59 protein-coding genes (1 of these 59 running past the window's edge) are annotated in these 57,671 nt (G+C 43.4%); 13 read left to right on the top strand and 46 right to left on the bottom strand.

What is annotated here, in order from left to right; genetic code table 11:
- The 4 genes from RIE73_RS14965 to RIE73_RS14950 all read right to left on the bottom strand — a co-directional run.
- On the bottom strand, positions 1–879 hold the 5' portion of the coding sequence (locus RIE73_RS14965; RefSeq protein ID WP_446401929.1) for a TRC40/GET3/ArsA family transport-energizing ATPase. The gene continues 309 nt to the left of window position 1, outside the view; only the first 879 of its 1,188 coding nucleotides appear in the window; the start codon lies at positions 877–879; its stop codon lies beyond the left edge, outside the window.
- A gap of 53 nt (positions 880–932) precedes the next feature.
- Positions 933–1,316, bottom strand: coding sequence for a DUF2358 domain-containing protein (locus RIE73_RS14960; protein WP_446401928.1), 384 nt, complete (start codon positions 1,314–1,316; stop codon positions 933–935).
- 217 nt (positions 1,317–1,533) lie between these two features.
- Complete coding sequence (locus tag RIE73_RS14955; protein WP_446401927.1) at positions 1,534–1,941, bottom strand: CAAD domain-containing protein; 408 nt, start codon at positions 1,939–1,941, stop codon at positions 1,534–1,536.
- 403 nt (positions 1,942–2,344) lie between these two features.
- On the bottom strand, positions 2,345–3,511 hold the full coding sequence (locus RIE73_RS14950) for a hypothetical protein (protein WP_446401926.1): 1,167 nt from the start codon (positions 3,509–3,511) through the stop codon (positions 2,345–2,347).
- Positions 3,512–3,859: 348 nt separating this feature from the next.
- Here RIE73_RS14950 and RIE73_RS14945 point away from each other — a divergent pair, with 348 nt between their 5' ends.
- From RIE73_RS14945 to RIE73_RS14935, 3 genes are read left to right on the top strand one after another with little or no spacing between them, the layout of a single operon-like run.
- Positions 3,860–4,741: a LysM peptidoglycan-binding domain-containing M23 family metallopeptidase gene (locus RIE73_RS14945; RefSeq protein WP_446401925.1), complete on the top strand. Its 882-nt coding sequence runs from the start codon at positions 3,860–3,862 to the stop codon at positions 4,739–4,741.
- Between the two features lie 6 nt (positions 4,742–4,747).
- Complete coding sequence (locus RIE73_RS14940; protein ID WP_446401924.1) at positions 4,748–5,878, top strand: CapA family protein; 1,131 nt, start codon at positions 4,748–4,750, stop codon at positions 5,876–5,878.
- 20 nt (positions 5,879–5,898) lie between these two features.
- Positions 5,899–6,120, top strand: coding sequence for a hypothetical protein (locus tag RIE73_RS14935; protein ID WP_446401923.1), 222 nt, complete (start codon positions 5,899–5,901; stop codon positions 6,118–6,120).
- A 129-nt stretch (positions 6,121–6,249) separates the two neighbouring features.
- Here RIE73_RS14935 and RIE73_RS14930 read toward each other — a convergent pair whose 3' ends face one another.
- Positions 6,250–6,954 (bottom strand): PRC-barrel domain-containing protein, encoded by a 705-nt coding sequence (locus tag RIE73_RS14930; protein WP_446401922.1) that lies wholly within the window; start codon positions 6,952–6,954, stop codon positions 6,250–6,252.
- Positions 6,955–7,046: 92 nt separating this feature from the next.
- On the opposite strand from RIE73_RS14930, the gene RIE73_RS14925 reads away from it, so the two are divergent.
- The gene (locus RIE73_RS14925) at positions 7,047–7,409 is read left to right on the top strand and encodes a lipopolysaccharide assembly protein LapA domain-containing protein (protein ID WP_446401921.1); all 363 of its coding nucleotides are present in this window, start codon (positions 7,047–7,049) and stop codon (positions 7,407–7,409) included.
- Here the strand turns inward: RIE73_RS14925 and RIE73_RS14920 are convergent.
- From RIE73_RS14920 to RIE73_RS14875, 10 genes are all read right to left on the bottom strand, one after another.
- Positions 7,383–8,036 (bottom strand): YdcF family protein, encoded by a 654-nt coding sequence (locus tag RIE73_RS14920; protein WP_446401964.1) that lies wholly within the window; start codon positions 8,034–8,036, stop codon positions 7,383–7,385. The genes RIE73_RS14925 and RIE73_RS14920 overlap by 27 nt on opposite strands.
- 53 nt (positions 8,037–8,089) lie before the next feature.
- Positions 8,090–9,289 carry a glycosyltransferase gene (locus RIE73_RS14915; RefSeq protein WP_446401920.1) on the bottom strand — a complete coding sequence of 400 codons (1,200 nt, stop codon included), beginning with the start codon at positions 9,287–9,289 and terminating at the stop codon, positions 8,090–8,092.
- On the bottom strand, positions 9,290–10,444 hold the full coding sequence (locus RIE73_RS14910; protein WP_446401919.1) for a glycosyltransferase: 1,155 nt from the start codon (positions 10,442–10,444) through the stop codon (positions 9,290–9,292). It abuts the gene before it with no gap.
- A 123-nt stretch (positions 10,445–10,567) separates the two neighbouring features.
- Positions 10,568–11,845 (bottom strand): glycosyltransferase family 4 protein, encoded by a 1,278-nt coding sequence (locus tag RIE73_RS14905; RefSeq protein WP_446401918.1) that lies wholly within the window; start codon positions 11,843–11,845, stop codon positions 10,568–10,570.
- Positions 11,805–13,205 (bottom strand): O-antigen ligase family protein, encoded by a 1,401-nt coding sequence (locus tag RIE73_RS14900; RefSeq protein WP_446401917.1) that lies wholly within the window; start codon positions 13,203–13,205, stop codon positions 11,805–11,807. The genes RIE73_RS14905 and RIE73_RS14900 overlap by 41 nt, the downstream gene beginning before the upstream one ends.
- On the bottom strand, positions 13,202–14,239 hold the full coding sequence (locus RIE73_RS14895) for a glycosyltransferase family 4 protein (protein ID WP_446401916.1): 1,038 nt from the start codon (positions 14,237–14,239) through the stop codon (positions 13,202–13,204). Before RIE73_RS14895 ends, RIE73_RS14900 begins: the two co-directional genes overlap by 4 nt.
- Positions 14,240–14,262: 23 nt before the next feature.
- The gene (locus RIE73_RS14890; protein ID WP_446401915.1) at positions 14,263–14,955 is read right to left on the bottom strand and encodes a class I SAM-dependent methyltransferase; all 693 of its coding nucleotides are present in this window, start codon (positions 14,953–14,955) and stop codon (positions 14,263–14,265) included.
- Between the two features lie 117 nt (positions 14,956–15,072).
- Complete coding sequence (locus RIE73_RS14885; RefSeq protein ID WP_446401914.1) at positions 15,073–16,155, bottom strand: glycosyltransferase family 1 protein; 1,083 nt, start codon at positions 16,153–16,155, stop codon at positions 15,073–15,075.
- 198 nt (positions 16,156–16,353) lie between these two features.
- Entirely contained in the window at positions 16,354–17,232 is an 879-nt protein-coding gene (locus RIE73_RS14880) for a sulfotransferase (RefSeq protein ID WP_446401913.1), read from the bottom strand.
- 94 nt (positions 17,233–17,326) lie between these two features.
- A complete protein-coding gene (locus tag RIE73_RS14875) occupies positions 17,327–18,187 on the bottom strand; it encodes a glycosyltransferase family 2 protein (protein ID WP_446401912.1) in 861 nt (286 codons plus the stop codon).
- Between the two features lie 205 nt (positions 18,188–18,392).
- Here RIE73_RS14875 and RIE73_RS14870 point away from each other — a divergent pair, with 205 nt between their 5' ends.
- On the top strand, positions 18,393–20,609 hold the full coding sequence (locus RIE73_RS14870; protein WP_446401911.1) for a calcium-binding protein: 2,217 nt from the start codon (positions 18,393–18,395) through the stop codon (positions 20,607–20,609).
- Positions 20,610–20,712: 103 nt separating this feature from the next.
- On the opposite strand, the gene RIE73_RS14865 is transcribed toward RIE73_RS14870, so the two are convergent.
- The 18 genes from RIE73_RS14865 to RIE73_RS14780 all read right to left on the bottom strand — a co-directional run bounded on the left by RIE73_RS14865 (position 20,713) and on the right by RIE73_RS14780 (position 37,709).
- Positions 20,713–21,606 (bottom strand): hypothetical protein, encoded by an 894-nt coding sequence (locus tag RIE73_RS14865; RefSeq protein WP_446401910.1) that lies wholly within the window; start codon positions 21,604–21,606, stop codon positions 20,713–20,715.
- Positions 21,594–22,499 (bottom strand): hypothetical protein, encoded by a 906-nt coding sequence (locus RIE73_RS14860; protein WP_446401909.1) that lies wholly within the window; start codon positions 22,497–22,499, stop codon positions 21,594–21,596. Before RIE73_RS14860 ends, RIE73_RS14865 begins: the two co-directional genes overlap by 13 nt.
- Positions 22,500–22,542: 43 nt before the next feature.
- Positions 22,543–23,799: a hypothetical protein gene (locus tag RIE73_RS14855; RefSeq protein ID WP_446401908.1), complete on the bottom strand. Its 1,257-nt coding sequence runs from the start codon at positions 23,797–23,799 to the stop codon at positions 22,543–22,545.
- A 9-nt stretch (positions 23,800–23,808) separates the two neighbouring features.
- A complete protein-coding gene (locus tag RIE73_RS14850; RefSeq protein WP_446401907.1) occupies positions 23,809–24,942 on the bottom strand; it encodes a glycosyltransferase family 4 protein in 1,134 nt (377 codons plus the stop codon).
- 41 nt (positions 24,943–24,983) lie between these two features.
- A complete protein-coding gene (locus RIE73_RS14845; RefSeq protein WP_446401906.1) occupies positions 24,984–25,607 on the bottom strand; it encodes a class I SAM-dependent methyltransferase in 624 nt (207 codons plus the stop codon).
- A 9-nt stretch (positions 25,608–25,616) separates the two neighbouring features.
- Entirely contained in the window at positions 25,617–26,396 is a 780-nt protein-coding gene (locus tag RIE73_RS14840) for an FkbM family methyltransferase (RefSeq protein ID WP_446401905.1), read from the bottom strand.
- Positions 26,397–26,444: 48 nt separating this feature from the next.
- A complete protein-coding gene (locus RIE73_RS14835; RefSeq protein ID WP_446401904.1) occupies positions 26,445–27,323 on the bottom strand; it encodes a calcium-binding protein in 879 nt (292 codons plus the stop codon).
- A gap of 3 nt (positions 27,324–27,326) precedes the next feature.
- Positions 27,327–28,379, bottom strand: coding sequence for an NAD-dependent epimerase/dehydratase family protein (locus tag RIE73_RS14830; RefSeq protein WP_446401903.1), 1,053 nt, complete (start codon positions 28,377–28,379; stop codon positions 27,327–27,329).
- Positions 28,379–29,248, bottom strand: coding sequence for a sulfotransferase domain-containing protein (locus RIE73_RS14825; protein ID WP_446401902.1), 870 nt, complete (start codon positions 29,246–29,248; stop codon positions 28,379–28,381). Before RIE73_RS14825 ends, RIE73_RS14830 begins: the two co-directional genes overlap by 1 nt.
- 35 nt (positions 29,249–29,283) lie before the next feature.
- Entirely contained in the window at positions 29,284–30,255 is a 972-nt protein-coding gene (locus tag RIE73_RS14820; protein WP_446401901.1) for a glycosyltransferase, read from the bottom strand.
- 79 nt (positions 30,256–30,334) lie between these two features.
- A complete protein-coding gene (locus tag RIE73_RS14815) occupies positions 30,335–31,207 on the bottom strand; it encodes a hypothetical protein (RefSeq protein WP_446401900.1) in 873 nt (290 codons plus the stop codon).
- Positions 31,208–31,288: 81 nt separating this feature from the next.
- Positions 31,289–32,245, bottom strand: a complete 957-nt coding sequence (locus RIE73_RS14810) for an FkbM family methyltransferase (protein ID WP_446401899.1) — start codon at positions 32,243–32,245, stop codon at positions 31,289–31,291.
- 142 nt (positions 32,246–32,387) lie between these two features.
- Positions 32,388–33,167, bottom strand: coding sequence for a sulfotransferase domain-containing protein (locus RIE73_RS14805; RefSeq protein WP_446401898.1), 780 nt, complete (start codon positions 33,165–33,167; stop codon positions 32,388–32,390).
- A complete protein-coding gene (locus RIE73_RS14800; RefSeq protein ID WP_446401897.1) occupies positions 33,168–34,469 on the bottom strand; it encodes an ABC transporter ATP-binding protein in 1,302 nt (433 codons plus the stop codon).
- Positions 34,470–34,505: 36 nt separating this feature from the next.
- Positions 34,506–35,327, bottom strand: coding sequence for an ABC transporter permease (locus RIE73_RS14795; RefSeq protein WP_446401896.1), 822 nt, complete (start codon positions 35,325–35,327; stop codon positions 34,506–34,508).
- A gap of 350 nt (positions 35,328–35,677) precedes the next feature.
- A complete protein-coding gene (locus RIE73_RS14790; protein WP_446386311.1) occupies positions 35,678–35,884 on the bottom strand; it encodes a glycogen debranching protein in 207 nt (68 codons plus the stop codon).
- Positions 35,885–36,027: 143 nt separating this feature from the next.
- Positions 36,028–36,525 carry an N-acetyltransferase family protein gene (locus tag RIE73_RS14785; RefSeq protein ID WP_446401895.1) on the bottom strand — a complete coding sequence of 166 codons (498 nt, stop codon included), beginning with the start codon at positions 36,523–36,525 and terminating at the stop codon, positions 36,028–36,030.
- 59 nt (positions 36,526–36,584) lie between these two features.
- Positions 36,585–37,709 carry an RNA polymerase sigma factor, RpoD/SigA family gene (locus tag RIE73_RS14780; protein WP_446401894.1) on the bottom strand — a complete coding sequence of 375 codons (1,125 nt, stop codon included), beginning with the start codon at positions 37,707–37,709 and terminating at the stop codon, positions 36,585–36,587.
- Between the two features lie 569 nt (positions 37,710–38,278).
- On the opposite strand from RIE73_RS14780, the gene RIE73_RS14775 reads away from it, so the two are divergent.
- A complete protein-coding gene (locus RIE73_RS14775; RefSeq protein ID WP_446401893.1) occupies positions 38,279–38,455 on the top strand; it encodes a hypothetical protein in 177 nt (58 codons plus the stop codon).
- 19 nt (positions 38,456–38,474) lie between these two features.
- Positions 38,475–39,776: an acetylornithine/succinylornithine family transaminase gene (locus RIE73_RS14770; RefSeq protein ID WP_446401892.1), complete on the top strand. Its 1,302-nt coding sequence runs from the start codon at positions 38,475–38,477 to the stop codon at positions 39,774–39,776.
- Positions 39,777–39,792: 16 nt separating this feature from the next.
- Here RIE73_RS14770 and RIE73_RS14765 read toward each other — a convergent pair whose 3' ends face one another.
- Positions 39,793–39,936 (bottom strand): hypothetical protein, encoded by a 144-nt coding sequence (locus RIE73_RS14765; protein ID WP_446401891.1) that lies wholly within the window; start codon positions 39,934–39,936, stop codon positions 39,793–39,795.
- Between RIE73_RS14765 and RIE73_RS14760 the strand changes: the two genes are divergently transcribed.
- Complete coding sequence (locus RIE73_RS14760) at positions 39,918–40,853, top strand: lysylphosphatidylglycerol synthase transmembrane domain-containing protein (RefSeq protein WP_446401890.1); 936 nt, start codon at positions 39,918–39,920, stop codon at positions 40,851–40,853. The two genes, RIE73_RS14765 and RIE73_RS14760, sit on opposite strands and share 19 nt — an antisense overlap.
- Here the strand turns inward: RIE73_RS14760 and RIE73_RS14755 are convergent.
- The 11 genes from RIE73_RS14755 to RIE73_RS14705 form a co-directional block, all read right to left on the bottom strand.
- Complete coding sequence (locus RIE73_RS14755; RefSeq protein ID WP_446401889.1) at positions 40,843–40,977, bottom strand: hypothetical protein; 135 nt, start codon at positions 40,975–40,977, stop codon at positions 40,843–40,845. The genes RIE73_RS14760 and RIE73_RS14755 overlap by 11 nt on opposite strands.
- Positions 40,970–41,980 (bottom strand): glycosyltransferase family 2 protein, encoded by a 1,011-nt coding sequence (locus RIE73_RS14750; protein ID WP_446401888.1) that lies wholly within the window; start codon positions 41,978–41,980, stop codon positions 40,970–40,972. The genes RIE73_RS14755 and RIE73_RS14750 overlap by 8 nt, the downstream gene beginning before the upstream one ends.
- A gap of 245 nt (positions 41,981–42,225) precedes the next feature.
- The gene (locus RIE73_RS14745; protein WP_446401887.1) at positions 42,226–42,564 is read right to left on the bottom strand and encodes a DMT family transporter; all 339 of its coding nucleotides are present in this window, start codon (positions 42,562–42,564) and stop codon (positions 42,226–42,228) included.
- Positions 42,565–42,781: 217 nt separating this feature from the next.
- Positions 42,782–44,341, bottom strand: coding sequence for a hypothetical protein (locus RIE73_RS14740; protein WP_446401886.1), 1,560 nt, complete (start codon positions 44,339–44,341; stop codon positions 42,782–42,784).
- A 117-nt stretch (positions 44,342–44,458) separates the two neighbouring features.
- Positions 44,459–45,430 (bottom strand): glycosyltransferase family 2 protein, encoded by a 972-nt coding sequence (locus RIE73_RS14735; protein ID WP_446401885.1) that lies wholly within the window; start codon positions 45,428–45,430, stop codon positions 44,459–44,461.
- 211 nt (positions 45,431–45,641) lie between these two features.
- Positions 45,642–46,910 carry an NAD(P)/FAD-dependent oxidoreductase gene (locus RIE73_RS14730; RefSeq protein WP_446401884.1) on the bottom strand — a complete coding sequence of 423 codons (1,269 nt, stop codon included), beginning with the start codon at positions 46,908–46,910 and terminating at the stop codon, positions 45,642–45,644.
- Positions 46,911–46,966: 56 nt separating this feature from the next.
- On the bottom strand, positions 46,967–48,436 hold the full coding sequence (locus tag RIE73_RS14725) for an MBOAT family O-acyltransferase (RefSeq protein WP_446401883.1): 1,470 nt from the start codon (positions 48,434–48,436) through the stop codon (positions 46,967–46,969).
- A gap of 36 nt (positions 48,437–48,472) precedes the next feature.
- Positions 48,473–48,655 (bottom strand): hypothetical protein, encoded by a 183-nt coding sequence (locus RIE73_RS14720; protein WP_446401882.1) that lies wholly within the window; start codon positions 48,653–48,655, stop codon positions 48,473–48,475.
- A 9-nt stretch (positions 48,656–48,664) separates the two neighbouring features.
- The gene (locus RIE73_RS14715; protein WP_446401881.1) at positions 48,665–49,063 is read right to left on the bottom strand and encodes an acyl carrier protein; all 399 of its coding nucleotides are present in this window, start codon (positions 49,061–49,063) and stop codon (positions 48,665–48,667) included.
- Between the two features lie 7 nt (positions 49,064–49,070).
- Positions 49,071–50,879, bottom strand: a complete 1,809-nt coding sequence (locus RIE73_RS14710; RefSeq protein WP_446401880.1) for an acyl-CoA dehydrogenase — start codon at positions 50,877–50,879, stop codon at positions 49,071–49,073.
- 120 nt (positions 50,880–50,999) lie between these two features.
- Positions 51,000–52,841, bottom strand: coding sequence for a fatty acyl-AMP ligase (locus RIE73_RS14705; protein ID WP_446401879.1), 1,842 nt, complete (start codon positions 52,839–52,841; stop codon positions 51,000–51,002).
- Between the two features lie 373 nt (positions 52,842–53,214).
- On the opposite strand from RIE73_RS14705, the gene RIE73_RS14700 reads away from it, so the two are divergent.
- The 5 genes from RIE73_RS14700 (at position 53,215) to RIE73_RS14680 (ending at position 57,409) form a co-directional block, all read left to right on the top strand.
- Positions 53,215–54,315: a tocopherol cyclase family protein gene (locus RIE73_RS14700; protein ID WP_446401878.1), complete on the top strand. Its 1,101-nt coding sequence runs from the start codon at positions 53,215–53,217 to the stop codon at positions 54,313–54,315.
- A gap of 29 nt (positions 54,316–54,344) precedes the next feature.
- Positions 54,345–54,596 (top strand): hypothetical protein, encoded by a 252-nt coding sequence (locus tag RIE73_RS14695; RefSeq protein WP_446401877.1) that lies wholly within the window; start codon positions 54,345–54,347, stop codon positions 54,594–54,596.
- Positions 54,597–54,754: 158 nt separating this feature from the next.
- Positions 54,755–55,375, top strand: coding sequence for an LAGLIDADG endonuclease (locus tag RIE73_RS14690; RefSeq protein ID WP_446401876.1), 621 nt, complete (start codon positions 54,755–54,757; stop codon positions 55,373–55,375).
- A gap of 180 nt (positions 55,376–55,555) precedes the next feature.
- Entirely contained in the window at positions 55,556–56,536 is a 981-nt protein-coding gene (locus RIE73_RS14685) for an aldo/keto reductase (protein WP_446401963.1), read from the top strand.
- Positions 56,537–56,794: 258 nt separating this feature from the next.
- Complete coding sequence (locus RIE73_RS14680) at positions 56,795–57,409, top strand: YdcF family protein (protein WP_446401875.1); 615 nt, start codon at positions 56,795–56,797, stop codon at positions 57,407–57,409.
- A gap of 13 nt (positions 57,410–57,422) precedes the next feature.
- Here the strand turns inward: RIE73_RS14680 and RIE73_RS14675 are convergent.
- Positions 57,423–57,671: hypothetical protein (locus RIE73_RS14675; protein WP_446401874.1), on the bottom strand; the 249-nt coding region annotated here is incomplete at its 5' end.

The raw sequence follows: 57,671 nt of genomic DNA, 5'->3' as shown, positions 1-57,671 counted from the left end.
GCACATCTCTTCCGCAAACAGAGGAACTTCTTTAACCGGAAGCGGACGGAAGTTTTGGTGGATTTCCTGGCGATACTCGTGTTGATGGTCTTTCCAATGTTGGAAGAAGGGGTCGCTCACTTGGTCGGGGATAATCCGATTGGCGACGACTAAATCGGTGGAAACATTGTATAAACTTAAGTAGGCGTGGGCGCGGAGGGATTCCTTAATCACCATTCGTTCTGGATTGGTGATTAAGCGGACTGAGGTTTTGGTGTTATCGGTAAGAACTTTTTCGAGCTGTTCAATTTGCTCGTAGAATTCATAAGGAGCGTCCATGACCTCATTATCAGGTAACGAAAATCCCGCGATCGGTTTGAACAGGGGTTCAACCAGGGGTCTCAACGCCACGGACATTTTTTGCAGGGGTTTATAAAAGCGACGCATATACCACCCCCCAACTTCCGGTAAGCTGAGAAGCCGCAGTGCGGTTCCTGTAGGTGCTGAATCGATAATTAGCACCTCGTACTCCCCTTCGTCATAGTGACGCTTCATCCGCACCAGACCGAAAATTTCATCCATTCCCGGAAGAATCGCTAACTCTTCCGCCTGCACCCCTTCGAGTCCCCGTGCTTGCAGTACCTGGGTAATATAGCGCTTCACCGCACCCCAGTTTCCTTCCAATTCCATCAGCGCATCCAGTTCCGCACCCCAAAGATTAGGACGGACGAGTCGGGGTTCGTGACTGAGTTCCAGGTCGAAACTATCGGCGAGGGAATGAGCGGGATCTGTACTCAGCACTAAGGTTTTATAACCCAATTCGGCACAACGCAGACCTGTGGCTGCGGCGACGGAGGTTTTACCGACTCCGCCTTTGCCTGTCATCAAAATTACTCGCATAGATAATTTCGCTCACCTGAGAAACCTTTACATTTATTTACTGTATCGGGTTTTCACCGAAACAGTTGCTTGAGAACATCCAAGCGGGGGATATCCCAATAATCGATATGGGAAGAAATTAGTCCATCTGCATTTAGACGTAATTCGCTCCAACCGGGGATAGAAATTCGCGGTTTCCAGGGGAGGGGTGTGGTCCAGCTTAAAGTCCAGCGCGTTTTGATGGTATCGCCGGATTGAGAAATGTCGTGCAGGTCGAGTTGGGGATTGATGAACCAGGTGTGGATGAATCCAATCATTTGTTTGTAGCGATTAAGTCCCCGGAACTCGTTGAGGGGGTCTTTGAAAAAGACGTCGTTGGCATAGAGGCTGTAGGTTTGGTCAACGGGGAAGCGTTGATAATCCTGTTTGAGGATTTCAATAATGTCTCTATTTGTCATTTATTATCGCTGATATGTTATTTTTTTTAACGATATCATACGTAGTCGGACACAATTCAACTTAAGCGTGAGGACAAGGGAATAGGGAACAGGGAACAGGTAGGATTTGATCTTAGTCCAGCGCACCGAATGTATATCCAGGTAATTCCGATAATAGTAAACTCATCCCACTGAGTCTTTGATGTGGAATGAGTTTAAAAGTTGACTGAAGGTTTATTTAGGGACTCGTGCCAAAAATTTTTTCCTTGAAAGACTTAACTTGTAAAGCTAAGTCTTGACGGTTGGCAGCACTGAGCAAATAGCGGCAAATAAACCAACTTACATAAGCAATGCCAATTATCTCTAGGAATAAGCCTATGAAGGGAATCGTATTAATCGCATTCAGGACAGCCAGACTTAGTTTGAGACTGGTTAGGGCAGCTATAATCCAAGCCGCCGTGATAAAAATTTGCTTGGTGTTCGTAACTCGGTTGTTTAGGTGAGCAGAGAGAGTCTCTATCGTCTCGATCAAGGTGGAAATGAGTTGAACCCAAGGCTGTTTTTTTTCTTCTGTGAGAACTTCGCTGGTGATTTCCGGATGGCAGGTTTCCGAGTTGGAGTTAACTGGCTGTTCAGGGATTGCCATTTTAGCAGTCATTGTTTTTATTTGGAGAACGACAATGCGCGAATGATGGGAGTAAGGGAATGTCGAGAACAAGGAGAGCGTCTTAAAATTAAGTATTAAACTCTGATGTTAGCTCAATCTATTACTTTACTCCCTAGCTTTTTTTAGTGTATTTAGGAGGAGCGATGCGGGTCAATAGGATTGCTAAATCAACATAAAATTTTAGTCATTTATTTATGATTGCTTCAGACTATTCTACGGCAACTTAATCTCTCTGGAAGGGTTATCAGTAGTCGGACAAAAGTTTTGGGTGCTGTGCAAAGTTTTGTAAATATTGCTCAAATTCCCTTGGCGACTGCTATAAGTTGTTGGGTTTCGTCCCTCAACCCAACCTACAACGTTGACATGTACCCTGTAGAAAGGCTTAGTCTTCTACAATGTCTAAGTATTGAATGAGCGCACTCAAAGCATGTTGTACATAATCAATGCGTACTTCAGTCACACGACGATTAAACTTTTTGGCATCAGGAGTATCTGCAGCGATTTGGTCTACAGCTCTGGGAAAGGCTCCAAGGAAGTTTCCCTCTTTAACCTGAGCGCGGAGTAAAAAGTTGATACCGGGCGGTACAGCAGACTGAATACGCTGACGTATTTCCTGATTAGCCGGGAGGAACATCAGAGCCGCTTGCAATCCTTCTAAACGGGTTGCGGTGGGAGTGACTTTACCCTGTTTGGAAAAGCCACCATTATAGTTAGGCTGCTGAGGATTTCTAATTTGCTCGGTTAGTATTGTTTCGCAAATCTGAATGGCATGGTTGATTAACAATTCTTTCGATACAGGTAATTCTTTCTCATTGGTTAGTGAGAGTAGTTGAGCCGTCGCCAGTAACGCCCAATGGTCAGCCGGGATGTTGGTTTGCGCTTCACGAGTTTGAGCAAGATAGGCTAAGGCTTTAGCCGCCGCATTGAGCCAAATCTGAGACTGCTCCTGTTCATAAAGCATCGCGAGTCCTAAAGCAGCCTCACCCGGATAATAAAGGGATTGCCACTGATCCCAACGTCCTCCCTGAGAGGGGATGTATTTTGAGTAAAAACTGCCATCTTCTTTTTGCATATAAACCAGGAATTGCCCTAACTTTTGCAAATCTGAGCGGGCGGTAAATCCGGGCTGAATTTTCTCCATACTTAATAAAGCGACTAAACCCAGACCTGTACCTCCTAGCTTGACTTGGAGAGGATTTCCGCTGTGATTTACCTCGGGTTCTGACCAGACGGCTAGCAGATTATTCTGATCCGGTAGAGGATAAATGGGTTGATCTCGCAGATATTGACTGGCTTTGGCTAAGACAGAACGTACCTGGGGATCAGGGTGTCGCTGATAATAAAGGGTTAGGGCGTAGATTGTGCCAGCATGACGGAGAATATTATATTTTTCCTTAACCTTCACAGCAGGATTCATGTTCAGGCGATACTCAAACCTGCCATCGTCTTTTATCTGCTGAACGAGATAGTGGGCGGCTTGGTTGGTCGCGATTTGAATACGATTAATGTCTAGAATGGTGTTTCCTTTAATGGTGAATACAAGGATCAATAAACAACTTAAGAGGGTAACGAGAGTGAAATTGACTTGCTTTCTCAAGAGAAAAACGAAACGTTGCCAATACTACATGGTTAGACCTATTTTAGGGTCTGCTGATCAGTCTTGTGGGGGGGTAAGGAGCAGGGGAAGCAGGGGGAGCTGGGGGAGCTTCGTCCCTTCACTAGGATTAACCCTACGTCTGGTGTCAAGTTACTTACACAAATCTTAATGGAAAAACCTAGCTGTCAATCATTGCGATCGCGAATCGCTATCATCGATTAGTTCTGCTACTGCAAGTGATCATAGCCATAATAATCAAAAACGCAATAACATACCATTAGTCATTCCCACTTCTCAACTATGACGTTCTATCGCTGGCTTCCTATCTTTTCCACCCTGATTTGCCTGGTTGCCCCAATCTCCAATCCAGCAACAGCGCAATCCTCCTCACCGTCTGAAAGTAGCTGTCCAGCACCTGCCCTTTCGCGCTTGCAGCAACACAAAGTCGCGCCAGGTGAAACATTAGATAGTATTGCTCAACGATACAGCCTGATTCCAGAAACCTTAGCAGAACTCAATCCTAGCGTGTCAGGAAAATCCATGCCCGTAGGTCGAGAGATTCTGATTCCTCCCTTTAATGGGATTCGGGTACAAGTTCCGACGGGGGCGAGTTGGCAAGACTTAGCCGAGGCGTATGGTATCCGGGCTGATATTTTATTTGAGGTCAATGGCTGTACGCTACAACCACCAAGCGTTATTTTTGTCTCAGGGGTGAATTGGGTACTGGCAAATCGCAAACCTGTGGAAAACTATACTGGATTTGCTGGTTATCCCTTGCCCGCGTTAGCGCCCATGGGGTTTAATTACGGTTGGCATCAAAATAGTGATGGACAAACGCAGTTTCACAGTGGTATTGATCTCCTGGCAGACCCAGGAACCTCTGTGTTAGCCGTAGATTCCGGTACAGTTGCCTTTGCAGGTCAACAGGGAACCTATGGCAATTTAGTCGTGATTAATCACCAAGGTGGACGCCAAAGCCGTTATGCTCATTTAAGTCGCCTTTCGGTGAGAACGGGTCAACGAGTTAAACCGGGAACACCCCTAGGGACGGTAGGTACTACAGGACGCCCAGACATTGACCAACCTCATCTGCATTTTGAAGTTCGCTTCAATGCGCCTGCGGGTTGGGTAGCGCAAGACCCAGAGTTACATTTGACAGCAAGACCGATAAATGACGAATGACAACAAATGACGAATTTCATCATACCCTTACGGCGCAGTGGAGCCTTGTTGCTGTCGGTGGGTACGGTCAGCTTTTTGTGCGGTATGGGGTATGGTGTTGTCCAAAGCTATCCTGAACCCCCAGCAGAACCAATCATTCAGCCTGAATCGGATATTCCTACAGAACCGCCGCCGCCGAATGTTACGGTTCAAATTAAAGCCGTGGGTGATATTATTCCTGGCACGAATTATCCTCAGAATAAACTACATCCCAATCAAGCGGTTCTCTTTCAAGCCGTTCAGCCCAGCCTGCAAGGTGCTGATTTATTATTTGGTAATTTTGAGAGTACCTTAACCAATTATCCCTATTCCGCTAAGTCGATAGGAGGATTAGTTATTGCCTTTCGCACGCCGCCTGATTATGCCCCCTTGTTAAAAGAGGTGGGCTTTGATATTATGAGCGTTGCCAATAACCATTCTTATGATTTCTCCCGTCAAGGCTTTGCCGATACTATCAATAATTTGGAACAGGCTGGAGTTAAAGCCTTAGGCGAAAAAAATCAAATCCTTTATGCGAATATCGATGATTTATGGATTGCCTGGATTGGCTTTAGTTATTTTAATTATCACAATTCCTTAAATAATTTACCTGCGGCTATCGCATTAGTGGAAGAAGCCAGCCAAAATGCCCATATCGTAGTTATTTCTGTCCATGCGGGGGCAGAAGGCACTGGGGCAATGCACGTTCGCAATCAAACGGAGTATTTTTTTGGCGAAAATCGTGGCAATCTGGTTAAGTTTTCCCGGACGATGATTGACCACGGTGCTGATTTAATTCTCGGACATGGACCTCATGTTCCTAGAGCGTTAGAACGTTATCAAGGGAAGTTAATTGCCTATTCTTTAGGTAATTTTATGGGATATCGGACGCTCTCGACTCAAGCTCAATTGGCGTATTCTCTAGTATTAGAGGTGGAGTTGGATAATCAGGGTGATTTAGTTTCGGGTCAAATTATTCCAATTATGCTCAATCGTCAGGGGATTCCTTATCCTGATTCCCAAGGTCGCACAATTAGACTGATGCGCCAGCTTACTCAGAGTGATTTTCCGAATACTCCGTTACAGATTGATTCAACGGGTCAAATTATGCCTCAGTAATAGTCATTGGTCATTGGTCATTGGTCATTGGTCATTGGTCATTGGTCATTGGTCATTGGTCATTGGTCATTGGTCATTGGTCATTTGTTATTGGTCATTGGTCATTGGTCATTGGTCATTGGTCATTTGTTATTGGTCATTTGTTATTGGTCATTGGTCATTGGTCATTGGTCATTTGTTATTGGTCATTTGTTATTGGTCATTGGTCATTGGTCATTGGTCATTGGTCATTGGTCAAATAATTATTCACTTGGAAAGGGCGGGTTTAGTTACATCAGGGTCAAACACAAAGGATAATAGTGAAACCCGCCCCTACAAATTAAAAAACTCACGCGCCATGCACTCGAAAGTGGTGAAGGGTCAAAATTATTTTATTCTTCATCCTTTTTTTGACTGGGATTTTTCACGTCAGAAAATCGTTCTTTGAGTTTATCACCAGCGGCTTTGGCTTGGTCGGTGAGGTGATCGGTAACCTGGGGAACATTTTGTTTGAGGGATTCTACATGCTGAAGCGTTTTATTGTAGTCACTGCGAATGAATTCTGCGGCTTGACTCATGCGTTCATGGACGCCTTCGGTATATTTCTCACTGTTTTTTACAGCTTTCTCTAGGACAATGATCCGCTTTTTTCCCACACTGGAAACGGCGGCGGGTGCAAGGGTATAAATCCCGTCCATGATTCCTTGCCAACCACTGGAGGAATATAAGTAATTAACAACGGCTCCAGTTTCGGGTTCAATTATATAATCAACGAGTTTGCCAACTTTATTTCCAGCATCCGTCCAAACTTCTACGCCAATGCGAGAATCCAGGGGTTCAAGGGTTTCTGACTCTGTTTCCTCCTTCAGGCTGTTGACAAGAATACTATCGCTGCCAATAGTATTGACTTGTTCCCAGGTAAAGTGGTGTTTTGTGCCGCCGAGAAACCCGGACTTGCAGGTTAACCCAACGACGCGGTGGGCTTGGAAATCAAGCCATAGCTGTGTCACTCGACCGACTTCTTCAGCCGTATGACGATTTAAGACTAATCGGTTTAGGAGTTCGCTTTGCTTGAGAACTGCGGCTTTTGTGGACATCAGACACCTCGCTTGGGCTATTCTTGAGACAATGTGACTTGCCGTTCGATCAAGTGGTTTGTGTTGTGTATTTAGATTTTAGCTGACAACGGATGCGATTATTTTTAATTTTAGCGGTTATTATCGCCATCTTAGCGATTATCTTTGCGTTGCAAAATGCTGTGCCTATCGCTATAATTTTAGGAATTTGGCGAATAGAGATATCCTTAGCGTTAGTCCTTGTCTTAACCTTAGGGGTTGGCGTTGTGGTGGGATTATTGGTATCAGTACCGTCCCTGATGCGGCAGAAGTGGAAACTCGCCCATCAGAAGCGACAGAATAAAGACTTAGAGAAAGAATTAAATGAGCAAACTCAGCAACTGGCGAATCAGCAAAAACGGATTGATTATTTGGAGAATAGCTTGAAGTTTAATCGGGATTCTGCTGAATCAACGGATCAGGATTTTGACAAATGACAAATGACGTAGCTTGCTTCTGGCGCAAGCGAGTATGACAAAGGACAAATGACTAATCAATTGTGGCTTAAGTGTAGCGCCAGTATGACCTGTGATAATCCATAGTAGGGCGCGAATGCTGTCACGAAGAATCCGTAGCCAGGATTCAGGGGGTTGGTTGGAGGGTACGGAGACAGGGGTGAAGGTGATGCTTTGGCTTCCGAGAACCAGAGTCGCGATCGCTTTGGCTCTGGGTATATGATAGTCTGAGGTGATTAGGTAGATATGTTTGATTTTTCGGCGTTTGAAGTCAGCCACGAGAGAGGTAAAATTGGTGACAGTATCGACGGCGCGATAGTCGAGATGAACGCGCTGAGTTGGAATATTGGCGTTTTGGAAAATAGTATAGGTAATATCAGGGGGTGAACCACTGGAAACCCAGATGTCTAGGGAGGGGTGAGTTTGGGCAAATTGGGCGGTGAATCGTTCGCGATCGCGCCCACCGCCTAAGGTTAGAATAGCTTGGGGATCAGGGGATTGGTATTGTGCGATCGCCAGCCGCAGGGGAATGATACTGAGTAGAAGCAGGATCAGAGTAGCGCTGGTTAGACAGCATCTCCATTTAAATAGATGACGGCAGATTTTCACCAGACTATTTGTACTAGCGGGATAGGGGGAAATGTCACTGATTTGACGGCTGATCAATAATTACTGAGATGATCAGGCAAAGGTTTCCCCTCGATTATTGCAGTATAGACAGAAATCAGATTTTGAGCGATCACCTTCCAGGAATATCGATGACTCACCAAGCGCTTACCATTCTCGCCGAGTTTATGGCGTAGATGAGGAGAGTTTAGCAAAGTCGCGATCGCATCAGTAAGAGTCTCAACCTCTCCCTCTACAACTAATCCAGCTTTAGCTTCGGCAATTTCGGGTGAAATTTGTACACCGGGGGTAACGATCACAGGTAATCCAGCCGCCATTGCTTCGGCTACTGCTACTCCGAAATTTTCCGAAAAAGAAGGGAGGACAAAGATATCCGAACCTTGGAGGAGTAAGTTTTTATCTTCACCTGTGACAAAACCAGCAAATGATGTATTTTTAGTTAAACCAACCGAGGCGACTAATTTTTGTAGATAATTTACATAGTCGGGTTCACCTGAACCCGCCAATATCAGGTGAAAATCATAGCTTTTAACAGTGAGTTGGCTGAGGGCTTGGATTAATAAATCAGGACGCTTTTTATAGTGCAGGCGAGATAAAAAAAGTACGATTGGCGTTTGATTCGGTATTCCATAACTCTGATGTAAATTCTGTTTAGCCTCTGGGCAATCTGGAAGTAAGTTCACCCCTAGAGGTAAAGTAACGGTAGGAGTTGAAATGCCAAATTTACGCACATCTTGGGCTTCATTAGCTGACGTGCAGTGAATAGCGGCGGCACGGTTGAGATTGTGACGCTCAATTAGGAAGGTATATAATTGTTTTTTTAACCGACTTTGCTCCAATGCCCAAGGGCTGAGTTGACCCATTGTACGGACGGTATAAGGAGTTTGATACCAGCGAGCGATCGCACCAGCACAGGTGGAGGCGTAGGAGAAAAGATAATGGTTATCTAAGATATCATAATCCTGAATATGTTGCCATAACCATTGAGTCAGTGCTGCCGAGAAGATAAACTCTTTTAAAGGCGGAGAAAATCGCGGCAGAAACCAAACAGGAACCTGTTTATATTCAATGCGTTGATTTAAGGGTACATCTAAAACTGTTGCACCGTTGTCATTAGTGGTAACAATTTCAGTATCAATTCCCCATTCTCGCAATGCTTGAACTAAGTTTAATACAACTTGTGTAGGACCCCCTAAAGCTGGACTAACGGAGGGAATAACGTGTAAAACTCTCACCTATTGAACTCCCAGTTCCGTTGTTTGGAGTAATTCTGCCAAAGTTTGTTGAAAGCGATCAAACCCGTATATTTCGATAACTTTCTGACGCAAGACTTCAGGTTGATATAGAAGGGGATGGGGATAGATACCTTGCAAGATTTGAATGATGGTTTGGGTGATCTCACCTATATTATCAGGATTGACCAATACACCCAATTCTCCTTGACAAAGTGCATCGATTGCTCCATCCTGATTACCACCAATGGTAGGCTTACCACAAGCTAGGGCTTCCAGGTAAACAATGCCAAATCCCTCACCTTTACTGGGCATAGCAAACACATCACAAAGATTATAATGATCACACAGTTCCTCATCGGGAACAAAGCCAGTTAAGGTGACACAATCTTGAAGGTTGAGGTTGGTGATGAGTTGTTCAATGCGGGCGCGATCGCTACCCTGACCAACTAGGATATAGTGAACGTGAGGAACCTGACGCTGAATCTCTGGTAGCACTTGAAGGATATGGTCATATCCTTTGTACTGTTCACTACTATCCAATCTAGCCACCGTTAAAATAATCGGCTGTTGTTCAGTCAGGTGATAACGCTTCAGTAGATGTTGAGGTTTGGGGGCAATTTGGAAGCGAGTAGCATCAAATGTGTTGGGTAACACTGAGATTTTAGCCGGATCAAGGTGTTGTTCGTTGAGGAGGCGATCGCGGGTATAATGGCTGACAGCTAGAATCCGGTCAGCGTAGTGTAAAGCCCTTTTTAAGCCAGAGTGTTCGATGTTCCAGGCTTCTACACCATGGGCAACTGTCCAATAGGGGATACCTGTCATCCGTTTTAGCCAATACGCTGCTTTTGTGAAATGGAGGTGTGTAGCTATCACTAGATTAGGATGTTGCCAAAATCCATGTCCTAAAATTTGAGCGGCAAATACCAGGGTTCGTAGAGGTAGGGGAAAGGTTCCGGCACAATGAAATCGAGTGGACTTGAGAAAATCGGGTGATGCACAAGTATCGTGCTTGAGAAACACTTCATAACGTTTGTTAAAATACGAATTTTGTAAACTTTTTAACAAGAAATATGAATAAACTTGAATTCCACCTTTGAATTCAAAAATATTAGGTATCCAAAAATGAATTAAATAGTTGTCTTTATCATCAATCATTGGTTATGTAAATTTAATACGAATTTGCATTATATTGTGTCATTCTGAGCGAAGCGAAGAATCTCGCCAGATGCTTCGCTACTGTTCCTTCCCTTCGATCAGAACTCCGATCAGCATGATAAATTACCTCTTTGACTGCAATTTGGTATAATTGTTCCAGATATTTTTTACGCATTGAGCTAATTTTTTACGATAAAGCTGCCAGTTTAATTGTTCAGCCTTCCGTCGGGCTGCTCGTCCCATTTCAGCTAATTCTTGTGGATGATGATAACACCATTCTAATTTTTCTTTCAGGGCTTCAACATCTCGAATTGGAACAATAAAGCCTTCGACGCCATCTGTAAGAATATCAATGCCAGCCGTGTGCGGTGTCGTAATTACTGGAATGCTGCATGACATTGCCTCTAGTAACACCAGTCCAAACCCTTCAACTAGAGATGGAAAAACTAAAACATTAGCTGCACTATAATATTGATTTAAGGAAGCATGAGGCACAGAAGGCACATAACGAAATATTTCTCTATATTGAGCGAACCCTACTTCAGGAAACTCATTAATTCCCACTAATAATAATTCAGCTTCCGGTAACTGTAACTGTTGCCAAGCTTCCAATAAGTAGTGAACTCCTTTGCGGGGACTGACACGACCGACAAACAAAGCTCGGAACAGGTTATCTGGTTTGGGTTGAGGTTGAAAATAGTCAATTGGCGCACCGTAGGGAATAATACTAATTTTTTCGGGTTTTACGCCAATCTCTAGTAAAGATTTTTTAGTAAATGAAGATGCGACAAATATATGATCTGCTAACTGGACTTCCTGCTCCTTACGCTCAATCTTCCAAGCAGGCTCCTGAATCGCTTGCAGTGCTGGTGCTAACTCCGGGAATCGTTCCGCTTCTTCCAATTGGATAGCTTGACTCAGACGGTAAAACGGAATAGGCAAATCGTATAAACATAGGATACCCTGTTGCTTGGCAGCTTGGAACGTAGTAGCTGCACCATCTTCGTAAGCGTAGACAGCATCAAGATTTTGTAGATGATGATTAGCAACATGGTAATCTAAGGAAGCGTAAACCCAATTAATGGGTCTGTGTTGTCCAAAGCCTAAATGCTGACTAAGACCTGTTTTTACCAGGGCTACCCGTAGAACTTCTTGCCAGAGATGAGTTCGTATGGGGACTCCATTAGGAGGAATCCAAGTACGCCGTTCTAGTTCTTGGGTAATACGATTACTAACTTTTGAAGGCAATAGGTTTAACAAATGGGTTGCAGACGACTGTGGATTGTAGGCAATGGTTGTAATGACTTCATGAAGTAATCCCACTTCTGATAAAGCAAGTGCTGCATTTCGGGAATTTGGATTACTGGTAGGGTGAATCAGTGAAATACGGGGTTTGAACATTTTGTTTTAACAGATACTGCTGCCAATTCTCGATTTGTTCTAGTCGAGGTAATAGGAAGATAAAGCCGCTGAGGAACCAGTAGTAGACAGAGAAGGTATGGTGAAAGACGAGTGAACCATTGAGCTGGATAGCGTGGATGAGGAAAGCCGCGAGAGCTAACTCCCGTAGGAACGGTCTTTTTAATTTACGGAATACCAGCCAAAGGGCAATGAATAAGCTAATCCTTAAACCATACCAAAGTCCAAAACCAATTGGACCCTGTTCCAGCGCGACTCGCCCCATTTCTGATTCGTAATAAGTGGGAATAAATTCGCCGCGTGGCAAATTGAAAACTCGGCGAAGTGCTGGTGCGGCTTGGTGGGTAGAACCAGTGCCATAGCCATCCAGTTGTTTATATCGGATGAACTCGAAGGGTTCTGTAAAACTACCGACAATACGTGCAGGTATATCTTGGTTTGATGTTGTGCGTAACCAGAAGGCATCGATAGCGGGCTGAAACCAGATAGCCGCAGCTAGAGTCACAATCAGGATTGGCAGTACTAGTTTTTTAATCAAACGAACCAATTTCGTGGGCTGAAGCAAGCCTTTAGTCACTAAATAGCCCAATAAAAATAAAACTAAAGCAATGACGACACCGCGAGAACCCGTCATCAAAGAATTAACAATAATTAATAAGAGTTCAATAATAGAGAGCCACCTCCACATCTTTGTCTGCTGAGTTAGCAGTAAGGGGATGAGTAGACCGAAACAGAATAATAGGTAGATGGAGTAACCACTGAGGTAAGAAAACGTTCCCGTTACTCGGACAGCAGATGTTACTCCAAATGTAGCGACATCTGACACTTCTCCAGGAGCGTATACGTTAAGTGGACTAGAAGCAGGGCTAAAAAATTGAGCTATGCCCAATAGACCTACAGGAATGACTAATAATAGAAAATAGCGCAAAAAATTATATAATTCTTCTTCTGACTGGAACAGAGTAGGAATTATCCACATTAGGGGAATATAGAACAGGTAGCCCCTGAGTCCAAATAATCCTACAATTGGAGAACCTAAGCTGGGGTTTAATACCTGAAATATACACCATCCAGCTAAAATTAAAATTAAAATGTTAATAAAGTTATTTTTTAATCTAAAATTTCTACTATTTTTTAGTAAGGCAAAATAGTTAATATAAGCTGTAACCAGAATAATGTCCTTCAAAAAATAAATCAAGTCGCTAGCTTCTGGTAATAACCACTTTCGGATTGCTCCCTCAAGCACTGAAATCACTAATACGGCTTTGACTGCACGACGCCAGTTGAGAGATGAAAGATAGATTATGCCAACAAGAGCGAGTAAACCAATTAGCTGTTTCACGAAATAGCCTCCTCAAAGACTTGCAAATAGGATTGTGCTACTACGGCTTTTTTGTGACAAGATAAATGTGATTTTGCATTTTTCCTATAAATCGATAATTTATCCGGATTAGTCAATAAATCGGTTAGGACTTGAGTTAAAGCGTTTACATCACCATTCGGGAAAGTCACGCCGCAAGAACCGATGGCATCTTTGAGTCCTCCTCCCTCAGAACCGACGACAACGCAACCACAAGCAATACCTTCGAGAGCAACCACCCCAAAGGGTTCATCATATAGAGACGGAATAACCATGATTTTATGCTCATTAAGGATTTGTACCAATTCTTTTCCAACTTTAGCGCCCATAAAATTAACTTGCTTATTCAGTTCTAAACTCTTAGTTTTTTGACTCAGTTTTAGATATTCTGCGCCATCTCCAACAACTGTTAGCTGAGGCTTTAATCCGCACTTTCTCAGCTCGACTAAAGCCTCCAGCAATAGTTCTATACCTTTCTCTGAAACAAGCCGTCCCAGAAACACAAGTTCTTTGGTTCTGGAGATTCCAGGCATGATCCGGAATAAATCATCACGGTAAGGATTCGATATGACAATGGAGGAATGCTGCAAATGATTAGCTATAGCTTGGCTAATTGAGATTGATATAGAAAAACGAACAAAAAAATGCTTCAGACGAACGAGCCAACCTGAAGAATTCCCGCCAATTCCAGTTGTAGTAGTTCCATCAACACATCTGATCCAGCTTTGATGGCGAATTATCCAAGGTCTATGAATGATTAAGAGAGGCCAAGCGTCCTTTAAGATAATACCATTGTGGAAATAAATATCACACCAATGCACAAGAGCCAAGAGCTTTAGCAAACTTGGCTTCCGAATTACTTCAAAGGGAAACTCTGATCCATCTACAGCAATATTGATTCCAGGAGTTTGTGTCGTAACTTTAACTTCATGTCCTAGGCGCGTAAACTCACGAGCTAAGATTTCAGCATTTGTTTCGCTTCCCCCTAAGCTGGGATAAAATAGGCGAGAAGACATTAGAATCTTCATAGTGATGATAGTTAATTTACTGCTTTAACACTAATTTTTTGAATTAAAAGACACAAAATATCTCCGGGAAGTTCATCTTGAAGTATTAAGGATAGAAGTGATGACATCATTTTTAATGAAGGGCGGGATGTTATCGAGCCTTTGAGTGGATAAGTACATTTATAAACTATCTTTAAGTTATAATTTTGCAAGATTCTATTTAAGGGTGTCATGAATACTGGATAAATATGTGTGGGCTCACCTTTTTGGTCAAATTGTCTTAAATTACCTGTTAGCAGAAGTCTCAATCGACAAAGTACCGAATTAAGATTAGGAGTAGTAATTAGTAAATAGCCTTCTGGAGCTAAGAGTCCGGATAAATGCTGGAAAAAGCGACCGGGATTTTCTAGATGTTCTATTACTTCAATTGAAGTGATTAAACCAAATTTTTTGTTTCCAAATCCTAAATCATCAGAGTCTATGTTAGCTTGCCAGCAAGTTGCTTTTTTCGTTTGTAGTTGTTCTATGTCGTTGTCTATGCCATACAGGTTCTTAAATCCAGCATTAGCTAAGCGTTCTAGCCAAGCCCCTGTGCCGCATCCAATATCTAAAATGGGTATATTATAAGTGATCGATTCAGGTATTAAATTCATCAAAAAATTATGTAGACCTGATACCATTGTGCGCTCTAAAAGCGGAGTGCTAGATAAATTGTCGTTTTTCATAATCAACCTTACACGAAGATTTAATTTTTATATACTTAAAATATTTGGATAATTAATATATTAATCAAAATGGAATTTCATTTGGCAGTTAATTATTTAAAATATAACACCAATTTCTCATGGCATATCTGTTAACAAATCTGCAAAGATTTTAGCTTGCACTGGCAAATTATGGCTTTGATACCAAGTGTAGGCATTATCAGCAATCGCCTGCACTTCTGCTATATTCTGTAATTCTGTTGCCTGTTCATCTGGAATCCAGTAATGTTTTTCTGATTCTACTCCATCGACTGGTAAGGTATTACAACAGGTATTAACAGGCAGCATACCATGAGCGCAGTAAGCAGCAAAAATAGTTGATTTTGCCAGAAAGTCGGGACTATAATCCAAAAATCCTGCTAAGGAGTTTGACAGAACAGTGCTAATTACCGATGCGGGTCGCTGTCCCATTTCCACTATTGGCACTCCATTAACTGGAGATAACGTGAGTCCCGTTGCTGCTCCAATATCTACGACTTCCTTTATTTTTAGCATCTTGCAAGTTCGACTTAATACGGCTAACGAATGTTGATAAATCCTTAATCTTCTATTACCTCCCCCAAACACAACTAAACGCCTCTGACGCTTGGCTAAAGGGAGCAAGTTTTTGGGTTCCCCTACATTGGAAAAGACAGGTATGGCAGAAATGTGGGTATGTTGGCTTTTGCTTAACTTGTGTAGAATATCCGCATAGAGTTGTTTGCTGGTGATCGCGCGATCGCTCAACCTCGCCAAACGCGCTACTAAGTTTCTTTGCCACGGCGATAACCAAAAGGCACTCGTCCAAGGTAGTCCAGAAGCATACAGTTCATGGAACATGGTAACTAAATGGTGATTGGCACTTGCGGTTCGCCAACGTTGTAACTCTTCTACTAACCATAATGGACAACCTCGCTGGGCGTAGCCGTAACCAACATAGTGTAACAGGACTGTACTTTTACCGCTAGGTAGCAAAGATAACAAAGTATTAGCCGAACGCTCAGTTACCTGGCTGATAGGAAATCCTTCAAGTTCGGGATTTCCTGTGCAAGTGGGATCTCCAACCAAAAAATGGGTTTCAATGCCGAAGTCTTGGCGGAGTTGGCGAGCTAGATTAAGTGCGTAATCTCCTACACCATCAATTGCTGGAGGTAACCTGGGTACAACTTGGAAAATCAACATAAACCTTCTGCTTTAAATAGAGTTAATTTTCAATAGTTTGTTGTATACACTGCAAGGGTTTTGCTCGTAAATTTACATGGTTGTCTTAAGTTGAATTTCAGGATTACCTATCTCGTCTTGTTGAATGCTTTTTAGACACATCAAATTTACATAGTAGAGGGTTACAAAAATAACCATCTATATTGGCTAAAATATATCCTACAAATATCCATAAAATTTAAGCTCTGAGTTTGCAACTTTACTTGCCCATTCAATTTCTCGGCTATCCCGTTTTTTGTGAATCCCGATAGAACGTGGGCTAGCTTTTTTAATTTTTGGGTAAAGTTGGTTATTCATTGTAGCACCAAAGTGTTCAACTATCGATTTACCATAAAAAAGAGGATCAGTCACTAAATCTTCATATTTCACAAATAGAACTCTACCACTCGCCATAACCTCTGGTTTGGTAAAGAAATCGTGACAACGGCGAACCATCTCTTTCCACATCCAGATTGCTCGTACATAAGGGGTGCAGCTTATAAATTCTTCTTCCTTTCCAGACTCAACCCACCAAGGAACATAACGATGATCGTATTGACGACCTAAGGGCATTTCCGATGTTCGTAAATGCATTAATTTTTGATCAGTAAGTACGTCATAGGTACGGACGAGGGAGTCAGCACAATCCCGACCATCTCGGTAGATATAGAGAATCCGGCAATTTGGTAATGCTTGATAAGTGAACTCTGGAGCAAAACTGAGAAAAGGTTCCTTATAAATGAAGCGTTTGACAATCCTGGTGCGTTGAAAAGTATCAATCAATTCTGGAATAGTCATACACCCTAAGAGCCACTTATGAATCGCGGCAAATCGTGAACCAGCTTCTGATGCTAGGTAGTCTTGGCAAGCAAATTCTAACCCAAAAGATAGGGATTCATAAATCTCTGGTGCTAACGGATAATTAACGATATGTGGAATAGAAATAGGCAATAGCTTTCCCGAAACGCATTCTGAATAAGGTAACGCTTGCAAAACTTGCATCAAGAAAGTTGTTCCTGAGCGGGGACAACCCAGCACTACACCATATTTGACTTCCATCAGTAATATAATTCAAGATTATTTTATGTTACGTAACCTTAATCGATTCTATCTAATATTTTTTCGGTAAAACTTACCGAAATGAATATGCCCACTAGACTGAGTTCCATATCCCTTCAAATCTAACTATAATGACAAATGCCATTCTCAGAAAGAAAAAAGATTCAAGCGCTAGGTATTTTACATCCATTTTTCTTATTGTTTTTATAAAAACAATATTGTTTAAGAGGCTTTTTAGGAAAGCCCTCACGTAATAAGTTGAGTTTATGTTATCTAATTCTTGTGGGTGTATAGACAAGTAAAGAAGGATTGATTCTTGACGTTGCTTGCTCTGTTGATAATCTGGCTTTTGTCTCCAAGGATGACAGACAGAAGCGGCTTTAATAAAGGAGTATTGGTATCCACAATTAGTGAGTCTTAACCTTAAGTCTACATCTTCCATCGCCGCATAGGGGAATCGTTCATCAAAACCGCCTAAAGATTCAAATAACTGCCGTTGAATGGCAAAGTTACATGACCAAAGATACCCACCCGACTCATTAGTCGGTGCAGTTTCCGCTAAACTACATCTAGGGCGGTCAACATAAACTCGCCCTTCAAAAACCAAACAAGGGGATTCAACTACTATAGCTTGCGTGTAGGCAGTGAGCCACTGGGGATCAGGTAAGCAGTCATCATCGGTGAATGCTAACCACTCTCCCTGAGCATACTTCACACCGTTGTTTCGGTTAGCAGCCGGACCTTTCCCTAGACCAGCCACCCATTTTGCCCAAGGATAGCACTCCTGAATCATTGCGGCGGCAGTGCTCTGGGAGCCATCATCAGTGACAATGACTTCATATTGGTCAATCGGTAAGGTCTGTCTGTCAGGTGATAGACAATCAAGACACTTAACTAGCAAGTCATTGCGATGATAGGTTGGGACGATAACTGAGAAAAGAGGCTTTGAGTTCATGTTACGATTTTTTTCAGGTCTAATCTATGTTTATTATTTGGCAATATTTCAAGATATATTTCAGACCTGAGTTTAATTGGGCAAATCACAGTAAAATTGATCAGGTTTAATTTTACTTCTCTTGGAGTAAGCTTAACCCAATCTTCATACAACGTTTCTGTACAATAGAGAACTTTTAGTTGAACTGTAGAAGATATCTAAAGCTATGGCACCTATTAACGGAACAGCAGCAAGCGAAACTCTGACCGGAACATCCGGAGACGACACCATTATTGGTTTTGGAGGCAATGACACTTTAATCGCTTTAGACGGCAACGATATTCTAGCAGGCTACCAAGGAAATGACTCGCTCGACGGCGGTAATGGCGACGACATCTTGAATGGTGATATTGGCAATGACACCCTCCGAGGCGGTGAGGGAAACGATACCTTGTCTAGCACGGGTTTTGAGACGAGTGGCGGGGATCTGCTAGACGGGGGCGTTGGGGCAGACAGCATTAGGGGTGGATATGCTCAAGATACTCTTATCGGCGGTGAAGGCGATGACTCTTTGTTTGGAGGACCTAATGATGACCGTCTAGATGGCGGTGAGGGAAGCGATACCCTAATTGGTCACAGTGGTCTGGATACTCTCATCGGGCGCGGTGGTGATGATTTCTATCGAGGGGTTGAACCTGGAGATGTCATTGTTGAAGCGTTTGATGGCGGCATAGATAAAGTTCAAAGTCAGCAGAACTATACATTGCCTGCTAACGTGGAAAACTTGCAGCTAATTCATAATGCCATAGTCGGTATCGGTAATGAATTGGCAAATTTCATGGCTGGCAGTTACGCCACAGCTAGCCTGGATGGCGGACTTGGTAGTGACACCCTGGTAGGAAGCGTAGGAGATAATGCGGACACCCTTATCGGTGGTGGTGGCAATGACTCTCTCTTCGGCGGAGATGGGGATGACACACTTGATGGTGGTAGAGGCAGTGACACCCTCGAAGGTGGCGATGGCAATGATACCCTCAATGGCGGTGTAGGAGTAGACAGACTGGTTGGCGGTGAAGGCAATGACTTCTACGTTGTAGACAATGCAACGGATATTATTGTAGAAAACGGGGGTGAGGGTACGGATGTAGTGGAATCTTCCGTCCTCTTTACCCTACCTGACAATGTGGAACAGCTAATTCTCACGGGAACTGGTAGCATTAATGGCATCGGCAATACAGAAGACAACATCATTGTCGGTAATAGTAGCAATAACAGACTTGCAGGTAGGGTAGGTGATGATAGCCTTATCGGTAACGGCGGTGATGACAGACTCACTGGGGATGAGGGGAATGATACCCTGGAAGGTGGTGAAGGAAATGACACGCTCAATGGTGGTGAAGGGGTAGACAGCCTGGTTGGAGGAAATGGTGACGATACCTACTTCGTGGACAACGACAGTGACACAATTGTAGAACAGGATAATGGAGGCATAGATCTGATCGTATCTACTGCCGACTATACCCTGAACGCACCCAACCTAGAAAACCTCACCCTCACAGGCAGTGCCACGACAGGAATCGGCAATGGACAAGATAACATCATCCTAGGGAATAGCAATGAAAATACTCTGAGTGGTGCAGGTGGGAATGACAGTCTTGTTGGAGATGAGGGGGCTGATTCACTCAGCGGCGGTGCAGGAACTGATTCACTCAATGGTGGAAATGCTGATGATACCCTCGACGGTGGTGCGGGGGCTGACACCTTAATCGGTGGCGATGGGAATGACCTATTCATCGTGGATGATGAATTTGACATTATTGGTGAGGGTTTTGATGGTGGTACGGATGAGGTTCGCTCTTCTGCTGCCAACTTTACATTAAATGCCAACATTGAAACTCTGATTCTCACCGGGTCTGAGGACATTAACGGTACAGGAAATAATTTATCCAATGAGATTACAGGCAATGAAGGCAACAACGTTCTCTCAGGGGGTCAGAACAATGACACCATTGACGGGGGTATAGGTAATGATACTCTCAACGGAGATCAAGGGTTTGATAGCCTCATCGGCGGACTGGGTGATGACAGCCTCGACGGAGGTGCAGGTAATGACACTCTCATTGGTGTGGATCTGGCTGGTGGTGCAGTGAACAATCAGATAGATGAACTGCGCGGTGGATCTGGCAGAAACCTGTTTATTCTCGGTCAGACTGGTAGTCAATTCTTCTACGTAGATGATGGAGATAATGGTTTTGCCGATATTCTGGACTACAGCAAACGTGTGGTTGATCAAATCCAGTTAGCGGGTTCTGCCAGTGACTATAATATTTTTGTAGATGGGTCGGATACCATCATAGAGCGTGCGTCTGATAGCGATCGCATTGCGATTGTCAGGAATGCAACGGGATTGATTCCAGGGATTCACTATAATTTTGTCGGTTGAGTTGGTGCTGTAAACACACAGCTAGATTTCAGTCAGGGCTTGCTTGGGCAAGCCCTTGTTGCTTAGGCATTTAAGCTGAACAGTGATTAGGCAAACTCTCAATTTAGGTTTGTATTAGACGATAAAATGCACGTTTACATCGTTGAGCGATCGCTCGCACCGACCAATTCTTCTGCCGATTTAACCAACTCCATTGCCTGACTTGCTCATCCCACTCGGTTTTTTCTGTAGAGGTGAGAAAATTGTAAAAAATCTGATTAATGGGTCGAGGGATATCCATTGGTGTTCCCGCCCAGTGAATCAAATAGGGTTGGCGCTGCGGATCTGTCCAGTAGGGCGCATACTCACCCGGATAGTCACCCGCCCACGTTGATTCCATGCGAATTGGGGGTAGAGTAAGATTTGTAATGTCAACCCTTGAAGCAAAAACAAGTAGGTTTAATCCAGGTTGTTCGTTATGGGAACATCGGAGACAGGTTTCTATAAAGTCCGATTGCAGGGCTGTGGCTTTCAGGGATTCTACTGTGAACAGAGCGCGATCGCAGGCAAATTGACCCGTGTTAAATACATCCCTTTGCCAAAGGGTGCTTTTACTGGACATCAAGCGCTGGGATGCTGGGGTGCAGGTTCCAGATGGATCGCGCCAATGACCACAGGAAGTGATAAAACCTGAATGAGATGCCAATACGGCTTCTGGATTCCTTAAAAAGCAGACATCGGCATCGACAAACTGGTAATTTCCTACTGTCGAACATTGGTACTTCCGCATTGCCGGGTGAGCTTGTTCACTGTTCAACCAGTTTGTTATCTCAGGAATTTCCCACCAGGTAGATCCTTCTGGAAGTTCAAAGAGATTATCATCGTAAGGAATGACCAAAAGCGGTAATTGGCAACCCGTCGCCCGTAGGGATCGCTCCATTGCCAGAAAGCGCAGTCGCACCTTCTGATTTGCCATTGAGATGATTTTTTCCAGCTTCATAACATTCACAGTTGCCATTCCTGTGCTAGCCTCGGCATTCCCTTTAAATACATCAAATGACGGACTGGAGTAATGAAATGCCGCAGAGCAATATATTCATAATCAACATCGTTTTCAAAGTAGAATTGTCTTTGAGCAGAAACAACATATCTATTTTTTGGTAGAGGTTTGGCTTGCGATTGCTGCATAAGTACAGCTAAAACTGTGGTTTCGCAAAACCAGGATTTTAAGGGTTCGTTGATATCGTTCAGGATTTCTTCAGCTAGATCAACTTCTAGAGAATTTTGAGGGACACACAAAAAACCTGTATTGATAGTTGGTGTGTATTCTAATCCTAGTATTTGTACTTTGTTTAATACAGTTGGGTCTGTTTTTACGCTGACAACATCTTGGATATACAATCCAGACTTTTCATAAATTGCATTAACAATTTCTGGTATTTCTCGAAAACATAAGACATCAGAATCACTATAGACTAAATTATATTGCTTTTGAAGAATTAAAATAGCTGCTAATTTTCTACCGAGGGGATGGTAGTCACCTAACTGGGCAACCTTGGGTGCAATAGATCGTAACTGTTCTAGTAGAGTAAGAGTAGAAGTCAGTTGTATTCCGGGAAACAACTCTTTAAGAGCTTGGATTTGACTCCCATGCAAGTCAGCATCGATCACCATCAATAACCCAGTATCAGGAGGTAAGTACCGCAGTAAACTCTGAACAGTCCAGGCAGCATCGCTAATTGCATTTGCAGTTGTTAAAACTGCCAATACGTTTCTGGCTTCAGGATTAACAGCAATCGGTGAAAAATAAAATACCTGATCTCGAATTGGGTAGTTTCGATGGGTCTCCCACCACCAGATATGTCTTGTTAATATCTTGCGAATTAAAAAACTACGAATGATGTTTCCCATAAAAAACACTCTATTGAGAATATTTTAGATATAGATTTTATAATTATATGCTGTTATGAGTCACATAATTTATAAAATTATAAAGTTTAGCCTGGACTTGTTTCTTTTCAAAATTTTCTTGAACTACTGCAAATGCTCGGCGAGCGAAATCATTGCTTTGAGATTGATTTTTTATTATATTTACTAATGTTTTTTTAATTTCACTAACTTGATTCATTTCACAAACCCAACCACAGTTCCATTTTTTAAGAAATTGATTACAAACCGAATAATCTGGTCCAACAGACAAAATAGGTCTTCCAGATGCCATATAGTCCGTTAGCTTAGTTTGAAAAGAAGAGCGCGTTAAAAATGAATAATCTGGCATAAATGAAGAAACAACTAACAATAAATTAGCTGACTGTAAACATTTATTAAGCCGATCATAAGGTATAAGCCTGCCATAAGACACTTGCCAGTAGTGCCATTTTTCTTTATGGCTAGACCAAAAAGACTCCTGAGTATGTAAAATTAGCTCAATACTTTTACCTTCCTGCCTCAACTCAAAAACTGCTTGAGCAAAAGTAGCTAATGCATCATAATGCATAGGCCAGATTGAGCCAGCATAAATTATCTTAAAAGTCCCTTTGTAAAAACTTTTAAATTCTGGCAGTTTTTTATCTGATAAGTCAATGGGATTATTAATAATCATTGAGTATTTCGGCATTAACTTATAGTGACTTGAAAAAGAATTTTTCAATTGCTCACTAATTAATAACCATGCCGAAGACTTTCTCAAAAGTTTATAAATGACTTGCTTGGCACTACCTGATATCCATCTTACGTGTTCTGCTCCTATCCAGTCATCCATAGCATAAATCACAACTGGACAATCAACGTGATTACTTAGATAATAGCCGATCAGGATAAACTGGATACTATTGGGGCAGATGACAAGTAATTGAGGTTTAAAGCTTTTAATATTTTGAATATACTTAAGTAAATTTATTTTTAAGATTTCAAAATTTATGACTTGTAATATAGGGTTAATTCTTTTGCCCAATCTATTGGACAAACAAGGTACAAATTCAGTCTCACATGAAATAGTTTGTTTTTTTATAGATGAAATAGTTGGATATTGATGTATATTTTTTCTAGATGAAAATAGTATTATACGTTCATAGGGATACTGGTCAAATAAATTTAACAGGGTTCGATTAATTCCTCCTCCTTTAGCACTTAAAGTGGCATCAGTAACTAACAATATTTTTGGCAGTTCCACTGATGCCAATTCATATCCATCTTTACTTCTTTCTATCATAATTAGCCATTAACCTATTTTTTTACATGCTACATATTGAATCATGTCGCTATAACTTGAAAGCAACTTTTTCCAACTAAAACGATCATATACACTCCGATGCCGCAGATAACACTTCGACTCATCATGTACTTCTACTAAAACTTTATAAATGAGATCAGCCAGACTTCCTGGCAATTCAAAATTAGCAAAATATCCCTCCTTTCCCAGAACAAAGCGAGCAACCTCATAATCATGAGCGAGACAGGGCAAACCATAAGACATTGCTTCTAAGAACACGCGCCCGAATCCTTCAGTTAGAGAAGCTAGCACGAAAGCATCAGCAACTCTATAGTAATCTGCCACCTGATGGGACGCAACAGTTCTGACTTGGAAATTATCAGTTCCTAATAGCTGATTACCTAACTGTAAAATTTCAGGAGATTGCGACTCTTGTTGTCCTAGCAATAAAAGATAAGGGCGTGGTTCAGACAAAGTTCCTATCTCCCGAATAAGATAATCCATACGCTTGTGGGACTTGTTGATAGCTCCAACGGACAAAATTATTTGCCGCTTCTGGGGCAATCTTAACTGGCGTCGCAGTGTCTCTCGTTCAGGAAAGGACAACAGTTTTAGTTCAGCAGGTATTTTAACTCCGTAAGGAATGAGAGTTTGTTTTGCAGCAGGCACTCCTCTATCTAAGGCAACCTGTAAGTGAGAGGGAGCGACTTGCTGTAGATGGTCATAGTAAGGTAAGAGCGGTGGGAAAAAAGGAGCGCCATTGGAAAATAAAAGTTTGTAGCTTTGTTTGGTGAAACGCCGCCAGTGCCAAAGCACATTACCAACAGTACCATCACTATAGTAAATGACATCGGGTTGCTGGCGATAAAGGTGTGGTAAGAGACTCAGAGCGAATGATGCTTGCTCGATGTAATAAGCTCCTCTTCTGGTCATTTGACCGAATTGCATAGCCAGCCAGCTATGGCGTGGTAAATTCCACAACGTCATTTCTTTTGCGTTAGACTGTCCGCCTCCTTTAAAGAGAGTTATGTCAATATACTTGACTTTAGATAAAGCTTCAAAACATTCTTGGGTAAACGATTCAAAGCCACGTTGAATCCGACCAAGACCTGAGCAAACAATAAAAACTTTAATTTTATCCATTAACTATAAATTAGTTTAAACTTAAAATCAATCTGTTGAATTTAAGTAATATTCTTATAAGCTACTAATGAATGCCCTAACTTTGGAAACATCCTGGGAATTGATTGAAGTGCTGGCTCCCAAGAAAACTTCAATTTCTTAACGGCTCGAACGACGAGATTTGTGGGGTTGCCAAAACCTGCACCTATTAGCGTATAGCCGCGACGACCGAAGAAATCTCGTGAGACATAGCTTAGATGGGCTTCTAGGTCATTATACCCAAGTATCGTATCTCCTCCCCCTCGGTAATAGGGCCAATTCGGTGTTGAGAAAATCACTCTCTTTTTAGCAGCGCCCTCCAAAATCTCGATAACTTCTTCTACAGCTTTTTGCTCTATATGCTCTATAAACTCACAGGCTAAAACAGTATCCCAAGTCCCCGTCAATGGTGAGGGCATTACTTGATGCCACACCTTGCGATAGCAACTATGCTTAGAACAAAATTCTACGTTTGGTAAAAAAGCATCAAAGCCATCAACCTGGGGAGGTTCAGTCAAGCCAGCTTCCCAAAAATTACTTTGAATCAAATGACCCCAACGTCCATAACCACAACCAACATCAAGTACAGTTGCACCGCTCAACAGAGGCAGTATGATTGGATCAAGATAAGTGGGTGAAGAACTCATATATTTTCCTTACTTCCAGAAAAATTCTATTGAGAAGGTCGGTCGCTTACGGAGCTGTTGATGGTTCAGAAAACCTACTTCTCTCAAAATCTCAAAACATCGTTTTGGATCACATTGATCATGATGAAACTCAAATACAGCACACTTGACGCGCAAAAGTAAATCCTTGTAATTTTCTAGAAAACTTAACTCCGAGCCTTCAATATCACATTTAAGAAGATCAATCTCGTCCCTTTCAGAATACAATGATGTGAGATCGAGATAAGGCACAATAATGCCTCTAGATGAATTCCCAGATGCAATTGAATTTACCACATGAAAGTCAAATTCTAGTAATTTAGCGCTTCCCTGGCGTTCTCCCACTAATCCATTAACAATTGTTAATTTATTAGCTAAATCTAATTCATGATTGAGCCGATATTTAAGCTGACTATAGACAGTAGGACTACCTTCCACGAGAGTTACTCTAAAATTAGGTTGCGGATTTTTGCTTTGAAGGATGAAGTCAGCTAACCTTATCGTAAAAAAACCGACGTTAGCACCTAGGTCTAAGATATTCAAAGGTTGATCATAAGAGCAAGATGCTAGAGTTTGCTGAATAGGTAGATCATATTCTCCATCTACGAAAATATCATTATAAATTACCCATTCAGCCTTGTTCTTAATTTTTACCTTTAATCCCGATGGCAATTTCCATTGCAATTCAATTCCCTTATATAGGAGATCTTGCCATTTCTCCTTAATTTTCCAAGCTGTATATTTGATTTTTCTTTTTAAGATATTATCCATACTTAGTCGCTAGTAATAAAAAACAAATTTCTCAATCATTCCATACACTTACAAACATGGCATATAGAGTTGACTTTTAACTTTTTTGTTGATTAAACTAAGAAATGCCGTGCCAAAGTGTTGAATTTCTAGAAACCCTGCCTGAACAGGAGTTGGTTTATAAATATGAAATGTTTTCATAATTTCTAGAGTAGCAGCACTTTCCAAAGAACCAACAAAACTGGTATCCCGGTCTAAAAAATAAGGTTGATTCGCCCAGTAATCCATCTGGTTTGCCGTTAAAAAGTAGCAGCCAGAGTGGGGATTAAAAGGGCGACGGAAAGTGACTGGAGTTTCCATAATTGTGCCAATTAATTCAGGCTTTTCCTGTACATTCTGAAATTTAGCAGTAACATGGGCTGCTAAGTCACCATCAATATAGGCTTTGTGAACAACTCCGTGGGGCGATACTTCATAGCGGTTAGGCTGAAGTAGGCTCAGGTCTCCTATTTGCTGGGTAAACCACTTCAGTTTAATAAAAAACCAAGGGTCGTGCAAAATCAGGTCATCCTCTAGATAACAATAATAATCATACTGACCCAGACAATCTCGCAGTACCACCTGACACTCAAACCCCAAGAGCATTGGTTCGGCTTGGGTAGGATGATGGGTATAAAGCTGAGGTGACAGGGGTAGTTGATGCAGTAGGTGGTAATTTTGGCTGGTACAGATAATAACTTTAATCTCATGAGCTTGGGATTGGTTAGCCGGAAGTGCCAAACGTTGGGCGATGTTAATGATGCATTGGGATTGATTATAGAGTTGGTGTAAGGCACTCAAATTAGAGGTCAAAGCCTGAATACGTTGTTGCGGAGTTTGATAAACAGAGCCATACCGCCCAGCTTGACTGGGTTTAAAGAAGTGGGGAATGGTGAACAAAATCCGCATCAATTATCTAAGTCTATCTGACCAAGCGTCAACAATCTCTACAATAATAGATTCAATCGATTGAGTAACAGACCACTGGGGATAATGCTCCTTTATTTTCCGCAAATCGCTATAGTAGCAAATATGATCGCCATCCCGGTTCCTGTCAACATAGTCATACTGCATCTTCTTTCCAGTAATGGCAGTAACTCTAGCAAACGCCTCTAAAATTGAGCAATTGTTGTCTTTTCCCCCTCCCAGATTATAAACCTCACCGCAGCGAGGTGTCTGGATAAACTCCTCAATGAAGCGAGCAACATCATAGGAGTGGATATTATCCCGCACTTGCTTACCTTTGTAACCAAACACTTTATAGGGGCGACACTCTAGGTTACACCTCACCAGGTAGCTCAGAAATCCGTGCAGTTCTACACCCGCATGATTAGGTCCGGTTAAGCAGCCACCCCGCAGACAGCAGGTTTTTAAGCCAAAGTAGCGACCATACTCCTGTACCATAATATCAGCGGCGAGTTTAGAGACACCAAACAACGAGTGTTTGGATTGGTCGATGCGGAATGATTCGGGTATACCCTGCTGATAGTTGGGATCACCATAGTCCCAGCGTGTTTCTAACTCGACCATGGGAATCTCGTTGGGAGCATCACCATACACTTTATTCGTGGAAAGATAGACAAAGGGCGCTTCTGGAGTAAACTGGCGCGTGGCTTCCAAGAGATTCAATGTCCCCACCGCATTGATGTCAAAGTCATCAAAGGGAATCTTCGCCGCCAAATCATGGCTAGGTTGTGCTGCGGCATGGACGATCGCGTCCGGTCGGATACTCTCAGATAAGTCTAGAATACCACTGCGATCGCGAATATCTAACTCATGATGGACAAAACCTTTAATCTGTGCCTGTAGGCGCTGTTGATTCCAGCGCGTATCCCCTTGAGCGCCGAAGAAAGCCGCTCTGGAGTTATTATCTAGACCGTGAATCTGCCAACCCAAATTAGAAAAATGCAGACAGACTTCAGAGCCAATCAATCCTGATGAGCCAGTGACAAGCAGCTTTGACATTAGATACTTTTTTCATATCCTAAACGGCTAACAAGGTCGCCCGTAACCTTTTTAAATTCTTGATCAATTTTATCATTAAAGTAATTGTGCCAGTCACCAGGTACTCCTTTGCGTAAGTGTGATCTTCTATCTTCGTCACCTAACGGACGACCTTTTGTGAGTCTCTGGAAAGTATAATCTTTCAAAAACTGGGAAAGAATTTTATCAGGCATTACTATGTCGCAGTGTAAAAATAATTGTTTAAATACCGCAAAATTGTTAGGTTTGGTTAAATCTTCAAATCGAAATATTTTTATATTTGAATCTTTTGTTGGTGTTCCTATCCATGACTCCAAAGCCGTAAATAACCCAAATTTATTTAGGGATTCAATTGTATACAAAATACCATCAATCTGAGATAAACTGTTTAATATTTTTCTTTCCTTACTAATTCTTAGATTAAGAACATGGGAATATTTGGCAGAAAAGAAATAGGACACAACGATATCTCTGGGATCTCGCATAACAAAAAAAGCTTTGTAACATTTCGGTTTAGGAATGGCTAAAAAATTATCGAAACTAATATGAAGAGAACCCGCTATAGTTTTCTCCGGAAAAGGATCACTATCAATTGCATTGTTCGCTTCTCTGGTTTCATACCCACCACGATGTACTTTTCCATTTGGGCAAACTGTGAGACCAGAATACCTATATACCCTTGAATCAAAGAATAGAGATTGCATCCACTGGCTTGCTGTTTTGTGAACACAGCAGTGATATACGTTGCTACAGCTTGATTTATATCGCAACCAAAGTCTACTTTGTTTGACAACATCTTTGACATTAGTGGGGATTAACTGACGTAGGGTAGAATTTAACTGAGTTTTCATAGTGGCGATCACCCATCTGCTTTGTAGATTTACCTTCACTTGCGTGTCAGATTATTATATAATAACTTTAATTTAGAATACAATAGAGATGGAATTATAAGCTTAGCTGGTATATGCCAATCAATTTCTTTGGGGTTAAATTGCAAGGATTTAATCCAATTATTTAAAGCATTTATTTTATTTCCTTTGGTAAATTCTTCTATACCGGATTGTTGATGCATCTTGGCAAAGTTATAGTGCATTTTTTTTTGAATATTTACATAGTCGGACTTCGGCAAATCCTGAAGCAAATAAAAATTTTTTAAATACCCCTTTTTAATAAATTTTAAACGTTCTAAAGTCGGTGAACCTGATACGCATTTTGAATGACGACGATACTCAGCTAGGGGTTCAGGACAGTAGATAATTTTAAAACGCTTAGCAAAACGGATTCTCCATTCCCAATCTTCATAAAGGGCGAAGTCTGGATCATAAAATCCTACTTCTTTCATAGATTGATAATCAACAAGTTCATTGCGTAACAGTATACTATTTGGGAAATCATCGAAAATAAAAACTTCACGGAAAATATTGCCACAGGGCATAGTAATATTGCCATCTGCCCAAAGTTTTATTCGTTGCCCATACTCGTCAATGTAGTAGAAGTTGGAGTAGACAGCTCTGGCATCTGGATTACTCATTAGAGTTTCCAGTTCGATTTGAAGCTTTTTGGGTAAAAATCTGTCATCACCATCTAAGTAGGTGAATAAATCACCGTTTGCTCTTTCTTGGGCAAATCTCTTGTTTAGAGATATTCCCAGGTTTTTTCTGTGAAAAAATGGACGGATTAATTTTGGGTATGCCCTCGCATATTCATCGATAATCTCTTGAGACCCATCAGTTGAGCAATCATCAACTACAATTATTTCCCAAGGTTCTATTGTTTGATTAATCACACTTTCAATGGCTTCTATTAGGTAGTTTTTTTGATTGTATGATGTAATGCAAACACTAATTTTTTTTAGCATAATTTTAAACACCTAGATTATACCACTAAAACCTTTTGAACAGTGAAAATAAATAAATTCAGGAACGAAAAACCAGTATTTACAATAATTGTATAATCCTATTCACTATACTTATTAAAGGCTTTGTTTTTGGAAATAAGATTGGTAAAGTTTGCCAATGCCTTTGCAGAGAATCGCGTCCCAAAGTAAGTTGTAAACCTTGAGAAGTCATGATATGAGTTGCATCTGCAATAGAAAATAAATAATTCCACCACTCACATCCCATCAACTGACGATTCCAGTCAGCCTCTGGTCCATTCCATTTCTTATCTATTCGATATGGAACATGGGCGTAGTCATGGTTTTGATGCACGACGGTCACAGTTTTTGTAACATCAATAACAGGAATGCCAAGTTGACGAGTTTTGTAGATGAACCAGTTATCCCATCCAGGACGACCAACCGCAAAGGGTGGAAGTCTTCCTAGCAGACTATCTCGCGGAAACACAAAAAAGTCAATTCCCATTGGAGAAAATAGCACTCCATGACTAGCAACATATTCACGCAACTTTTTGTCCCAATTGATCGGGGCAAAATCTAAGGGTTCTGTAATATCTATATTCCAACGCTGACCGACCATCAGAAATTGGCGGAAATAAATTTTTTGTAACGCTTCTATAAAATCTCTGAGTAGGAGAATATCAGCATTCACGTAGCATAACAAGGGGTGGCTAGCTACCTGTTGTACTTGGTCAAAAGCTGAGTTAAGTAGGGGTGTACCATATTCGTTACGGGCAAGATCCGGAATCCATTTTGCACCAAACTCAGTTACTACTTCCTCTATTCCTGGTTCATTGCCACACAAAATGATTTCACAAGCTGGATGGAGACGAAACCAGCTTTTGATCGCGTTACGTTGAATAATGCCAATGTGCCCGCTAAAGGGTTTAGGAATCGAAAAAATGGTTAACATTACTATCTTTTCTGACAGCTAATTTGGCTTACTAAACTGACTCTACTGGGTAGACAATAGTCCTTTATTCATCATATACATTCAACGTATCCAGCTAGGATATTTACCTCTTTTAAGCCGCTCTTTCACTTTGTCTGGAGTTTTAGTAGCAATTAAATTAAGATAAGGGTAATTTCCTTGAAAAGGATGATGAACAATTGTTTTATATCGGGCATCATAGGTATACATTTTATAGCCAAAATTCTCCAAAGTGTAGTATAGTTCCTTGCATGATGAACTAGCTGCTTGACTAGCTTCCTCCGTGAACTCTACCTGTAAAGTTGGGGCATTTATTCGATAAAGTGTTTCAGCCGCACCTGCCAAGACATATTTTTCCCATCCTTCAACGTCAATTTTCATCATCGCTACTTTCTCAACAAGATTGTGCTGATCGGCAAATTTGTCCCAGGTGATTGTTTCAACCATTTCCACGCCTAATCGTTCACCTTTAATAGGCTTAGCTAATGAGTTCCAAGCATCAAAACCATCTAAAGATATTGTCATAGATTGCCGTTTAATACTGTCAGAAAGAGCTAGCTTATGACAAGTAACGTTGGTAAAGTTATTTAATTGAACGTTAATCAATAAACGATTGTAAGTTTTAGTATAAGGTTCAAAAGCATAAACACTACCTGATTTGCCTACCCGTTGTGCGGCTATCAAAGTAAATAACCCTATATTTGCACCAACATCCACAAATATATCTCCAGGTCTTAAAAAAGCATTTAAAAATTGTCGTTCTTTGCATTCAAAACTTCCCGAATGAATTAATCTACATAAATCACTATCAAGATATAATTTCATTCTTAATGATGGTTGAATTGAAACTTCTAACACTTCTCGTTTCCCTGCTTGTAATTCCCAATAAATTCTTCGTCTCTGTCTAGTTCTAAATGATCTGCGTTTGAGGTATTCAGACCATTCTTGTCGCAGGTAGTTAGATAAAGTTCCCTTTTTCAAGTGAAGCAAGCTATGATATATATAGTAAGCTATTCTCATAATAAAATTACACCATTAATTCGTCTGCCTAATAAAGAACATTATTTTTTTATTCAGGTCAATCTCGTGCTAGGTCAAATAAAACCATCTTTAAGTATTTAAGTCTGTTTATAAAAAAGCTGATTTTAAATATTCTATAAATTTACATTTTCCGTAAATTATATAAAATTTTTCCATACTGTCGGCTAAAAATATTTTGACTAATTAGATAATTATTTTCTACTAACCAATTATAGAAAACACCTTCCATTATACTTAATTGCAAGTTGGTCATTTCCCTTTTCCATAATTCTGATTCTCCAGAAAATATATGATTTTTATGCAGTAATGATTTTGGGTCATAAACTGTATTTTCATTGACTTTGATACCTAATTTATTGTAGTCAAAAATTTCAGTTTTTTCTATCTGTCGAGGCAAAGTGAAATTACAGCTAATTTTATGAGCTTCTTTGAGAGATAATCCAATATTTATATGATTGGCAATTCTTAACACTTCTTGACTTAAATCTTTTGTGAAAATTTCATATTTAGAACATAAGATATTATTCAGCTTATTCCAAGATTGATAATCGGATAAAGCCGACTCTATCTGTTGAAGAATTATCCAAAATGATAATTTAGAGTGATTTTTATTTTTTAGCGAAACATAAACATCTCTAATGTCTCGGAAACTATAAATAAATTTTGCGTTTTCTTTCCGATCAAGCTCGACTGATTCCTTTATGTATTTATGACATTTAGCAATTAAAAAGCCTTGATAATTATGATATTTATCTTTAAAATACGAAAACTTATTAGGTTCTACCCATCCAATTGATTTTCCCATATTTTTATATTTTACAATCTCAGACGTTAGCTGATATTGCAAAGTCGAAGCGGAGCGCATCATACCACAACAAATTATCCACATATTCAAAGCCACTTAATCTTTGTTTGTACTCGTTAAATTATTTATTTCCCATTTTAATAAAGGCGCAATAATACCGGGTCTTTTCTTAACAAAAAATTCTGGATTGCAAATTTGAAATTTGACATTAAATTTGACAAGCTTTTCATATTTAAAGAACCATTTAACTTGATGTTCACCTGCACAAGGAGAAACATAGTACGTTGATGAATTGAGTAGGCAAGCAGGTATAGTTACTGCGAATTTATATAGTCCTTTCCCTAAATTATCTAATTCAATATTAGGGTCAATATCATTGTGAAATATAGTAAAAACTTTACTTCCCCATTCGGATTCAAGTTCTAAGCCAATTTTAAGCAGAGGTAGCCATTTATTAATATTGACTAAAATTTCTATGCGAATTGGCTCGGTATTAGTAAAATCGGCTCGAACACAGCCTATCCTATCTTTTACCTGAACAGCTTTTAGGGAAATAGTTGGAGCATCTGATGTATTCGATGCTATAGAAGAACTCCATTGCGCCGATGCGCTTCCAGCACTTTCCCAATAGTTTTGGCATACTTCCGCAGGTGTCCCTGCCAATTTTTTACGACCTTGCTCAAGTAGTATAGCATTAGTGCATAATGTTGAAATGGCTACCATGTTATGACTCACAAACACTACAGTCCTACCTTCCTTTCCAACCTCTTCCATCTTGCCCAAACACTTCTTCTGAAACTGAGCATCTCCTACAGCCAACACCTCATCTACAACTAAAATCTCCGGTTCCAAATGCGCCGCCACCGCAAACGCTAGCCGCACATACATCCCCGACGAATACCGCTTAACTGGCGTGTCTAAAAACTTTTCAATTCCCGCAAAGTCAACAATCTCATCAAATTTACGTTTAATCTCCGCCTTGCTCATCCCCAGAATTGCTCCATTGAGAAAAATATTTTCCCGTCCTGTCAACTCTGGGTGAAACCCTGTTCCCACTTCCAACAAACTGGCAACTCGCCCTTTAATCCGAATCCTCCCCGTTGTTGGTTCTGTAATCCGACTTAAAATCTTTAATAGTGTTGATTTTCCCGCACCGTTACGCCCAATAATCCCAATCCTATCACCCTGTTTCACCTCAAAGGACACATCTTTCAGCGCCCAAAACTCCTCATACGCCGGGTTAGCACTCTGTTTCCCCCAAGGTTTCAGCAACCGTTGTCCGAAAGACTTTGCCCCATTAGCAATCACATCTCGCAGCGCCGTGTAACGTTCCTGCTGCTGATGACCAATGATATATTTCTTACCGAGATTCTCGACCTGAATCACCGTGTCAGACATTACCCATTACCTTGTTAGCTTAACCACTGAAAATACCTAGATTACATCCGCAAACGTCCGTTCTACCTTACGAAAATACCAAATTCCACTCGCCAATACTCCAAAAACCAATCCCAATGAAAGTAGAAATCCTGGCAAATAAATTCTGGCTTCCCCACCTAAAATTGCCCAACGAAATCCATCGATTACCCCGACCATAGGGTTGAGTGAATAAACTAATCGCCACTCTTGAGGCACAATTGTACTACTAAATCCCACGGGCGAAATATACAAACCGAATTGTACGATAAACGGGACAATATAGCGAAAGTCTCGATACTTTACATTAAGTGCTGCTAGCCATAACCCTGCCCCCATTGATGCCGCAAACGCAATTATAATAAAAAATGGTAGTGTCAAAATTCGCCAACTGGGTAGGAAATCATACCACGCCATTAAGCCTAGCAAAATCATCCCCGATATCATAAAGTCTACAAAGCTGACAATCACAGCACTGGCTGGCACAATTAAGCGGGGAAAGTAGACCTTGGCGATCAAATTAGCATTACTGATCAAACTGTTGCTGCACCCGGAAAGGGCATTGGAAAAAAACTGCCAGGGTAGCATCGCCGCAAATACCAAAATCGGATAGGGAACGCCTTCAGAGGGTAACTTTGCCAGTTTACCAAAAACTATCGTAAATACCACCATTGTTAAAAAAGGTCGAATTAATGCCCAGGCTATGCCAATGATGGTTTGCTTGTATCGTACCAGGATATCTCGCCATGCCAGAAAGTAGAACAATTCCCGGTAACGCCACAAGTCTTTCCAATATTGTTGTTCGGTGCGACCTGCCTCAATTATCAGTTCTTGCGTCATTGGTCATTGGTCATTGGTCATTTGTCCTTGGGTAGCTTTGCTTCAATCCTCTGATTTTAGACTGAGAAGAATACCACTAGACCAGCGCGGCGGAAGTAACTCTCCAGTTGAAAAAGGCGCTCCCATCTTACTGTACAAGCTTTCTTACCTTCTGCCTTCTGCCTTCTACCTTCTGCCTTCTTGAACTAGCGATCGCGTGCCTCTCTGCCTCTAGTCGTCAACCCTTCATACAGCCCCCGTTAAAGCCCATCAAAATACCGACTTTAAACTAATTTACCTCATAAATCCCGTTTGTAGTTTTTTGGGCGCACGTCGGTGCGCCCCTACAATCCCGGAATGTACAAACATCCTCAGTCCAGCTTCAACGCATTGACTGGCACCTCATCCCAGGAACTGACGGTTCTCAGACGCGCTACCCAACCTGCTGATTTTTGCTCCTCTGTCAAGTTCTGCTGGAACGATTCGTGGCAATCTTTGGCTTGAGCCTCGTCACAACACGCGATGCACGAATAAATCAGACCTCCCGGATCGACCTGTTCATTCACCCAAATCATGATGTTCTCCTAATTCCCTGAAACAGTTAATCACAATCTTAAGTAGATCTACTTATTTTTGTAAAAGACTGGGATCACTGACGGCAAGAGGAAAAACACAGTTTTTGATATTTCATTAGCCTTGGCGACATAAGTTGTAAACTAATTTAAAGATTATATAAGGTTTGTGTCGCTAGTTGGGGAAGTGCATCGCCTGTGACTCGGCAAATGCGCCAGTCGGGTAGCACTGTAGCACCTAGGCGCTGATAAAACGCGATCGCAGGTTCATTCCAGTCCAGTACTGACCACTCTAACCGCCCACAATCCCGTTCTACCGCTAGTTGGGCAATATAGGTTAGCAACGCCTTCCCGATACCCTGACGCCGAAATTCCGGGCGCACGAATAAATCTTCGATGTAAATGCCCGGTTTGGTCAAAAAGGTGGAATAGTTAGAGAAAAATAGAGCAAAGCCTACCGTTTGCCCATCATACTCTGCCAGAATTGCCTCAATATAAGGTTTAGCCCCAAACAGGTGGTCTTGGAGAGCGTCCACCGTCCCTGTGACTAGGTGAGACAGCTTCTCATACTCAGCCAGTGCTTGAATGAGTTCAAACAGCACTGGCACATCTGTTGGGGTAGCGGGTCGTATCTTTAGCTTATTCATGGTTGGTAGTTAGCACGAAGCGTGCCATCAGCGCTGAAGCGCTTACTACAAAACCAATCCTAACTTAACCACCCTTGTAGGCGGCGAGCAACTTGAGGACGGCGCAGCTTCCGCATGGCTTTACTCTGAATCTGACGTACCCGTTCGCGGGAAAGGTTGAACATGCTGCCGACTTCCTCTAAGGTGTAGGATTCAGGCGTCGCTAATCCATAGCGTAGAGAAATGACATCCTTTTCCCGTTCGGTGAGAACATCACTCAAGACATCGGAAATCTCTTGACGCATCATGGATTCGCTCATTTGCTGTTCGGGCAAGTGCAAATCGTTGTCTTCTAGCAAATCCACGAGTTCTGTATCTTCGCCTTTACCTACCCGATGGTTGAGGGAGAGCGATCGCCGACGCAATTGTAACAATTGACGCAAGCTAGTGCGACTAATGTCTAAGGCTTCTGCGAGTTCGGTTTCGTTGGGAGTCCGTTGCAGTTTCTGCTTGAGTTCTCGCTGCACTTTTTTCAGCTTATTCAATTTTTCGACAATGTGAATCGGTAAGCGAATGGTACGGGCGTCATTAGCAATAGTGCGGGTAATCGCCTGACGAATCCACCAATACGCATAAGTGGAGAATTTGTAGCCTTTGGCGGGATCGAACTTCTCCGCCGCCCGATTGAGTCCTAATGCGCCTTCTTGAATCAAATCTAGGAAAGGAACTCCCCGGTTAAGATAACGCTTGGCGATGGAAACGACTAAGCGTAAGTTGGAGCGAATCATTTTACGCTTCGATATCTGTCCTCGGTAGAGGCGATTTTCAAATTGACGTTCGGTCAGATCTAAAGCTTGAGCCAGTTCCGCGTTCGTTGGCTTGCGCCCCAACTCTTGGTGCAAGCGTTCAGTCATCTCGTTCATTTCGACCAGGAATTGAACCTGAGTGGCTAACTCAATCTCTTCTTCTGGCTTCAGCAAGGGATAACGCGCCATCTCCTTGAAGAAGGCTCCGACTGTATCATCAGAGCTAGTTTTATGGTAGCCAGATTGCTTGGTTTTTCCCGGACGAGTCTCGGATTCGGAAAATTCGACTTCGACCTGATTTTGGTCATTATCTGAGATTTGCTCACTCTGAGGGTGAGAAAAATCCGTATCTTCTGTAAACTGACGAGTAGCAGTTGGGTTCAATTGTGCGATAGTCATAGTTAGGTTTGAAGTAGGAGTGTTATGAAAGCTTGTGATTGGGTTTTTAGGCAATCGGTCAGTTAGACAGATTGAACTAGACAGATTGGGCAGATGGACTGAATATAAATGGGTACTGTCAATGAAAATTTTTCAACACTGGCTGTAGCTACGGGCTGTACAGCTCAACACGACATAAGAGATGATTTGAGTGAGAGTCGCTATTCAAGGCGCATCCCCATCTCGATACCTTCTCTATGTTTAGGATTAGAAAATACTGATTCTAAGGCTACCAGAAGCAATTTGGCTAGTTGTTGCCCTGATTACAAAATATTGAACAGCATAGATGTATGGATTATAGCGGCAAACTCAATGGGCTATATACAGAATCTCATACAGGTGGCTGTTTTACTCTCTACCGATCGGGTGAAAATAAGCAGAGAGAGCTGGGAAAGCTGGGGGAGCTGGGGGAGCTGGGGAAGCTGGGAGAGATGGGGAAGATGGGGAAGATGGGGAAGCTGGGGAAGCTGGGGAAGCTGGGGGAGCTGGGGGAGATGGGGAAGCTGGGGGAGCTGGGGGAGATGGGGAAGATGGAAAAGTTAACTCAAAACTCTACCTTACCTATTGCACCTATTGCCTATTGCCCATTGCCCATTGCCCATTCCCGATTGTCCATTCCCGATTGCCGATTGCCGATTGCCGATTGCCCATTGCCTATTCCCTGTTCCCTGTTCCCTATTGCCTATTCCCTATTCCCTGAAAAATGACCAATCAAATTAGGAGATAATGTTCGTGACCAAACCAACTCTCGTCGAGAATCCCGGAATTCCTGCTGAATCAGCAGAGGGTGTATCGACTGCATACAATCCCAAGGATTTCGATACTAACGTGATGGGAACATATAATCGTTTCCCCATCGCCCTAGAACGGGGTAGGGGTTGTCGAGTTTGGGATACAGCCGGACGTGATTATCTCGATTTTGTCGCTGGGATCGCTACCTGTACCTTGGGTCACGCCCATCCGGCTGTGATCGAAACGGTGACGCAGCAAATTAAAACGTTGCACCATGTTTCTAATCTGTACTATATTCCCCCGCAAGGAGAATTAGCCCAGTGGATGATTGAGCATTCCTGTGCCGATCGCGTTTTTTTCTGTAACTCGGGGGCGGAGGCGAATGAAGGGGCGATTAAATTGGCTCGGAAATACGCCCACACGGTTCTAGAAATCGAGAAACCTGTAATTTTGACCGCGAATGCCAGTTTCCATGGACGCACGTTAGCGACGATTACAGCTACGGGTCAGCCCAAGTATCAGAAAAATTTTGACCCCTTAGTGCCAGGATTTTATTATGTGCCGTATAACGATATCGGTGCTTTGGAAGATGCGATCGGCGAATTAGATGAAGGGGATCAACGAGTAGCCGCAGTGATGCTGGAACCCCTGCAAGGAGAAGGGGGCGTGCGTCCGGGCGAATTGGAGTACTTCCTGCGCTTGCGGAAAATCTGTGACGAAACGGGTATCCTGCTGATTTTAGATGAAGTGCAAGTGGGGATGGGTCGCACGGGTAAGTATTGGGGCTATGAGAATCTAGGGATTGAACCCGATATTTTTACCAGCGCCAAGGGATTAGCTGGCGGTGTTCCAATTGGGGCGATGTTGTGTAAGCAATTTTGTAATGTTTTTCAACCTGGGGATCACGCCAGTACCTTTGGCGGAAATCCTTTGGCTTGTGCGACGGCTTTAACCGTGGCTCAGACGTTGGAACGGGACGGTATTCTGCAAAACGTTCAGGAACGGGGTGAACAGTTGCGGACTCGTTTAAGAGCGATCGCGATGAACTATCCCCAGCTTATTAATGAGGTGCGCGGTTGGGGGCTGATTAATGGGATGGAGTTGAATGCGGATGTAGAATTCACAGCGGTGGATGTGGCGAAAGCGGCGATGGAGCAAGGATTGCTGCTAGTACCCGCAGGTCCAAAGGTGGTGCGCTTTGTCCCGCCTTTGATTGTCTCGGCGGAAGAAGTGGATGCAGCCGCTACAATCGTTGAAGAATCCATAGCTAAGCTAGCTGATTCCGTCGGTAAATAAGGGGATTGGGGATTGTTCATAGTTCATGGTTGATGGGGAATCTTCTCCCCCCATCTCCCTCATCTTTCCCATCTCCCTCATCTCCCCCATCTCCCCCATCTTCCCCATTTCCCTCATCTCCCCCAGCACCCCCGCTAGCCCATGAAAAAAATCTGGTCATCGATAAAACCCTACATTCGCTGGGTGATTCTGGGCGGGACGCTATTTTTTATCGCCAAAGCGTTTAAAGATCATTGGCAAGACGTTGCTGGAATTCGCATTGATCCCCAGGGCTGGACAATGCTGGCGATCGCACTCTTGGTTACACTTCTGGCACATATTTGGTCGGGTTGGGTTTGGACGTGGATTCTACAGGCATTTAAACAACCCATTGGACAGCGTTTGGCGCTACAAGTTTATCTGAAAACAAACGTTGCTAAATATTTACCCGGCAATGTCTGGCATTTCTATGGTCGAATTTCCGCCGTAATGCGGGCAGGAGGTTCCGTGGGGGCTGCTAGTATCAGCGTGTTGCTCGAACCCCTGTTAATGGCAGCTTCTGCGTTAGCGATTGCCTTAATTAGTGGTGGATTGGGTTGGGTTAATATGGCATCTGATAGCCGAATATGGGGTTTGAAATTTGTGGGTTTAGCCGTAGTGTTGCTGGGAGTTCACCCGCGAGTTCTTAATCCTATTGTTCAACGCTTAAGCCGTTCCAAGAAGGTCACAGATACGGAAGAGTTCGCCATTGAACACTATCCCTTATTGCCATTGTTGGGTGAAATGGGTTTTTTGGGATTTCGGGGAACCGGATTTTTATTTACCTTACTGGCGGTAGGATCAATTACTCCGAGTCAGATCCCGTCGTTACTGAGTGCGTTTAGTTTCGCCTGGTTACTGGGATTAGTCGTACCTGGCGCACCGGGAGGTTTAGGCGTATTTGAAGCCACTGCGATCGCGCTTTTAGATCAGCAGTTGCCTACGGGTCTCATCCTTACAGGGGTTGCCTTATTTCGCCTTGTTAGTATTCTGGCAGAAATCAGCGCCGCTGGACTGGCAATTTTAAGTGAACGTATGGAAAAGACTTCTAAAAGATAAATGAGGAAGGCGAATCAACGGAAATAAGGGCAGGTTCAATCGTTCCCGACACCCGACACCCGATACCCGACACCCGACACCCGACACCCGACACCCGACACCCGATACCCCACACCCTACACATCCTTCATTCCTCCTATTACTTCCCGCACTCGATAAATTGGTCGCCCTTGGGACTCGTGATAGGTTCGCATTAACACTTCTGCTAACAGACCAAAACTAAATAACTGGACTCCTGCTAATAGGAGGACAACGGCTAAAATCAACAACGGTCGGTCACCAATATTTTGCCCAAAACCTAGTTTGAGTACGGTTAAATATAGCCCTAAAAACAATCCCACACCGAAGGAAAGCAAGCCGAATAGTCCAAAGACATGCATGGGACGAGTGAGAAATTTTTTCATGAAAAATACGGTAACTAAATCCATAATTACACGAAATGTTCGCCCTAAGCCATATTTACTTTGACCGTAGCGACGGGCATGATGTCGCACCGGAATTTCTGTAATTCTTGCCCCCTCAATATAAGCTAACGCGGGTAGAAATCGATGTAACTCGCCATAGAGATGCATATCCGCCACCAGTTCAGAACGGTAGGCTTTCAGGGAACAACCATAGTCATGTAATTTGACACCAGTCACTTTACCAATCAGCCAATTAGCAATTTTAGAGGGGAGGAGTCGAGTTAACGCCGCATCTTGTCTTTCTTTGCGCCAACCACTGACTAAATCATACCCTTCTTCTATTTTGGCGAGTAAGGCGGGAATATCAGCTGGCTCATTTTGTAAATCGCCATCTATCATGACTATAATGCGACCTTGAGCATATTTAAATCCGGCTGACATGGCGGCGGTTTGACCATAGTTTCGGCGGAGAATCACCGCTTTTAAGTCTGAACGGCTGCGTGCTAATTCCAGGAGGAGTTCGGTGGAACCATCCTGAGAACCATCATCGACACAGACAATTTCGTAGGAAAGCTGATTGGCACTTAAAGTGGTTGCTACAGCGTCAACCAAGTGGGGTATGCTAGCGACTTCATTGTAGATGGGGACAACCACCGATAAGGCTAGCGGCTTTGACAGGGTGATTGGTGCTTGATATGTCTCAAACGATAATGGCTCTTTCATTTCTCAAGTCCTCGTTTTCCCAATTTAGGCTATTCATGAATTTTTTAACAATAGCGTTTCTCAGACAAAATGTAACACAGAATCATTTTTTAACGCCCTCCTGTTTATAGGGATAAACTTAAGGCTAAAATACCATTGTTAAAATTAGATAAAAAACAGACCCATGATCTTATCTTGTAACATAAGCGCCCCCTATTTTGTAGATCTTATTTATAAACATCCACTATTTTCTCAATTTAATCAGTTTAGGAAATTCTGCCAAAAGCGATCGCGACGATTCCACTTAATATTAAACCAATGCCTACCCAATGGGTGTAGGGAACGTGTTCTTTTAAAAGAATCGCTCCCGATAAAGTGGTCGCCGTAATGGTTAATCCGATAACTAGAGGATAAACCAAGGATAAATTAAGTTTACCCAAAACAAGTACATAAAATACTGTACTCACTGCATAAGCCGTAATACCTCCGAATAGATAAAGATTTAGAGGATTCTGACCCGCTCCTAGTTTTAGAAGGCTTTGACCGAGCGAGTTTAAGGAGACGGAGATGAAAATCAGAAGGGTGAGAATCAGTGGATTGTTCATAACCAATTCTTATCGATATGGATAAAAAAGAAACGATTGAGCTTTATTGAGCAAGACGATGTAATTTGGCAGTCAATAGGCAATCCTCCGTTACGCTAACTCGCCGAATAAGCCGAGATGTTGACAATGGGGAATGAGACTAAGTCTCAATAGTGATTTAGTATACCTTATTTAGTCTCCTAAGAACGGTTTAAACAGCAAGCCAACACCTCTCTCATCAGCCGACGTAACAGAACCATAGCGTCGTCCCAATCGCCAAAGTTACCACAACTATCCAAAAAATTAACAGAATTTGTGAAAGTTTTAATAATTCAGGATTCTCTACGGCTTTTTCCCTCAAGTGAAATGGAAAAAAGTATATGTGGTTTAAATGCTCTACAAATCCTTTTTTTTCAGGATTCATATCGACACATCCTTCCGAGAAAGACCCATCTATCAAGCAAACAATATTATTCAAACGTTGAGCCAGACGGGCATCAAAACGAGTTCCTGGCATTCCTACCTTTTTTTGATAAATTTCTAAGTTCATGGGCATTGTCACCGATGCAATTTGAGCCAGGATGGCAATTGCCAGGATTCCTCTCATTAACCAAGCTTTTAACATCTTAGCCGATAGAAGATGCTGTATAAATAAAGCTAAAAGAGGGATGAGTAATAGATGAACAGAAGTAACGTGATATCGGGCTGCCCAAGCATGATCCCCATGCCAGAAAACGAAACGACTGTAGGCAACTAGATGTAGACCTAAATTTAAAACTCCAGTCACCAGATACCACTGCATAAATGGTGAAAGTTTCCGCCACAGAAGAATACCGAGTGTTAAAGCTGGTAGGAGTAATGGGTCATAGATAAAAATACTTTTAGCTGGTGATAGCAGGGCGCCGATAATCCCCTCAACTGGGTTATTGATTAAGGGATAATTATTGGGTAGATCCGGTAAACCTACCCACATTGGATCAGTATCTAACTGCTGCTTCTCCACCCTTTTTCCCGTAGCCAGAACGCTCCCGTAGCGGATATAATCAAAAATGCGCCCCAGTAATGTAAATGGAATGAAGCCAATGATCCATAATCCTACTGTCTTAATCAGTTTGAGTTTGTCGCGGTTTTGATAAGCCAGACACCCGATGAGAAAAAGCGCTACCGTCAAAGCATGAATAAGACTAGTAATTCGGATCAATACCGCACCACCTAAAGCAAGTCCACTAATGAAGACAAAGCGAGGACGTTGAGTTCGCACATAAGCTAAAGCACTGGCATAGCCAATAATCGCCAATAGCAGCAGTTGATTATTATGCTGATGCACTTGGGCGTAATGTAAAACTGTCGTTCCCAGTAACAAGGTAATACTGGTTAATCCAGCAACTCGTTCTTCAAAGTCAAAAAGCCGGAGTAACCAGAAACAAGCAACGACAACTGCTACATTTAAGGGAATAAAAATTAAAAAGCTAACCGTTAAATTCCGGACAATTTTTGAGGGTAAGTTAGGAAAAAAATTATGCAACTGGGTTCCCAACCAGTCACCTGGAAGCATGAGTAAAGACTGGCCCTGTTCGTAAGCGATGTAACGCTTTCCACCCGTTCCTATAACGCCAGCTTGGATATCTCCCCGCACTTTGAGTTGATAATCTGGGGATACTTGTACTTCTTCAGTTCCCGTCCACCAGGCATGAGCCATCTGCAATCTGAGATCAGTATCGAGAACACCAAGCGTTCCTGAGTTGACGGCGGTAATCCATAGTGAGGAAATTAAAATTATTTTTGTTACAGTTTTCATAGAAAATTAATTGGCATCAATTTCTGACTAACTATTAAATTTGGCGATTAATTGTTTTGACAAAGATTGAATGATTAATCAATTTCAACCTGATTGAGCAATAACGATGCTATAGTGTCAGTCAAATACAGGTAGTGGATGGGCAAGGTAGGCAATGCGTTTTGCCTCTCGACGTCCACGAGCAACAGAATCCAAGATAAGACCGCAGGTGAGACTCAGGAAAGCTAGCAACATAATCGAAGCGGCTAGGATAGCAGTGGGGAACCGTGGCACTAATCCTGTCTCCAGAAAAGTCTTCACAATAGGAATCCCCAGAATTAGGGAGATCAGGGCAAGCCCGACAAAAATAATACCAAAGAAAAGGAACGGTCGAACTTCTTTAAACAACAATAATGCCGTTCCTAAAACTCGCCAACCATCTTTAAAGGTTTTGAGTTTGCTGTGTGAACCTGGGAGTCGGGCAATGTACAACGTTGGCTCTTCGGCAAATGCCATTTTCAGTTCTAGCGCGTGTATGGTGAACTCAGTTTCAATTTCAAAACCACTAGAGAGTGCTGGAAATGATTTGACAAATCGGCGCGAAAATACCCGATAGCCGGAAAGCATATCCAAAAGCCGCGCCCCAAACAGGAATTTCACCAAGCCTGTGAGAAAGGCATTGCCGCCCCGATGACCACGACGGTAGGCAGCACTCTCTCTAGCCTCTGTGCGGCGCATACCGATAACCATATCTAGCTGTTCTGCTAACAGGCGCTGCACCAATCGACGTACTGCTGCGACCTCATAGGTGTTATCACCGTCTGCCATGATGTAGATGTCCGCTTCTATATCAGCAAACATGCGCCGGATTACGTTACCCTTGCCTAACCTAGGCTCATGGCGAACCACAGCACCCGTCGTCATTGCCTGCTCTGCCGTATTGTCGGTTGAATGATTATCGTATACATAAATCTTGGCTTCTGGGAGTGTAGATTGAAACTTAGTTACGACTTGGGCAATCGCTAATGCTTCGTTATGGCATGGAAGCAAAACCGCAATATGATAATTTTTAAGAGAGAGTGTCTTAGCCGTAGGTAAATGCTCTAGCATATATGAAGTAAGGGTTACTACCAGATTTTGACTTCAGATTTGAAAATAATTACTAGGTTTTTTACTATTCTTTTGTTTCAAATTTCTGCTATATAGCTTGAACTCACTTCATCTCCTACCGAGGCTTCCAGCCCCACAACTCACGTTGTCCAGTATCTCACCAGCAGCGCAACGTTAATTAATCCAGCTAGCCAAAAATTAACCGTCAAGCTTAACGATTAACAGTCCTTCGCCGTCGCCGTTTCCAGAATAGCTGTGCTAATTGTCGCCTTAAATTAACCAACCATTGACCGACCCAATGCTGCAACACCCGCCAGCGATGGCGCAGGGTGGGCAATCGCTGGAGATAAACGAATTGTCTAATCATACCAGCCAAACGACCGCTTATCTTTAGGGCAAAACTGGACACCACCGCCTCCCCTTTGCCCAACGTCAACATTTCTCCGAGATGTAAATAGCGGAACGGCTTTAAGCGTTTACCCCTAATTGCCCGATACAGGTTTTTTGCCGCACAATCGGCTTGCTGGTAAGCTACTTGTGCTGTTTTGGGGAGTTGACCTTCGGAATCTTGAATTTCTGCCATATCCCCTAGCGCCAGAACCTCTGGATAATCCACAACCTGTAAGGTAGAGTGGGTGAGTATTTTACCTTGAGGATTCTGCTGACAGGGAAGATGGCGTACCCATTCAATGGAACGAGTCCCCACTGTCCATAACACCAGATCAACGGGTAAATGGGTTTTTCCAGTGGGATTAATCAGGGTAATTTGATCCAGTTCAATCCCTTCGACACTGGTTTCAAACTCCATTTGTACCCGACGGGTGGTTAAGGCGCGATAGGCGGTTTTCTGACTGTACGGCGTAAAGGTTTTCAGCAATTGCTGACCCCGTTCAATCAGTTTTACTTGTCCCCGTTGCTGCAAGCGATCGCTCAGTTTACAAGCTAACTCTACACCACTCGGTCCCGCACCGATCACCGCGACGCGAATTTGTGGCAAATTAGATTGTTCCAACTGGTTCAGCCGTTGGTTAAGGCGTTCCGCATCGGTAACGGTACGGAAAGGATACGCATACGTCGTCGCACCCGGTACACCCTCTAAGCGCATCTCGGCACCAACGGCTAAGACTAAATAGTCATAATTGAGGATTCTCAGGTTTTGCCCTAATTTTGATAGGGTTTCTAATTGCAGCTTAACTTGGCGTTTTTCCAGATCGACCGCCTGAATATTTCCTTGACAAAAATCAACCGTTGTGCTTTCAATTAAGTTTCGATAACGGGGTGCAATTTCCCAGGCTTGCAGTTCCTCGGTTACCCGTTCATAAAGCAAGGGTGTAAATACCAGATGATCTTTGCGATCGATTAAGGTAATTTTATACTTCGGTGATTTAAACAAGCGAAATCGTTGCAGGTATAAGGCGGTGTAAAGTCCACCAAAACCCCCGCCGAGAATACAGATGTGAATAGAGGGTTCATTGTTCATTGTTCATAGTTTAGTACTCATTCAACCCCAAGCCAGGCAGATGGCTTTTGATTCCATCAGAATTCAAAGTAAATAAACTCAGAGGGCTGATTTGCCGCGAATAGGATGGTTAATCCTAACAGAACCCGCGATACCCAAGGGGATAGAAGTAATTCATATTCAAACTTACGCTTTTGCCAAACGGCTAAATGTTCCATAAATAAAACGCCATTGGCAAGCAAAAGCGTCACAATTAATGCCGTACCTTCATTCAAGCTGTAGGAACTGAAGAAATTCCCTAAATTAGACAAAGAATACGCCCACGGCGTAACCAGCGTCTTTATTTTTGACAGTAGTCTAATCGTATTTGTGTCCATAAAAAATAGACATCCCAGCGTCACTGACCCAAATGTCAGCGCCCAAGAAATAAACTGAAAACGGGACACTTGTTTGCCTTTCCCCATCAACCGTTGAAAGGGTCTACCTGTGTATCGCAATAGCAACAGTAACGCCCCGTGATACGCGCCCCAAATAATGAAATTCCACGCCGCACCGTGCCAGAATCCGGAGAGGGTAAAGGTGATGAATAAAAAGAAAGCTGCTAATTGTTTTTTAGACCCCATTAACGGCAAAAACACATAGTCACGAAACCAATTATTCAGGGTAATGTGCCATCGCCGCCAAAATTCTTGGATACTGACGGAGGTATAGGGTGCTAGGAAATTCACGGTTAGTTTAACTCCCAGTATTCTCGCCACACCCAGCGCCATAAAACTGTACCCGGCAAAATCAAAGTAGATTCTCAGAGTAAATAAGTAAGCAAAAAACCAAACCATCCAGGCATTGGCGGTCTCTTGTAAGTTAATGTAGGGGGCGATGTTGTCGGCTAGCACTAACTTCATAAAAAAGCCCAAGGATAGCCAGCGTAACCCATGTTCAAAGTTTTCGGCTGTGAATTTAAAGCGAAATGATTGAATTTGGGGTAATAAGTCAGCCCGCCGTTCAATTGGTCCTGCGACAATTTGTGGAAAGAAGGCAATAAAGTTAATGTAATCCAGAAAGGCAATGGGTTTTTTATATTTAGGTCTGAGAGAATCAACCACAAACGCCACCATCTGGAAGGTGTAGAAGGAAACACCAGGAGGAATTTGTTGAAAGATGGGCAAGGGAAAGCCTTGTTCCCAGTTGTTCCTGAATCCCGGTACGACTATTCCGAATACATCTTCGACGAAAAATGTCAAGTATTTCAGGTAGGCGAGGATCGCAATATCGGTGATAATTACAATCGCGGCAATTAACTTGGCACCATTTCCACGACGCCGGAGCATCAGCCGCACCATGAAGTAGTTGAAAACAATTTCAACAATAAAGATGGCGAAACTGGAGCGACTGGCGTTTAAGAACAACATCAATGACATCACCGCCAACCCGATGGTGTCAAAGTTGTCTCGCCACAGCTTCAGGGATTTGCCAACATAGCGAATGGCAAAGAAAGGAATGGCGTAAAGTAGTAGAATCCACCAGAAGGAAAAGTCAGAAAAATTCAATTAACGGCTTCCTCCTTTTTTGTCCTTTGTCATTCGTCAGGGAACAGGGAACAGGGAACAGGGAACAGGGAACAGGGAACAGGGAACAGGGAACAGGGAACAGGGAACAGGGAACAGGGAATAGAAATTTTGTCTTCTATCTCCCCCATCTCCCCCATCTCCCCCATCTTCCTCATCTTCCCTATCTCCCCCATCTTCCCCATCTCCCAGACGTGCCATGGCACGTCTCTACCTTCCCAATCCTTTCCAAAATCCACCCCAGCCTTTGCCGGATTTTTCCGATGCTTCGGGTTTCGCTTCTTGATTATCAGAGGGGGCTGCTGGTTCTGCGTTGTCTAATGCGGCTGAAACATCGAATTCTTCAACTAAATATTGAGCCGATTTCTCAATCGTCGGGTAATCCCAGAACAAGGTTGAAGGTAATTCCACCTCTAACCAATCTTCGAGTTCACCGACAATGGTTACCGCATCAATGGAATCCAGCCCATAGCGGGTTAGGGGTTCGGTAACATCAATGTTTTTGGCGTCTAGGGACAGTTGTTCTACCAGTTGATTCACCATCCAGTTTTGAATCGCTTGGACAGAATCAACAGACTGATTGGGGGTGTCTACGTCACTTTGAACCATAACGTCATTAGGCTTGGAGTTGGAGTTCTGCACTTGCATGGGGTTTTTCCTCTTGTGTTTCAGTTTGGGCGAGTTGAATCGGTACAATGGAAAACATTTTGTTTTCCTGATGCAGCTTCAGCAGGTGTTGTGCCACATTTTCACTGTACGCTTTCGGGACAATATTGGGCAGCGATCGCCAGGGGCGTAAGCAGCGATAAAGTCCTAAGACTAACCATTCCCCCTTGCCAAAGAAGTCATCCAAGATTGTCCGGTTGTAAATCCAGGTGTGAACTGACGCGGCGGCGGCGTGTAAGTCGCAGTATTTTTTCGCCAGTTCAAAGAGTTCGGGATCTTGATCATGACCGTGTTCAAATCCGGAGTTGGCAATGCGTTCATCGAAGGCGTCGAGTTCCTCTAGAACAATGGTAGTTAAGCTGATAATTTTTTCCAGTACGTCGGCATCTACATCGGCTTCCGTCGTCAGCGCCTGAAGTTGTTCCCAGGCAATTTCTAGCCCTTGCAGCACATCATCAGCCCCGCGACCAAATAATCCCAGTTTCTCTGGCTCAAAGGGTGGCACAGATTTTTCTAGGGAAAAAATGGTATCTAGACGGGATTGAATCCCCTCCATGGTCTTCTGCTTGCGTCTGGAGCGATATTTGGCAATTTGGCGAAACTGGAGAATTAGAGCATGGAGGTTAACTACACTACTGCCATCAAACATACTGATAATCGAATTATCCCGCAGCAGTTTCTGGAAAATGCCGTAGTCATGCTCATCCCGCATATAGAACCGGGAACCGAGGACAACGTAAACACTGTTAATCACTTCTTCCAGTTTGATGGTGACGAAGTATTTCACCACCGCCGCCCAAACCGAGAATTGTTCGGGGATAATATGAAACCCTCTCGCCGCACCAATGGTTTCGCAATCACAAACCAACATGTCAATAAAGCCATCGACTAGGGTTTGTCGAGGTTGCGGGATATCAAAAACCGTTTTGTGATAAATAACTCGGTCAATGGCAAAGTTCAGCGTGGTTCTCATCGCCGTATCAGCCGCACCGTGAGAAAAAGCGGCGCATAACATCCGGGTGATTTGGAAGCCTTTGAGCGCTAGTTCTAACCCCGAACCCTCGTCTTTTAACCGCATTGCTTCGGGAATAAAGCAATCCTTAAACCCAATTCCACTCATATCCGAGGCGCGAATCCCATGGGTGAGGATTTTGGGCAGATTGTAGTAGCTGGAGGGGTCAACTTGACGTTTGTCCACCATAAATAAGGAGAGACAGCGAGCGCCCTCCTCTTCACTGGTTTTGGCTAAAACAAAGGATACCCCGGAACGGGTGGCGCGGTTAATGGGCCACTTTTCGCCATTCAGGAGATAGCCGCCCTCGACTTTTTTAGCCGTTACATCGCCACCAATCAAATCACTCCCATGCGCCCGTTCGGAATAAGCCAGACACATTGTCCCTTTTTCCTCGCGGATAAACTGAGACAGTTTCTTTTTCTGGTCATCTGTTCCCGCCATCCAGGTCAGGAATGACCAGAACATGGTGGTAAATGCGATCGCGATCGTTTGATCCCGCCTTGACATCACCCGGACAAAGGCGACGAATTCCTCAAAGGAGGTAAACTTGCCACCACAGTTTTCTGGCACATAGTAATCTTGTAGTTTCCAGTTATAAAGCCAATCCACTTCCGCTTCCGGAAACTCTTCGCTCTCATCCAGTTCCATCACCCGTTTAAAGGACATCGTACTCTCTGGATGACCCGGATCGCCCAAATCCCGTTCTAGCGCTTCTGCTATTTGATACTGTTTCAGTTGATGCATTTATCTGTACCCTTTCAACGAGTTTTGAGTGTTACGGAATGGCTTTATTCATCTTTATTCCCCATTCCCCATTCCCCATTCCCCATTCCCCATTCCCTGTTCCCTGTTCCCTGTCTAACCCTAAGACTTCGGAACTTGTAATTGCTGCGCCAACGCATCGACTTCTCCCTGGAGACGGCGGAACTTGCTCGTCAGTTTCGGATTTTCACTCCAATCCGCGATTACACCCAGTTCTCCATTCAGGAACTTGGTTCTCGCCGCACGGCGCTGAATCTTACCACTTGAGGTTTTCTCAATCGTTCCCGGTTGAACTAAGACAACCGCATACGCCGGGATTTCGTGTTCTTCAGCAATAGCTTGACGAATATCTCCAATCAGTTCCTCAAAGTTGACATCGTGAGTCCGGCGTTCAACCTCCTGCAACGTAATCAATCGTTCCTCACCGCCAGCCTCGATCGCAAATGCTGCGCCATAATCCGGACGTAAGGCGGAGTGAACCGCTTGTACCGTCCATTCAATATCTTGCGGATAATGATTCGTCCCTCGGATAATAATCAGGTCTTTAATCCGACCCGTAATAAACAGTTCACCGTCCCGCAAAAATCCTAAATCCCCAGTTCGCAAGAACGGACCTTCCCCAGTATCTGTCAGATAAGCCTGAAAGGTTTCCTTTGTCGCCTCTGGACGTTGCCAATACCCTTGAGCAACACTGGGGTCTTTCACCCAAATTTCCCCCACTTCATCAGGGTCACATTGGGTCAATGTATCAGGATTAGCGATAACGACTTGAGTATCACACACCAGACGCCCACAACTGGGTAACATCCTCACCCCCTCTTGGGGACTGGGTATCGGAACAATCCGATTTTTTTCTAAGGCGGATGCATCCAGGATACAGAGAACCGGCGGGGTGAGTAATGGCTTACTCGATACCAGCAGGGTATCTTCGGCTAATCCATACGCCGGGGCAAAGGCATTCCAACGAAACCCGCATTGTTCAAAGGTTTCAAAGAACGCCTGCATCACTTTCGGGTTAATCGGTTCCGCCGCGTTTCCCGCCGCTTGCCAACTGCTCAAATCTAGTTTTGCCAGTTGTTTGGGTTTTGCCCGCCGCACGCACAAGTCGTAAGCAAAGTTTGGCGCTTGGCTATGAGTTGCCCGATAATGGGTAATTGCCCCTAACCATCGCATTGGTTGCTTAATAAAGGAAAAGGGCGACATCACATAACAGGGCGTACCGTTATAAAGGGGTTGCACCATTCCTTGGACTAACCCGTAATCGTGGAAATAAGGCATCCAAGTCACGGTGGCGCTATCTGAATCGTAACCGCAGGCTTCATTCAGATAGCCGGAATGGAACATCAGGTTATGGTGAGATAGCATCACGCCCTTGGGTGTAGAGGTAGACCCTGATGTGTACTGAAGATACGCCAGATCATCACGACTTGCTTGGGGATCTTGCCATGATTCAGCCAGATTCAGATCAACCTGTTCAGTATCCAGCCATTGCATTTGGTCAAATTCGGGAAAGTCCTCTCGTCCATTCTCCAGTAGAGACAGAATTCGACCTGTAGTTAGACAAATAGAGGCTTGAGCATCCTGAACAATCGATCGCAGTCTGGGTAACGTGCGCTTCATCCGTCCTCCATCGGGAGGCGGCACCGGAATCGCGATAATTCCCCCATACAAACAGCCACAAAAGGCGGCAATCACCTCTAATCCTTGGGGATAGAGAAGTAACGCTCGCTCTCCTTTGGTACTATGCTGTTGCAGCCAAGCGCCAATCGCCCGGGCTAAACGGTCAAGTTCTGTGTATGTGAGTTCGGGTCCGTCTGGCTTGCCATCAACGAGAAACTTATAGGCTAATTTATCTGACTGCTGACGCGCCCTCCAACGCAGCAATTCTGTCAGTGTCGAAAATTCAGCTAGGGAAACTGTAGAACTAGCAGGGTTGTGAACCATCTTTGATATAACCTTATCTAAGCAGTTGGCTGGGGCTAAGTCTAAGACCTTGTCGCCGCGATCGCTCTATTCGTAGTCGGCGCTTTATTCGCCACCTTAGCTCGGCTACCCGATCCGCACGATCATTTAACTAATCTTAAAAATTGATAACAAAACGTGACATAATTATTCTTCTTCCAGTGCTTTACATAATTATGGCGTAATATTTATGAATGATACTGATCCTCTATAAAGTTTTGGTAAAGTTTTTATCGTCATTCGTCATTCGTCATTCGTCATTCGTCATTCGTAAATTCTCCCCCATCTCCCCCATCTCCCTCATCTCCCTCATCTCCCCCATCTCCCTCTGCCCCCTTTCACCTTACCTCAACGAATGAATGCCAATCTCCTGCAAACCCCCCATAGCGGCTATCACTGGGATGGAAGTAGTTCTCGCTTCTTTGAAGGGTGGTACTATCGAGTCACCTTACCCGATTGGGGTCAAACCTTCGGCTTCATGTATTCCATTGAAGATCCCATCAGCGGTCAACCCCACAGTGGCGGCTCGGCTCAAGTTTTGGGTTCTGAGGATGGCTATCTCTGCCGTACTTTTCCAGATGTTGAGCAATTTTGGGCATCTCCCTCATCATTAGCCCTAGGACATTGGGGCAAAACGGACTTAGCAATGCCCGCCAAATATCTAGATCCCCTAACCTTTGACAATCACATCCAGCAAGGGTATCAAGCCACCGCCACCTGGAATCAAGGTAAAATTAGTGATCCCGCCACGGGGGAGTACTGTAATTGGCGCTATCAAATTGAACCCATCTATGGTTGGGCGAGTAACAATGCGCCTCAGCAATCCACAGCCGGCTGGTTATCGTCATTTCAGATATTTGAACCCGGTTGGCAGATTTTAATGGCTCACGGCTGGGCGACGGGTTGGATTGAATGGAATGGTCAACGCTACGAGTTTACCAATGCTCCCGCTTACGGTGAAAAGAACTGGGGGCGTTCGTTTCCGCAAAAGTGGTTTTGGCTCAATTGCAACAGTTTTGATAATGAACCCGACTTAGCGCTCACAGCGGGAGGCGGTAGACGAGGAGTGTTGTGGTGGATGGAATCCGCTGCATTAATTGGTATTCACCATCAAGGCAAATTTTATGAATTTGTCCCCTGGAATTCAGAAGTGCGCTGGCAGATTCAACCGTGGGGAAGCTGGAAAATGCAAGCTCACAATGCTGACTATGAGGTCGAGTTGACGAGTACCACAAATCGACCCGGGACTCCCCTCCGCGCCCCAACGGAACAGGGTTTAATTTTTATTTGCCGCGATACCATGCACGGTCAGCTTACCCTGGAACTGCGAGAACGCCAGGGAGGAACCGCGAAAACGATTCTTAAAGCCCATAGCTCACTTTGCGGATTAGAGGTGGGTGGGGAACCGTGGGATCAGGCTTGGATAGGTGAGGCGAAATTGCCCTGGATTTCCTAGTAGCTGGGGAAGCAATGTAGAGACGTGCCATGGCACGTCTGGAAGCTGGGGAAGTTAACTCAAAACTCTACCTTACCTTTTGCCCATTGCCCATTCCCGATTGCCGATTGCCGATTGCCGATTGCCGATTGCCGATTGCCGATTGCCGATTGCCTGTTCCCTATTCCCTGTTCCCTGTTCCCCACGCTTTTGGGTATAATAGTCAAGTTGAAATGGGGCTGTGGCTCAGATGGATAGAGCAAGCGCCTCCTGAAACATCGGGCACCGCCAGGGAAACCTGACGAGTGAATGTAGTCAAATTCAAGGAAGCCTAAGTCTGATCCCAGATACGGTAATCTTGAGCCAAGCTGATTCGTTTGAGTTTAAATCAATCTGGCAAAACTCCACTCTAAAAACGAATCGGAAGGTGCAGAGACTGGTTTAAGGATACCAATAAAAGATGGACTACAATGTCTCATCGAAAGTAGAGCAACGCGGTATTCTGGCTGGACTGTTATTAGGTGATGGAAAAAGAAATCAAAACAATTTCTTTATCCAGAATTCATCGAAGTATGAGGAGTATCTCTTATTTAAGAAAAAGCTTCTCGAACAAATAACTGGTAAATCAGTCAGCATCCGACGCTGGAGTACAACAAAGGGCTATGAGCAGATTCGCCTAGAACCCAAGTTGATTCCCCTGACACGGGTCTTAGTTAAGAAGCTTTATCAAGCGGGAACGAAAACAATCACGCGAACGTTCCTAAATGTCTTAACCCCCCAGGGAATAGCGATTTGGTTTATGGATGATGGGTCTAAGTCCTTCCCAAAGAAAGACGGAAAGGTTCACGCTTTAACACTGAGCCTGAATACTTATCTCTCCAAAGAACAAAATGAGATCATTGTTGCTTATTTTGCCGAGGTTTGGGGATTTAAGTGGGGATTAAGTAAAGCCAAAGGACTTTATCGTCTGCGAATGGGAACGAAGGAAGGAAAACGGTTTTTAGCGTTCATTCGTCCTTACATCCACGACAGTATGCTCTATAAAATACAAACCTCCTTAAACAGAACGGCTACCACCTAAAGGCGATACGCCCAAGGTGAAGGGATAGTCCAGAGAGTGAGGAAACTCACACCAATCTGAAGCGCTAGGTCGCCGGTTCGAATCCGGCCAGTCCCGTCAATAAGACGCCATTTAAGACATTCCTGTGTTTCAAATCGATTACCCGAATTGACAAACACGATTAACCCACAAGGATTAATGATGAAGACACGACAACTCGGCAAAAATGGACTGATGGTCTCAGCCATAGGACTGGGATGTATGGGAATGTCTGAGTTCTACAGTGGTAGGGATGAAGCCGAATCCATTGCTACCATTCACCGGGCGCTGGAACTGGGAGTGACCTTTCTGGATACAGCAGATATGTATGGTTGTGGCGATAATGAGCGGTTGGTGGGTAAAGCAATTGCCAACCATCGCGACCAAGTTATCCTAGCCACGAAGTTTGGGATTGTGCGGGGTCAAGATAGTCAGGTTCGGGGCGTCAATGGGCGTCCTGAATATGTCCATCAAGCGTGTGATGCATCCCTGGAAAGGCTGGGGATTGACCACATTGACTTGTACTATTTACACCGAGTTGATCCGAATGTTCCGATTGAGGAAACGGTTGGCGCAATGGCTGAGTTAGTAGAACAGGGTAAAGTACGCTACATTGGTCTATCGGAGGCGGCTCCCGCGACGATTCGACGCGCTCATGGGGTTTACCCGATTACCGCGTTGCAGACAGAATACTCGCTCTGGAGTCGTGATCCAGAAGACGAGATTCTGCCTACGGTTCGGGAATTAGGGATTGGTTTTGTCGGGTATAGTCCACTGGGTCGAGGATTTCTATCGGGTCGGATTACCAGTCCAGAGGATTTAGCACCGGATGATTACCGCCGAAGTTCACCTCGGTTCCAAGGGGAAAATTTTAGCAAGAATTTGCAACTGGTTGAGCGGATTAAGGAAATTGCCCAGGAGAAAGGGGTCACTCCAAGTCAGCTAGCGATCGCGTGGTTATTGGCTCAAGGTGATGACATTGTACCGATTCCTGGGACTAAGCACCGTCGATACTTGGAAGAGAATGTTGAGGGAACGACCATCACCTTCACCCAAGACCAACTCCAGCGCATTGACGAGGTAGCTCCCCAGAACATTGCCGCAGGCGATCGCTATCCGGACATGAGCAGTGTCAATCGGTGACATCTTCCACCTTTGTGTCGAATATTATCATGGCGGCTGCCTAATTGGAAGTCATCTGACAGTAGATTTTTAGAAGCTTTACGGACTAGCAGAGAATTAGAGTGGAAAGTTTTCAGGGGATCGTGGAACTTTTCCAGTAATGGATTGCATTGCGGTTAAGCGTACCTTTAGACTGGTATCTTGCGATGTAGGGGGGATTTCCAGGTTCCGCCCAAACGAGCGCTCCTCCTTGATACCACCTGATTCATCTGTTTATTCATGCTTTTGAGGATTTCTGTGCGTCAACGGCGATATGGGTTTTCGCGATCGCAACGCTCTAAGGTTAGATTACTGTCCTGGTTGATGCCGATTTTGGCGGTTTCGCTATTGTGTGGCTATAAGCAAATTCAAAGTTATTTGATCCAGCCGGAAGCTATTTTGGTTTTAGGGGGAGAAGAAGAACGAGAACTGTTTGCGGCAGATTTTGCCCAGCAGCATCCTGATCTTCACATCTGGGTATCGTCGGGTAGTCCGTCTTGGTACACCGAAAAGGTATTCGCCAAGGCGGGAATTCCCCGCAATCACCTGCATATTGATCGCCGCGCTACCGATACGGTGACGAATTTTACAACGTTGGTGGATGAGTTGAAAGCCCAAGGAATTGATGGTGTCTATTTGATTACGGCGGATGATCACATGCTGCGGGCGCGGGTAATTGGTGAAATTGTGTTTGGCAGTCGCGGGATCACTCTTAAACCCGTCCCGGTGTCGTTAGGACGTGATCCGGAACCGATTGAGAAATCCCTGCGGGATGGTGCGAGAGCGTTATTGTGGGTGACGACTGGACATACTGGTGCAACTCTGGGTCAGACATCCAATTTCCTGAAAAAATAGAACTTATCAGAGTTCATTTATCGGTGAAGAGGGCGGGTTTTGTTGTTGGGTTATCGGTGAGGAGGGCGGGTTTTGTTGTTGGGTTATCGGTGAGGAGGGCGGGTTTTGTTGTTGGGTTATCGGTGAGGAGGGCGGGTTTTGTTGTTGGGTTATCGGTGAAGAGGGCGGGTTTTGTTGTTGGGTTATCGGTGAGGAGGGCGGGTTTTGTTGTTGGGTTATCGGTGAAGAGGGCGGGTTTTGTTGTTGGGTTATCGGTGAGGAG

Origin of the sequence: Coleofasciculus sp. C1-SOL-03 (assembly GCF_040220555.1) — a bacterium.
In the GTDB taxonomy this organism is placed as follows: Bacteria; Cyanobacteriota; Cyanobacteriia; order Cyanobacteriales; family Coleofasciculaceae; genus Coleofasciculus.
This window is presented reverse-complemented; position numbering and strand designations above follow the sequence as displayed.

Coding starts and splice junctions, on each gene's coding strand:
- RIE73_RS14875 (WP_446401912.1), bottom strand. CDS start 18,187: ATGAACTCAAAGCCTCTTTTCTCAGTTATCGTCCCAACCTATCATCGC.
- RIE73_RS14955 (WP_446401927.1), bottom strand. CDS start 1,941: ATGGCAATCCCTGAACAGCCAGTTAACTCCAACTCGGAAACCTGCCAT.
- RIE73_RS14770 (WP_446401892.1), top strand. CDS start 38,475: ATGTTCGTGACCAAACCAACTCTCGTCGAGAATCCCGGAATTCCTGCT.
- RIE73_RS14825 (WP_446401902.1), bottom strand. CDS start 29,248: ATGAAAACTCAGTTAAATTCTACCCTACGTCAGTTAATCCCCACTAAT.
- RIE73_RS14690 (WP_446401876.1), top strand. CDS start 54,755: ATGGACTACAATGTCTCATCGAAAGTAGAGCAACGCGGTATTCTGGCT.
- RIE73_RS14710 (WP_446401880.1), bottom strand. CDS start 50,879: ATGCATCAACTGAAACAGTATCAAATAGCAGAAGCGCTAGAACGGGAT.
- RIE73_RS14700 (WP_446401878.1), top strand. CDS start 53,215: ATGAATGCCAATCTCCTGCAAACCCCCCATAGCGGCTATCACTGGGAT.
- RIE73_RS14685 (WP_446401963.1), top strand. CDS start 55,556: ATGAAGACACGACAACTCGGCAAAAATGGACTGATGGTCTCAGCCATA.
- RIE73_RS14910 (WP_446401919.1), bottom strand. CDS start 10,444: ATGATTGATGATAAAGACAACTATTTAATTCATTTTTGGATACCTAAT.
- RIE73_RS14885 (WP_446401914.1), bottom strand. CDS start 16,155: ATGTTGATTTTCCAAGTTGTACCCAGGTTACCTCCAGCAATTGATGGT.
- RIE73_RS14870 (WP_446401911.1), top strand. CDS start 18,393: ATGGCACCTATTAACGGAACAGCAGCAAGCGAAACTCTGACCGGAACA.
- RIE73_RS14775 (WP_446401893.1), top strand. CDS start 38,279: ATGGAAAAGTTAACTCAAAACTCTACCTTACCTATTGCACCTATTGCC.
- RIE73_RS14715 (WP_446401881.1), bottom strand. CDS start 49,063: ATGGTTCAAAGTGACGTAGACACCCCCAATCAGTCTGTTGATTCTGTC.
- RIE73_RS14835 (WP_446401904.1), bottom strand. CDS start 27,323: ATGCGGATTTTGTTCACCATTCCCCACTTCTTTAAACCCAGTCAAGCT.
- RIE73_RS14895 (WP_446401916.1), bottom strand. CDS start 14,239: ATGTCTTCTCGCCTATTTTATCCCAGCTTAGGGGGAAGCGAAACAAAT.
- RIE73_RS14760 (WP_446401890.1), top strand. CDS start 39,918: ATGAAAAAAATCTGGTCATCGATAAAACCCTACATTCGCTGGGTGATT.
- RIE73_RS14720 (WP_446401882.1), bottom strand. CDS start 48,655: ATGGCACGTCTGGGAGATGGGGAAGATGGGGGAGATAGGGAAGATGAG.
- RIE73_RS14840 (WP_446401905.1), bottom strand. CDS start 26,396: ATGGATAATATCTTAAAAAGAAAAATCAAATATACAGCTTGGAAAATT.
- RIE73_RS14800 (WP_446401897.1), bottom strand. CDS start 34,469: ATGTCTGACACGGTGATTCAGGTCGAGAATCTCGGTAAGAAATATATC.
- RIE73_RS14680 (WP_446401875.1), top strand. CDS start 56,795: ATGCTTTTGAGGATTTCTGTGCGTCAACGGCGATATGGGTTTTCGCGA.
- RIE73_RS14695 (WP_446401877.1), top strand. CDS start 54,345: ATGGCACGTCTGGAAGCTGGGGAAGTTAACTCAAAACTCTACCTTACC.
- RIE73_RS14785 (WP_446401895.1), bottom strand. CDS start 36,525: ATGAATAAGCTAAAGATACGACCCGCTACCCCAACAGATGTGCCAGTG.
- RIE73_RS14780 (WP_446401894.1), bottom strand. CDS start 37,709: ATGACTATCGCACAATTGAACCCAACTGCTACTCGTCAGTTTACAGAA.
- RIE73_RS14795 (WP_446401896.1), bottom strand. CDS start 35,327: ATGACGCAAGAACTGATAATTGAGGCAGGTCGCACCGAACAACAATAT.
- RIE73_RS14905 (WP_446401918.1), bottom strand. CDS start 11,845: ATGTTCAAACCCCGTATTTCACTGATTCACCCTACCAGTAATCCAAAT.
- RIE73_RS14860 (WP_446401909.1), bottom strand. CDS start 22,499: ATGGGAAACATCATTCGTAGTTTTTTAATTCGCAAGATATTAACAAGA.
- RIE73_RS14890 (WP_446401915.1), bottom strand. CDS start 14,955: ATGAAAAACGACAATTTATCTAGCACTCCGCTTTTAGAGCGCACAATG.
- RIE73_RS14730 (WP_446401884.1), bottom strand. CDS start 46,910: ATGAACAATGAACCCTCTATTCACATCTGTATTCTCGGCGGGGGTTTT.
- RIE73_RS14705 (WP_446401879.1), bottom strand. CDS start 52,841: ATGGTTCACAACCCTGCTAGTTCTACAGTTTCCCTAGCTGAATTTTCG.
- RIE73_RS14930 (WP_446401922.1), bottom strand. CDS start 6,954: ATGTCCACAAAAGCCGCAGTTCTCAAGCAAAGCGAACTCCTAAACCGA.
- RIE73_RS14745 (WP_446401887.1), bottom strand. CDS start 42,564: ATGAACAATCCACTGATTCTCACCCTTCTGATTTTCATCTCCGTCTCC.
- RIE73_RS14855 (WP_446401908.1), bottom strand. CDS start 23,799: ATGATAGAAAGAAGTAAAGATGGATATGAATTGGCATCAGTGGAACTG.
- RIE73_RS14740 (WP_446401886.1), bottom strand. CDS start 44,341: ATGAAAACTGTAACAAAAATAATTTTAATTTCCTCACTATGGATTACC.
- RIE73_RS14940 (WP_446401924.1), top strand. CDS start 4,748: ATGACGAATTTCATCATACCCTTACGGCGCAGTGGAGCCTTGTTGCTG.
- RIE73_RS14880 (WP_446401913.1), bottom strand. CDS start 17,232: ATGGAAGTCAAATATGGTGTAGTGCTGGGTTGTCCCCGCTCAGGAACA.
- RIE73_RS14850 (WP_446401907.1), bottom strand. CDS start 24,942: ATGGATAAAATTAAAGTTTTTATTGTTTGCTCAGGTCTTGGTCGGATT.
- RIE73_RS14830 (WP_446401903.1), bottom strand. CDS start 28,379: ATGTCAAAGCTGCTTGTCACTGGCTCATCAGGATTGATTGGCTCTGAA.
- RIE73_RS14810 (WP_446401899.1), bottom strand. CDS start 32,245: ATGAGAATAGCTTACTATATATATCATAGCTTGCTTCACTTGAAAAAG.
- RIE73_RS14765 (WP_446401891.1), bottom strand. CDS start 39,936: ATGACCAGATTTTTTTCATGGGCTAGCGGGGGTGCTGGGGGAGATGAG.
- RIE73_RS14845 (WP_446401906.1), bottom strand. CDS start 25,607: ATGAGTTCTTCACCCACTTATCTTGATCCAATCATACTGCCTCTGTTG.
- RIE73_RS14735 (WP_446401885.1), bottom strand. CDS start 45,430: ATGCTAGAGCATTTACCTACGGCTAAGACACTCTCTCTTAAAAATTAT.
- RIE73_RS14815 (WP_446401900.1), bottom strand. CDS start 31,207: ATGTTAACCATTTTTTCGATTCCTAAACCCTTTAGCGGGCACATTGGC.
- RIE73_RS14820 (WP_446401901.1), bottom strand. CDS start 30,255: ATGCTAAAAAAAATTAGTGTTTGCATTACATCATACAATCAAAAAAAC.
- RIE73_RS14960 (WP_446401928.1), bottom strand. CDS start 1,316: ATGACAAATAGAGACATTATTGAAATCCTCAAACAGGATTATCAACGC.
- RIE73_RS14945 (WP_446401925.1), top strand. CDS start 3,860: ATGACGTTCTATCGCTGGCTTCCTATCTTTTCCACCCTGATTTGCCTG.
- RIE73_RS14755 (WP_446401889.1), bottom strand. CDS start 40,977: ATGTGTAGGGTGTGGGGTATCGGGTGTCGGGTGTCGGGTGTCGGGTGT.
- RIE73_RS14925 (WP_446401921.1), top strand. CDS start 7,047: ATGCGATTATTTTTAATTTTAGCGGTTATTATCGCCATCTTAGCGATT.
- RIE73_RS14865 (WP_446401910.1), bottom strand. CDS start 21,606: ATGGCAACTGTGAATGTTATGAAGCTGGAAAAAATCATCTCAATGGCA.
- RIE73_RS14750 (WP_446401888.1), bottom strand. CDS start 41,980: ATGAAAGAGCCATTATCGTTTGAGACATATCAAGCACCAATCACCCTG.